Here is a 57,671-nt window from a genome sequence, read left to right on the forward strand (position 1 = left end):
CACAAGGCACCTTCGTTGCAGCAGCCCGCGAACGTGGTATTAGCATTCTTGTTAGCTCTGGTGTGATTGAAGCTCATGGCAGCAAACGTGTTACTGGTGTTTCTATTGCGCCATTAAACGAGGCTGGCGATGGGATTGTTGGCTCCGTTGTGAAAATGATGGCAGATACGGTTGCCACGTCTGGCGGCTGGAGTCCGGTTATTCACTTGTCTTGTCATACTGGCGCTCGTCCTGTTTGGAACGACGACATCCTTGGTTTCACGCCGGGCGCAACGGTTCAGAAACAACTCACAGCTGGTGCGATTAATGGTGCGTTCAGCACAGTACAAGTGTTAGAAGAAGGCTTGAGCGCAGCTTGTGATGCCTTGGCTCATTTAGGTTTAGATAAGCCTGATGTTGCCTTGCCAGAAGCCGACGTGATCGAAGAGGGCAAAGCCATGGCTTTGTTCCATATTCCACACACTAAACCGACATCAAAAGCGCCTAAACAGTTTGTCGATTATCAGAACGACGTAACCGCAGCAGGCATAGAGCTGGCGTGTCGTGAAGGCTTTGAATCTATTGAACATGTTAAGCGTTATACCGCGATGGGCTTTGGTACAGACCAAGGCAAGCTAGGTAACATTAACGGTATGGCGATTGCGGCGAAAATGCTTAAGCAAACCATTCCAGAAACTGGCACGACGATTTTCCGTCCGAACTACACGCCGGTGACGTTTGGCGCGATTGCCGGACGTGATTGTGGTGAATTGTTTGATCCGAAACGCTATACAGCGATGCATGCTTGGCATGTGGAACGTGGCGCGAAATTTGAAGATGTCGGTCAATGGAAGCGAGCTTGGTATTACCCGCAAGGCAATGAAACCATGCAAGACTCGTTAAATCGTGAGTGTTTAGCGACTCGTGAATCGGTCGGTATTTTGGATGCATCTACCTTGGGTAAAATCGATATTCAAGGCAAAGACGCACGCGAATTTTTAGGTCGAGTTTATACCAACGCATGGGCGAAATTGGCCGTAGGCAAATGTCGATACGGCTTAATGTGCGGTGAAGACGGCATGGTATTTGATGACGGTGTGACGTCTTGCTTGGCGGAAAATCATTTCTTGATGACTACAACGACAGGCGGCGCAGCTCGCGTATTGTCTTGGTTAGAGATTTATCACCAAACCGAATGGCCAGAGATGGAGGTCTACTTCACCTCGGTGACCGATCATTGGTCAACTATGACGATTTCGGGCCCAAACAGCCGCAAATTGTTGGAAAAAATTACTGATTTTGATGTATCGAAAGAAAACTTCGCTTACATGGATTGGAAAGCGATGACGGTTGCGGGTGGTATTCCTGCTCGTGTGTTCCGAATTTCCTTTACAGGTGAATTGTCGTTCGAGATCAACGTACAGGCAAACTACGGATTACACGTTTGGAAGACCTTGTTCGAACATGGCAAAGAGTTCAACTTGACGCCTTACGGTACGGAAACCATGCACATATTGCGTGCGGAAAAAGGCTTTATCATTGCGGGACAAGATACCGATGGTTCTGTGCATCCGTTTGATTTAGGCATGCCTTGGGCGGTATCTATGCAGAAGCCGTTTAGCTTTATCGGTAAGCGCGGGATGCAGCGCGAAGACTGTGTTCGAGCGGATCGTAAACAGCTGGTGGGTTTGAAAACCATTGATCCAAATGTCGTCTTGCCAGAAGGCGCACAAGGCGTATTAGATCCGAAAGCTCCGATTCCAATGCCGATGGTTGGGCATGTAACGTCTAGCTATTGGAGTGCGAACTTGAAGCGTTCTGTGGCAATGGGCTTTGTTAAAGGCGGACTGGAAAAAATGGGTGAAAAAGTCTTTTACCCATTGGCTGATGGTCGTGTTATCGAAGCGGAAATTTGTAGCCCAGTATTCTTAGATCCAAAAGGGGAACGTCAAAATGTCTGATGTCAAAGTAGAAGCTGTTGAGTTAGAAGCAACTGACAAATTGGTGATGAACCAAGTGCCTTTATCAGCAGAATTAAGCGGAATTGGTGAAAGCCCTTTGCATCATGCGGATCTTGCTAGTATTGCAGAACACGGCCCGCAAGAAGGCGGCGTGCATTTTCATGAACGCAAGCTGATGGGATTATTAACCTTGCGTTGCCGGCCATCTACAGAGCAGCAAGAAATGATTAAGTCCTTATTGGGCGTGGCATTGCCAATGCAGCCGCTTACTTCTGTCACCAAAGACGATTCATTGATAGGAAAGGTCTCTGTACGTTGGGTATCACCTGATGAATGGCTGATTATTGTTGAAGGTGATAAAGCGTTTGAAATAGAAAGTAGCTTTCATGACAAACTGATGGGGCATTTCTCATTAGTGAACATCAGCGGCGGCACCACTATCTTTGAAGTGTCTGGCAGTCATGTGGTCGGGATGCTGAAAAAGTCGACACCAGTGGATTTGCATGCGAGTGAATTTCCAGTTGGCAAAGTAGTGTCTACGGTATTTGCTAAAAGCGGCGCGATGATTTGTCGATTAGCAGATGATCAATTCGAATTAGTCGTGCGACGTAGCTTTGCCGATTATCTCTGGCTATGGATTCAAGACGCCAGTCGAGAATACGGTTTGGTCGTAAAAGCCTAATTTCTTCTCACTCACTTATGTATTTCACGGTTTTGGTTGGCCACTTTTTTGGTGGTCGGCCCTTTTCGTGACTTAAAAAGCTTAAGACAATAAGAGACTATTTTATGAAATCAAAAACCGCGCCTTGGATTTTTACCGCTAGCTGCCCAAGCATCATCGGAACGGTCGACGTAGTTACTCGATACATGGCGCAAGCCGGTAACTATGTTGATGAAATACACTCCTTTGATGACCGAGAATCTGGTCGTTTTTTTATCCGCATAGAATTCTTACCACAAGATGCCGATTTCAATTCCGACGTGTTCAAAGCGGAATTTGCAGAACGCGCCGCAGAGTTTGATATGGATTGGTCGTTAACCGCACCCAACCACAAACCAAAAGTCGCGATCATGGTGTCGAAATACGATCATTGTTTGAATGACTTGTTGTATCGCTTTCGTACTGGGCAATTGAATATCGACGTTACGGTCATTATCTCCAACCACCCTGATTTAGAAGACCTTGCCAAATGGCATGGCATTCCGTATTACCACTTGCCAATTACCGCTGACACCAAGCTAGAACAAGAAGCGCAAGTCCGAGAATTGATCGAGCAATACGATACCGAATTAGTTGTCTTAGCGCGCTACATGCAAGTGCTTTCTCCAAGCATGTGTGAATATCTTGATGGTCGCGCGATTAATATTCATCACTCTTTATTACCTGGGTTTAAAGGTGCTCGACCTTATCATCAAGCATGGGAAAAAGGCGTAAAAATGGTCGGAGCAACCGCTCATTACGTTAACAACGACCTTGACGAAGGCCCAATTATCTCTCAAGGCATTCAAGTAGTTAACCATGCTCATTACGCGGAAGATCTTATCGCTAAAGGCCAAGACATCGAACGTGTCACCTTATTTAACGCGGTGAAATGCCACGTAGAAAAACGTGTGTTCTTGAATGGTAAACGCACCGTTGTGTTTGGTGGGTAGATATTTCTTAAAGTATCAATTTATCTTTTTAGCGTTCAGGTTGGGTTCAGAAATGAGTGCTAATGTGTGTTGGACTATTAATTTTAGTAGTCTTCCATACTGGAGGAAAAGCAATGAATGTTAGTTCAAGCATGAACTCATCACTTGTGAGCGGATTGAGCCTTCCTAGAGCAAATTATTCCGCACAAGAAGCGAGTGAGCCTGTATCTGCTCCCGAAAATGATGGAGACAGCGATGATTTCAATGTCAACCAAACACAAGTAAGTTCGCCTACTACGAATTTGAGTGGGCAGACTATCGGACAACGCATCAATGTAATGGCTTAATTATCTTTAGTAATGTTAAAAGTCGCCATACTTTGTCTTTTGAGTATGGCGACTTTTTTAAACTCTGAGAATTGTTCGATCCTTGTAGGTAGTGTTTTTAAATCACTCGACCTGCGTTTAAAATTCCGTTTGGATCCATGGTGTTTTTTAAAGCTCGCATCAGTTCGATTTCTTCTGGTGTTCTTGAATAATGTAAGTACTTTTTCTTCAATACACCTATGCCATGTTCTGCGGAAACTGAGCCTTTAAATTGACCTGTCATATTCATGATATTTGCCGAGATGGCATCTAGGTCTTCTGCTAAACCAGTTCCAGCACAAAGGTGTAGGTTACTGTCACCAATGTGGCCAAAGATACGTAATTTGATGGTTGGGAAAGCCTCGTAGAGTGACGATTCAAGTTGTTCTATGAAGTTTTTCATCTGGCTGATTGGCACACTGATATCGGTATTAACTACTGGACCCATAGTGGCAAGTAGCTCGCCGATTCCGTCACGAATTTGCCAGAAGGAAGCTGTCTGTTTAGCGGATTGAGCGATGACAGCATCTGCCACTAAACCTGATTCCATTGTTTCGAATAATACAGACGAGAACTTTTCATTATCCTGCTGGTGATCTTGGCCTTGGTATTCAATCAGGGCGTAAAAAGGATAGCTTTGTTGAAATGGGCTGGCTGCCTGTTCAACTGTATCAATGACTTCGTCAAAATAATTTGCCCACATCACCTCGAATGAAGTAACACCATCACCTAATGAGGAATAGCTTTTCTTCAGCAAGGCTAAGACATCGGAGAAATTAGAGAGGGCGCAAAGGGCGGTTTGTACAGAGTTTGCTTTTGGATAGAGTCGCATCACGACTTTTGTGACAATTCCTAATGTGCCTTCTGAGCCAATAAATAAGTGCTTTAGATCAAATCCGGCGTTATTTTTTAGCATTTTATTGAGAGAGCTAATAATAGTGCCATTTGGAAGAACGGCTTCTAGACCAAGCACTAAGGCACGGGTTGAACCGTAACGAATGACTTGATTGCCACCCGCATTAGTGGAAACCACACCACCTGCTGTACAAGTACCACGAGAGCCCATATCTAAAGGCAAGCATAAGCCGACTTCTTCTGCGGCTTCTTGTAGAACTTGTAAGGGAGTTCCTGCGTGAGCGGTTATGGTCATGGAATCTGTGTCTACTTCGATGACGCCAGACATTCTTTCTAATGAAATGGCAATTTCATTGTTTTGCGGTACAGCGCCAGCACTAATGCCAGTCATACCACCTTGGATTACGACAGGCTGTTTGTTGTCATTACAGATTTTTAACGTGCTGGCCACGTCTTCAGTTGAAGATGCTCTAATAACCGCAATAGGCAATAACCCCTTCACGCCGCTCCAATCCGTTTTGTATTTTTCACTAATTGAGGAGCCAGTGATAACCGTTTTTTCCCCAAGTGCATCCGTTAGTTGCGTGATGATATCGTTCATTAATAGTACCTAAAGTTAGTCAGTAATTATTGTTGTTTGAGTAGAGCCTTAATCGCCACTTTATGTGTTTGGCTTATATTTTTGTGTTTAGAGTCTACATTATGAAAGTATGGTAAGACTATTTTCAAAATAAAAATGCGCTGTTTTTGAGTTCATGACATTAATCTAATTATAAATTTTGGTCTATTTATCTCTATGTTACGTATCAAACTCTGACGTATTCATTTTTAGACATTCAAGAGGCCAATTTTGAAGATGAAAAAAGTATGTGTGGCGCTGAGTTCTTTGTTACTCGTTGCCTGTACAAAAGTTGGGTTAGGCGTTGCCAATTTACCTAATGCATTCAGTGATACCGAAACGACAAAAGATATTGCTTATGGCACTGAGCCTTGGCAGAAGTTAGATGTTTATGTCCCGCCTCATTCTTCGGGTCAATCTCTTCCTGTTGTTGTCTTCTTCTATGGTGGCAGCTGGAAAGATGGATCAAAAGACATGTATCCCTTTGTCGGTGAAGCTTTTGCGAAAAAAGGCTATATCACAGTGATTGCCGATTACAGCAAATACCCACAGGTAAAATTTCCGACCTTTGTTGAAGATGGCGCCAAGGCGATTGCTTGGACGTATCGCCATATTGCCCAATACCAAGGCGACCCTAAGCGTTTATTTGTTGCAGGGCATTCTGCTGGTGCGCACATTGGCGCAATGGTCACAGCGGATATACATTACTTGCAAGCGGAAGGCTTAACGCCATCTATTATAAACGCCTTTGCTGGATTATCTGGCCCGTATGATTTTGTGCCTTACGAAGAAGATTATATGGACATGTTTGGTCCACCAGAAAACTATCCAAATATGCAGGTAACGACGTTTATTGATGGCAAAGAGCCGCCAATGCTATTGCTTTGGGGCGCTGACGATACCATCGTTGGCAAAAGCAATATGGATAAACTGATTACGAAAATTAACCTTGAGCAGGGCGCAGTTGAGAGCAAAATTTACCAAGGTGTTGGTCATGCCGACATGGTGGCTAGCCTGGTTTGGTTTTTGAAAAGCAAAGCGCCGATCCTAGATGACGTTAACGATTTCTTTCAGCGTCATGGAGCAAATGCCGTAGCAGTGGAAGATTAAAGAGTACTGACATTTTGCTTAGTGAAGATGGTGCTTAAATCTTTTAATGGTCATTAATCAGTTAAGCAAACACATATAAAAATTACGAAACTCCACATTATTTTTTTACACGAAAAATATAATCTGAATGTAAGTGACCTATGAAATGCATCCAGTATAGAAGGGTTTAATGTGGATTTAGTTCGACTAATTTATACCAGTACCATTACCGAAAAATTTGAGGTTGATGACATTGCCCGCATTCTTAAGGTCGCGCGAGTCAAAAATAAAGCTCTTAATGTGACTGGTTTACTGTCTTTTAATCGGCAGTTCTTTCTTCAATGCTTAGAGGGAACACGCCAAGATGTGAATCAGATTTATCATAAAATCGCGACTGATCCGCGCCATAAAAAGCCTGAAATAATTGATTATCAAGAAATTCCCCACAGGGAATTTGATGGCTGGAATATGGGCTATTTACAAAATACAGAAAGTCTTCGTGAACTATTTTAACAGCATACAAAAAGTATCAGTTTTGATCCATATAACATGAATGGCGAGAGTGCGAGGTCGCTGTTATTAGATATAAGGGACGAGATAAAACGGGCGGAATCACAATGAGATTTTAAAGAAATCTAAGCTTCAATATTGATGTAACTCTTCTCTTGCATAAGCATTGCTTATGAACACGATTCCTAATTGTTTTGCTGGAGTTTTTTTTACTGGTTGATCGGTTTAGTATGTTCGCCCCTTTCCCCGATACGTTGTGAAGTAGCTTAATATGACGGATACCAGTTTCAACTTAGATTTGGCCGCTGAATTAAAGGCCATTGTAGGAAATCAATATACCTTAACAGATGAAGATAAGACCAAACCTTATAGTCAGGGTTTTCGTCTTGGTGGTGGCAAGGCCTATGCGGTTGTTCGTCCTGGTAGTCTGGTTGAAATCTGGAAATGTCTGCAAGCCTGTGTAAAAGCCGATGTAATTGTCATTATGCAAGCGGCTAATACTGGCTTAACTGGTGGTTCAACACCAAACGGCGCGGACTATGATCGTCCTATCGTTATCATTAGCACCATGCGCATCGACGATATTCAGCTGCTTGATCAAGGCAAACAAATCGTCGGTTTTGCGGGTAGTACTCTGTTTGGCTTAGAAGACACGCTGAAACCTTATGGTCGTGAACCGCATTCTGTTATTGGCTCTTCTTGTATCGGTGCCTCTATCGTCGGTGGTGTGTGTAACAACTCTGGCGGCGCGTTAGTGCAACGTGGCCCAGCGTATACAGAAATGTCTTTGTTTGCCCAAGTTACACAAGATGGCGAACTGCAATTGGTGAACAACTTAGGCATTGAGCTAGGAAGTGATCCAGAAGAAATTCTGACCAACCTGCAAAACAAAAAGTACCAAGAAAAAGACATTCAATTCCCAGATAAACGTGGCTCTGATAACGAATACCATGAGCGTATTCGAGACGTCGATGCCGACACCCCATCACGTTTCAATAACGACCCTCGTCGCTTGTACGAAGCATCTGGTTGCGCGGGCAAACTTGCTGTATTTGCTGTGCGTATCGATACCTTTCCTATTCCTGAAAAGTATCAAGTTTTCTACATCGGCACCAATGATCCTGCAGTTATGGAGCAGATGCGCCGCGATATGCTATCGACCTTTACCAACTTGCCTGTGTCTGGCGAATATATGCATAACAGCAGCTATGACATCAGTAAAAAATATGGCAAAGACAGCTACTTGGTGATCGATAAACTCGGCACCAAATACATTCCTAAAATGTTTGCTCTGAAGAGAACCGTAGACAGATGGGCAGGCAAATTGAAGTTCATGCCAAGCAAGTTCTCCGACATCATGATGCAGTACATGAGCCAGCTTTTCCCGAATCATCTGCCAAAACGCATGGAAGATTTTCGTGAAAAATACGAACACCATTGGATAGTGGAAACCAGCAATGACGGTGTCGCAGAAGCACAAGCTTACTTAGACAACTTCTTTAAAGACAATGAAGGCGATTACTTTGCTTGTACCAAACGTGAAGCAGATCAAGCCATCTTGCATCGCTTTGTAACTGGTGGCGCCTTGACGCGTTATCACGTTATGAATGGCAAAGATTTAGGTTCCATCATGACCATCGACGTGGCATTCCCGCGTAATGAGCGCGATTGGTTCGAAGAACTACCACAAGACATCGAAGATAAAGTCGCCGTTAAAATGTACTACGGACACTTCTTCTGCCACGTCATGCACCAAAACTACATCATGAAAAAAGGCGTTGATGCCAAAGCTGTGAAGAAGCAAATTCTATCCAGCTACGACGCCCGCGGCGCGGAATACCCAGCCGAGCATAACGTAGGGCATGAATACATGGCGAAACCAGCGTTGCGTGAGTTTTACCAAAAAACCGACCCAACCAACAGTTTCAACTCAGGCATCGGCGGCACCAGTAAATTGAAAAACTGGCAAGAACTGAGCGACGAACACAAAGGCTGTGGTTGTCATAAATAAGCGTTTGTTAGAGTAAACAAAAAAAGCCGAGACGTTTCTTTTAAAGATGTCTCGGCTTTTAGCTTCTTTACTTAATCATTGAGAATTGAGAGATTTCTATATCTTGCCCGTCAGGGAACTTGGCGTGTATTTCTAGCTTACCTCCCAATGCTTCAATATATTGATTCAATGTACTGATAAGGGCATCGGGGCGATTTTCAATTTGAGAGATGTTTGGCTGAGCGATATTCATAAGACCTGCTAAATCTGCCTGATTTATGCCTCTTTTTTTTCTAACTTCTGCAAGAGACATCTCTGTAATAATGGCAACAGCTTTAGCTCTAGCTGCGGCTTGAACCTCTGGTTTAATTTTCTTCCGTAATTCGTTGATCGACTTAGCCATAACTAAACCTCCTATCTTGTTTTTTCTGAATCACTATTTTTCAAGTAATTTAAGAATTCTTTTTCAGCTAACGGAATATATCTATCATAAAAGGTTTTATCTTTTTTCCCATCTTTGCGGCCACCACATAACAATATGGCTTTCCTTGTTGGGTCAAAGGCATAAAAGACACGATAAGGCTTTCCTGCATGCTGAACTCTCAATTCTTTAAGGTTCTTTACCTTATTTGTTCCTTTTAGAGAATCTGCATAGGGTCGTGCTAATTGAGGACCTTTAATCTCTAATACATCAACCATTGATAGCACGTCTTCTTGCTCTTTGTCCGTCAAGCCAAGAAACCATTGTTCGTATTCGCCGGTTATTAATATCTCCCAAATCATAAGCAATCCTTGCTGTCTTTATGATCAAAAAAATACGCTTTAACGTATATACTGTCAAGAGTATATTTTAAAACCCTGAACCTGTTAGATTCGTTTGTGAATAGAGTTATGAGATAGTTTTTTGTCTATTCCCATTTATACCAATGTAATAAGATGACTGAAATGGATACCGTTCTGGTTAACCAACACCACATAGGATGAAAACGACCATGTCCAACTACGACAAGTTAACGTCACACTACCAAACACTCAGCCATTTTAACCACGCTCAAGCCATGCTGGGCTGGGACGCTGCCGCGAACATGCCATCGGGCGGCAGCGAAGCACGTTCTAACTCCATGGCGGAATTATCGGTTCACATTCACCGTTTATCGACGCAACCCCAGCTAGAAGAATGGTTTGGCAACGCTGAACAAGAATCCTTAAGCACAGAACAACAAGCCAGCCTACGCGAGATGAAACGCCAATGGCAGCAAGCGACCATAGTTCCAGAAGACTTAGTACAAGCGCAATCCATCGCGGGTTCTAAATGCGAACATGCGTGGCGTTCACAACGTCAAGAAAACGATTGGACAGGCTTCGAGAAGAACTGGAAAGAAGTCGTTGCCTTATCTCGTGAAGAAGCCCAAATCCGTGGCGAAGCACTTGGTCTTACACCTTATGATGCCATGCTCGACAAGTTTGAACCGGGCACCACAACTGCGTCGCTTAATACTTTGTTTACCGATGTGAAAACCTGGTTACCAGAACTGATTGAAAACGTACTGGAAAAACAGAAATCGGAATCCATCATATTGCCATCAGGCACTTTCTCCACCGCGACTCAAAAAGCCCTCGGCTTAGAAGTGATGAAGTTGCTGAAATTCGACTTTGACCGTGGCCGACTAGACCAAAGTGTTCACCCATTTTGTGGCGGCGTACCAACCGATGTGCGCATTACCACCCGCTATAATGAGCAAGACTTTGTACAAGCCTTAATGGGCATCGTTCATGAAACAGGCCACGCTCGCTACGAACAAGGCTTGCCAAAAGCCTTTGCCGGATTGCCAGTTGGCGAAGCGCGCTCCATGGGTATTCATGAATCCCAGTCGTTGTTTTTTGAAATGCAAATAGGGCGCAGTAAATCCTTTATCTCTCACTTATCACGCTTATCCGCCGACGCTTTTAACGCACACAATGATCCCGTGTTTGCCGAAGAAAACCTCTACAAAATCTACACCCAAGTGGAAAAAGGCTTTATTCGTGTAGATGCGGATGAACTTACTTATCCAGCTCACGTCATCATGCGTTACGAGATCGAACGTGACTTGATCAACGGCGTAATAGAACATACAGACGTACCAGCATTGTGGGACGAGAAAATGAAAGCCGCCCTTGGCATCTCCACCAAAGACAACTACAAAAACGGCTGCATGCAAGACATCCACTGGACAGATGGCGCATTTGGCTACTTCCCAAGCTATACACTTGGCGCCATGTACGCCGCCCAATACAAAGCCACCATGATACAAAACGTCGACTTCGACGCCGCCATCCAAAGTGGCGACCTAAACCCAATCTTCCAATGGCTAAGCGACAACATCTGGTCACAAGCTTCGCTTCACACCACAGATGAACTCGTCAAACGCGCCACAGGCGAAACCCTAAATGCCGCGCATTTCAGAAAACACCTAGAAGGGCGGTATTTGTAGTCGAACTGTTCCCTCCCTGTTCTTGAAGGGGGAGGGCTAGGGAGGGGTTATGGCGCTTGGATCAAAGCAAATGCCACCGCTCGACACTATCGTTTGACCTCGCTCTTGGCGTTCGCTTTGCTCCTCGCTGTTATTCGTAAACGCATAACTCATTGAATACTGCTGCCAAGTCTCTTCCCCTTTCTTCAAGGGGAAGACGGAAGATGGGGTTTTAAAGTGGTTCGGCTTGGAGCAAACCAAACGCCACCGCTCGACACTGTCGTTTGACCTCGCTCTTGGCGTCCGCCTTGCTCCTCGCTGCTAAACATAAATACCCCAAAATGTAGGGCACGATGAGCGAAGCGTGATCTGCCACGAAAGTGAAGCTTTCTTTTTACGGACGAAAACTAAAGGGTCGAACCCCTTTTTGTCCTACAAACCTGTTGCAGGCATAAACATTTCTTCAAAAAGGGCTTTGAACCTGACTATTCAATTTTGGGATCAATTTTCTGGAAAATAACCAACAAGTTGCGTGTATTGTTCTGGTAGAAATTAAGAAAGTCTCTTAATATCAATGAATAAGGATTCACAGAGCAGAAATAACTGGCTGTGGATCAATGAAATAACGCGTACGCTCGTTTTTACAGTTTTAACTTTTGTTGGTATCTCTATTAATGGCTTTAGAGTCAATGGCTTATAGTTATTATACTAAGAAAGTTTCTGAAATTTTTAAACGTACATGCGCACTATTAAAATGTAGATTTCGGATGAGGGTCATATGACTAGCACGGAAACATTAGCAATTATCGTTGCAGGGTTATCGTCAATCTTGGTAGTTCTATCTATGTTAAAGAACTACTTTAAAAATGAAGATTTTAGGTCTGCATTTAAAAACTACGTTGATCCGTCCACTAAGCTTACGGTGAAAGCAAATGCATGTAGCAAAATTATCGAAATTGTTTTAATGGATACCATGCTGTTTGGAAAATACAACAGAAAAGCAATTCTTTTGATGAATTCTGCATTGATAATTTCTGTATCAGCCCTTTACAGCGAGAGCGATGATGGCTCAGCAGAAAAGAAACGTTCCAATACAATCGTAGGTGTGATGCTGCTCGAAAGACTCAAAAAATCAGCCAAGCTACAGTTAGTCTTGGCCTTATGCCTAGTCATAAACTTGTTGGTTTCGTTTCTGCCGACAATTGATTTTAGTTATTTTTTGCTTGCTGTTGCCTCTTTACTACTTCTTTGTATACATGCTGATCAGCAACTTATCGAATATAGGATAAAAAAAGGCTGGTATGGCAAAAATGAGTTTGAAACCAAAGAGATAATTAATTTTATCATTAGTCATTCAAATAAAGATGACTTCAATGATTCAGGAGGGTTGAAGCGAGTAATTCCTTTGCCTGAGATTGAAGCCGAGCCTGAAAAAGCAAGCGGCTTTGGCGGAGCGACGGTATGAATCAAGAATTTGTAACTGAGTTTATTAGAAAGTCAATTAACATTCTATTTGTGTCAAATCCGCGAGGTACAAGTCTTGGTGTTTTAATTGGTGTGATTTTAGATGCTCTTCTAGGATTAGCATCGCCAATTTTAAAAACCGTGGAGGCTTTGAGTTTTGGTGCAATTAAAATGTGGCATTTAATTGCTCTTGGCGTAGTTTCTATGAATCTATCCAGTTATCTGCGCAGAAAAGAGGTAGATCAATCCATTGTAAAAGCAATTGAATATATTGAAGAACAAAAGAAAAATGGATCAATCTCTGATTGGCAGGCAAAGCAGATGTACGTAAACCTTCATAATAAAGTCCTAGAAAGCGTCACTTTAGATCAAGGTACTCAGAACACAACGAGCAGTCTCAGCGAGCTTGTTACACAGCCTCAAGCTCAGGAAAAATCTAACAAGTAAAGGCACGGGACACAGCAAAGCTACGCTCGTGATTTAAGCGTTATGAGTCATGGAGAATGAAGTGACAGAGAGAGTAAAAATTTACTGTAATACCTGTAAAGGTGAAACAAATCATGACATCAAATCTACTCATGATCAGTCATATCACGATGAGTTTGAAGACCATGGTCAACGATTTCTGGCCTATTATGAGGAAACAGAATTTCGCTTCCTAGTTTGTCTTGGATGCGACTCTGCAACGCTACAGGAAAAATGGACTTGCTCTGGAATGCATGATCTCAATGGTGATGACATTTATTCATACAACTACCATCCTAAACGAAAAAATCTAGGTGAGCGCGAAGCCAAGAAATTTCATCATGTAGATAAAAAGCTGAATGACTCATACAAAGAAATCATTACTGCTTTTCAGCAGGGCCTTGAAATTGTCACTGCTATGGGGGTTCGGGCTCTACTTGAAGGTATATGCGTCATTGAAGGAATAGATGACAAAGCTGCTTGGGGATTAGCTAAAAAAATTGAAAAATTAAAAGGCTCTCCAAATATACCGGATAGCATCATTGATGGCCTAAACGGCTTGAAATTTATCGGTGATGATGCTGTGCATCGCTTGAACGCTTCCGACAAGCACACGTTGAGTCTTTCAATTGATCTACTGGAATCACTGTTAACTCATTTATATGAAGCTCGCATAGATTTGGAGCGAAAAGCTGAGATGGTGCGAAAAACTTATAACAAGCAAAGTCAGTCGGACTCGTAAGCGAACTTCAAAGGGGGCAGAGTCGTTGATTCTTGTAGTTACGGTGTTATGCGGTGGGTTGGTAGTAGCGTTGTTTATCCTTAGTAGCTACAGCTTCCCTCAGATCTTGTGGTTTGATATTAGGGTCAGATGAAAAATAGCGTTATTTTCATCTGATCCTAAATTCACCAGTTCGCTTCAAAGTATCAATAAGATGAGAAATCAATTTGCTCACAAGTTAGGTTATGAACCAAATAAAGGGGAGTTGCTGAACTTGATTGGCAAGTGTAGAGATAATTTCAATGATATGACCGATGGACTTGTTCAGTTACAAGAGGCTCTAAAAGCATCTGATACGATTGAACATGCAAATGAAAAATATGGTGTTGGTTTAGCTGACTTATTTATTCAAGTTGTCTATGATTTAGAGCAATATTCTAACAAAGAATTGTAGCCTAAAATCCATGAAAGTTCGTATAACAAGTGCGTCCATAAGGACGCTCATTACATCGCGCCTATTACGCAGGCGTTATGCTCTTATCTAAATTTTGAGCAAGACCTTGAGAGGCGCAATGAGCAAGCCAGGTGATGACCTCGAAAAAATTGTAGAAATAATTGAGCGCTCAATATCTCCCGCCGCGAAGATAGAGCAAAATGTATTTCTTCCAATACTAACCTCAGTCGAGGGTCATACCGCTCAATGTGACATAGTTATAAGAAACGGCAACCCTCCAAGGGAAACCTTAACACTTGTGGAAGTGCAAGATCGAAATTCAAAAGTTGACATTAATACTTTTCGTGGCTGGCTCGGTAAAATTGATGACGTTGGAGCACAGCATCTTATCTGTGTTTCTAGAAAAGAATTCCCTTCCAGCATTAAAGAAAAGGTATCACAACATGGCTCAAAAATATTTCTTGTCACATTAAAAGAACTATCGCCAGAACGAATCCCGCTGGAGTTTATAAGATTTATATTTCAATATCGGCACGTAGACATAAAAGTCATAAAAAACATTCGTCCATTCGTCGCGCCAGGGCAAATTGAAAAGCTGAGGCTAAAGCCAATGGCTCATAACCTCGATGACAAAGCATGGTCTTTAGATGGAAAAAATATGATTTCCTTGCTCGATATATGCAAGGAAAAAATTAACCCTGAAGAAAAGACCTCTGGCTTAAGCGGCTATATTGAAGGCTCAGATAACTTGTCCTTCAACCTCACTGACAGCGAAGAGCTTTTATACGGTCATAATGGAAAGCTTGTGCGTATAGGGTTGGAATGTGAGTTTGAATGGGGATTCGAACATGCTGAAATACCAATGACTGTAGCTTCTTACGAACAAGATAAGCATGGAGCTTTAGCATGGCTCTTTGAGGTTACACATAACAGCAAAAGCGGCTTGGTCTCTGTGAAATTGCCAGTAGTAAAGTTGGATAATGGAAACTACGAGCTTCTCGACAGCATAGTCAACTCTCAATTTGAATATGCTTTAGATGTTATCCCAGCAAATTAGCAACCGCATAAAAGTGCATAACAAGTGGTTCAAACCGTTCGCTACGCTCACTCGGACGGGCTAAAGCTCGCCCCTTAACCAAGCGTTATAACAGCTTGTAATCAACATGCTGAAATTAGAACCATATGAAAAATAGCCCTTTTCATCTGGTTCTAAATCCCGCAGCTGATGCCTTTCGTTTGGGTACTTAAACCCCAAGTCTGTAAATCCTCTTTAAAGCTTTTTTAATTCATTGCTTTTGTGTAGCTGATATTCGTCAAGGTCGTTGGCGAGAAACAGATTGCCCGAATAATGAGCCTTGGCTTCTTGATAAATGTCGGCGATGGAAGGGGATAGGTTCGGGTTGGCTTGGTAGCGAGGGCTAAAGTGGGTTAACACTAAGTTGGGGATGTTAGCTTGCTCGGCAAAGGTCGCCACAAGCTCGGCGTAACTGTGGCCGTAGCTGTTTCCCGTTTTTGCAACGATGTCTTTGGTGTAGGTGGCTTCATGAACCAGTACACTGGCGCCATGGCTTATTTGAGACAAGAGTTCTGGCTGGTCATTATCGCCTGCAACTATGATTTTTTGCGGGTTTTTATCGTATAGCAAATAGTCTTCACAATGGATTAGTTTGCCGTTTAGTTCAATATCTTGCCCTTTTTGTAACTGCCCCCAATGTGGCCCTCTGGGGATGTTGTGGCGTTCCAGTTTTTCCACATCCAAGCGCGGGTTGATGTCTTTTTCGGTAAAACAGTAGGCATAAGAAGGGACTCGGTGAGATAGGGCGACCGTTTCCACACGAACCTTTCTAAATTCGACAGATGGCAGATCATCAGTACAGACAAACTCAATGTCATAGGGCAGATACAATTGCGTATGTTGCTGAGTCGCTTCCACCCATTCTTTTACACCACTTGGAGCCATAATTTTCAATGGCGCCTTGCGGCCATTCATGGCAGCACTTGCCAATATGCCTGGCAAGCCATAACAGTGATCGCCATGAATGTGCGTGATGAAGATGGCTTGTAAGGCATTGATCGATAAATTGGTATGAAGTATCTGATGTTGCGTGCCCTCACCACAATCAACAAGGTACCAGCCATTGCCTCTTTCTTCGCGTACCGCGAGGCCGGTTACATTACGAGTTTTGGTGGGAACGCCCGCCGACGTTCCAAGAAAGACAATATTCATTTTTTACCTTGATACATAAAGACGGTTTATCTTGCCTAAGCCTAATGTTTTCATGACCAAGCGGCAATCTCGGGTTGTATACACGGCTTATTGTTTGCTTAGATTCAAAAAACACACATCAGTCGCTGCTAAGAATTGTTATCTTCTAAACACTTCCTGAGCTAAAATACCGACCTGATTCATACTTCAATACATGAGATTTATAAATGACCGCATTTGATACAAAAGTGGAAGAGTTGATTGCTAAGCACCCTAATTTAACCAAAGATGAAGCGATCAAGATCGTCACTGAGAAAAATAACCGTAAGAAACAGAAGAGAAACGAAAGATCAAATAAAGGCGGTGCAAACAAGGGCTAGCAACAAGGCATATAACACTTTGTAAACACGCGGTTTCGAAGTTGTGTCTTAGTACATTTTTGGCGAAATGACACAGTAGAAAAAGGCCCCTTTGTCATGTTTCAAAGGGGCCTTTTGCTTAATGTCGTTTAACTTGCCATACGGCTTGCATTGAATATTTCAATCCAATAGCCGTCAGGATCTTTAATAAAGGCAATGTTGCTCATCTTGCCATCGCTTAGTTTTTTCTGGAATGGGACACCTAACGTTTCAAAACGCTGACACGCGCCTTCTAGATCGGGCACATGAAAGCCAATGTGACCAAAACCACGAGGATCACTGTTACCATTGTGATATTGCGTATTGTCTGGGGTATCGTCCCAGTTATGGGTAAGCTCTAACATGGCAGGGCGACCAAAGGTTTGCGCCGTTCGTTCTGAATCATCGTGACTGATATCAGAGAAATCTTCACCGTGAGTCAGAAAATACAAACTGAATTTCATGTCGGGAAAATCGAGTTTCTTTAATAGCGTCATACCCATCACTCGGGTATAAAAATCGAGTGTGCGCACAGGATCGGCAATGCGCAACATGGTTTGGTTGAATACAAACCCGTTCGTTGCAGGGTCTTTTTCTTCACACAAGCCTTCGGCTTGTTCAAAATGACGACTCATATTTGTACTCCCGTGTGGTAATGAATGTATAACTTAGGAGCTGGGGGCTGGCTGCGAAATTCCAACCCCTTATGACCTTAATTCGTTAGTACGCCAGCGCCATCTCTGCCATTTTCATCGTATTTTCAAACGATTCACAGCCTGCGATAAACAAGCCGTTATGACAGAACATGGCATCTTCTAAACCTGTTACGTCTTGTAGCTCTTTATCTGACAATCCAGCCCACGGCGCGGGAAGTTTTTTACGGTCTTCAAACGAGCCTAGTTCGACAGGCACGGTTTGTATGCGCCATTGTCCTGTTTGAGATGGGTAAACCATAAACAAGGCATCTTGCGATAATCTAAGAACCGTAGTTTTCCATGGCGTGTATTGTTCTAACACGATGACTCTTGGATCCTCGGCTTTTTCGATAGCGTCGGCTACGATGGTTTTTGCGTTTACGCCACCACTTGCAGCGGCAATGAATCGAGTTAATATGCGAGATGCAAAGGCAACCGCTTCATCGAAACAGGCATCAAAATCGCCTTCTTCTTGCCATGTAGGATTAAACATAGAGATGGTTTGGCTCAGGCTAATGCCTGTTTGTACGCCTTCTACGTGTCCGCAATCTATGGCGTCGATGGTAGATACTAAATTTTTATCCAATGAGTTAGCGACTTCTTGATTACCCGCGCATATTTCTAGGCCGTATTTTTGCCAAACCAAGCCAAATGAGGAAAATGGGATGCCGTTTTCGCGTGCTCCTGCGCCACCTTTTTGGTGATGATCAAAACGGCCTTTTTCAGCATCGTAAATGCCGCCTACGTCGACCACAATGTCGGCTTTGGCTATGATTTCTAAGTCACGTGTACGTACTAATTCTACAGACGGAAAAATGCTTTTAAGTGCGGCTACAGCAAATACGTCGTCTGCATGAAAGTTTGCATTGTGCGTTGCGATTACTTGAGTTTGTTCGGTCATTCTGTAGTCTCTTTTATTGATATCATTTCACTTAACAGCACACACGTCACTTCACAGTACATACGTACCAAGGGTCGGCATTTTACGGGGTTTTAATGGTGGGTGACACTCTTCATTTCAACCGTATCTCAGACAAGCTTGTGTAAAAGCCAATAAGAAAAATAAACTGTCGTTTTTATTCAATATTTGAATCTGTAGACCTCTTAAAATTGACATCATCTAAAGGCGGCTCTTCCTATGGAAGAACGGCGCCTTCTCTTTGCATAAGATCATGTCAATTTAAAGGTAAGTGCGATGTTTGAAATTAAAGCTACAGAATCATTAGATGCTATTAAAGAGTTAAAACAACAATACTTTGCACTATCAGCAGCACCTTTAGATGGGATGTGGCATTTTGGTTTTGTGCCGATGGCTAACCATTTTAGCTTTTACGAAAATGATGAGTTGATCGGTTACTGTTGCATCAATGCAGAGGGTTATATATTACAGTTTTTTTTATCACCCAGCGCTACTGTAAAAGCAGCAGAACTATTTACCTCCATCACGAATCAGAGCAATGCTGCGCTGATGGGTGAAGTTAAAGGTGCATTTGTCAGTACTGCAGAGGCGGATTTTCTTTCATTATGTTTAGATAATTCGTCATCTTTTGAAGTGAATGCATTAATGTACGTGCAAGAGCCACTTCAAACTTTAGAGGAACAGGCGTCATTGCCAATGAAGCTGGTAGAACCATCACAACTGGACGCGTGCATTAAATTTGTCAGCGAGGCTATTGGTGCTCCAGAAGAGTGGCTATCAGGTTACTTGGGTAACTTAATTCAACGTAAAGAGTTGTTGGCTTATTGGAGAGGGAGTGAAATCTTAGCGACAGGTGAGTGCCGTCTGTTCGATGAATATCAAACGGATTATGCTGAATTAGGTATGATAGTCGCCGAGTCTGAGCGTGGTAGAGGTATCGCAACCCAAGTTTTAAAAACGCTGTGTCATAAAGCAAAAGAGCAGGGTTTAAAAGCAATCTGCTCAACTGAAAGAGATAACATCGGTGCACAAAAGGCGATCACTCGTGCAGGCTTTTTCGCTCCGAACCGGCTGATCCAATTTGAATTTAAGCGCACATAGTGATCGCCATTTTTTTGTAAGCATAATCATTTATTGATGTGGGCTTATGAAGGGGCACAGGTCACTACAATGCTTAACCAACTTGGTATATATTGAAAATTATACCGTCAGAATTGAGAACGTATGCTGAATTGGATCGAAAGCCCCAAGTCACCAAAAGTTTGCCAATACATTGAATGTTATTGGCTTATTGAAAAAGATGCGCAGTCTGATAGCTATCAACATCCAAAATTGAATCCAGATCCTTGCGCACATTTGATCATATCCCCAGAAAACCAATCCTACCTTTATCAAATAGACGCGATAGATCATAAAGGGATTGGTTGTCATTGGCTGTTTCCGCATCAATACACGTTTCAATTAGATCACTCTGAACCCTTTATTCACTTAGGTGTGAAGTTTAGAGTTGGTGCCATTTACTCTTTAGAACTAGAAAATTGCCCTCATACAATGATTGATGCTGTAAAAGATGTTTGCCTTTCTACATTATTAAATGACATTGGGGTATCTGGCGATGAACTTACGCAATTAGGAAGAAGTGATCCAAGTCTCTGTCGGGATAAGTTAGATCGTTTGTTTTCAATTTGGTTGAGTAATTGCAAAGAAGATCAGCATAGTAAATTGACCCGAAAGTCTCTTTTGTTGCTAGATATCATGCCAATATCAGACATTGGTAACAAGCTTGGTTGCTCGCAGAGAACATTAGAGCGGAGCTTTACTCGAGTTGTCGGATTAACATTGAAACAATGTCAGTCAATGAACAAACTTGAAGCTATATTGGAATATCTATATCAACGTGAAACGATTGATATAGATTGGGCCGAAGTGGCTATTCAATTTGGTTTTAGCGATCAACCTCATCTTATTCGCCAACTAAAAAAACAGATTGGTGTCACACCGCAGAATTATGCAAAAAACCGAGGGCTAACAATTGATGTATATGGCGGCGTTAATTAAGTCTTTAGTATTACCTTAAATGAGCAAGAAATATTTGTGATCAGAGTGAAACTAAAGCCCTTCCATAGTACGAGATCGACAGTGCATTCGGCTACTTTCCTTAAGACACTTCAGGTGGCATGTCCACCACGTAATACAAAGCTACCACGTAATACAAAGCCACCATGATATAAAACGTGACACAGGCGAAAACTTAAATACTGTGTATTGTTAAGCAATATAAATAGGAATATGATTCGCAAAACCTTAGGGGAGTAGTCTCTCAGCTTTGGCTGAGATAACCGTCAACAGTCTCCGAACAATCGTTCGTGGCGGTTATGTCCAGTTTTTTGGATTGACCAGACTTAAGGCAAGCGTTGTTCTCGGGGTGGAGGGCAATTCTTGCCTTTTGTCATTTCCACCCCGAGGGTAAGACTGTGTTTCCTATCATTGCTTTTCTAACTTTTGTGTTTTGTTTGTCGAGATCATTACGATTTCTGTCCACTGTTTTTTATACATCGTCTTTTTCCTTTATCCGTGAGGTGGCCCTATGACGCTCGCTATTTTCGCGTTATTAGGTGGTTTTATTTTGCTGGTGTGGAGTGCGGATCGGTTTGTGGAAGGGGCGGCTGTGGCGGCAAAATACGCAGGTATGCCTCCATTGCTGATTGGTATGGTGATTGTTGGTTTTGGTACCTCGGCACCAGAAATGGTGGTGTCTGCGATGGCAGCAATGGATGGTAATCCTGATCTTGCTTTGGGTAATGCGCTGGGTTCGAATATTGTAAATACGGGGTTGATTTTGGGTGTGACGGCCCTGATTGCGCCGATTATGGTGCAATCTAATATTGTTCGAAAAGAACTTCCGTTGTTGCTGTTAATTGGTTTGGTATTTGGTTATTTGATTTGGGATGGGTCGTTGACACGTTTTGAGTCTGCACTTTTGTTGGTTGGTTTTTTTGCTTTGGTTGGCTGGAGTATTTATTCTGCAATGAAAGGCAAAGGTGATGCACTCGAAGGCGAAATGGAACAAGAGCTGGTGACTCATATTATGTCTAAATCCAGAGCCATTTTTTGGTTGGTGTTTGGTCTTGTTGTGTTGATCATTAGTTCTCGTGTATTGGTATGGGGAGCGGTGAATATTGCCCAGGCATTTGGGGTGAGCGATTTGATTATCGGCCTTACGATTGTTGCATTGGGAACGTCGCTGCCAGAACTGGCGGCTTCTATTATTGCCGTTAGAAAAGGTGAACATGATATTGCCATTGGTAATGTGGTTGGTTCGAACATGTTTAACCTACTGGCAGTAATAGGGATTGCGGGTACTATATCGCCAATGACAAACTTGTCTGCCGATGTACTGTCACGCGATTGGCTGGTGATGATGGGGATGACGGTTGTGTTATTAATTATGGCATATGGTTTCCGTCGAGCTGGTCGTATTAATCGCTATGAAGGAGCCGTTCTGTTGCTCGCTTTTGCCGCTTATAATGTCTGGTTAGTCTCATCAGTCATTGGGTAATTTAAAATTTTATCGGTCAGACAGGAATTAAGAAGAGAAGTCTATGGAAGAGTTATTCGCTCAATTTTGGCAAAATCATTCCAACACAATCATTGCTCTTGGTTATAAAATTGTATTGGCAATCGTAATATTCATAGCCAGTTCATACATAGCAAAAGCTGTGCGAAGGGCAATACTGAATACGAATTCTAAGCTTAATAAGCTAGATGCAACTTTGATACCTATATTTTCAACCGTCGTCAGTTATGCGGTTTATGTTATAGGTGGCGTGTTTATTTTAGATATATTTGGTGTCAATACGGCCAGTCTTATTGCCTTAGTTGGTGCGGCCGGTTTGGCAATTGGATTAGCGTTAAAAGACACATTAAGTAATATTGCCGCGGGGATTATGTTGCTGATATTGCGGCCATTTCGAGCGGGTGACTTTATTGAATTTGGCTCTACGCAAGGAACGGTAAAAGAAATAAATCTATTTACCTGCGTTTTTGAGACCGTCGATGGCTTATATATCGCTTGCCCTAATAGTGTTTTGTGGGGTGGCCACATTAAAAATTTCACTCGAAATGGTAAGAGACGAATGGATATTGTTGTCGGAATATCTTATTCGGATTCTATTGATGTAGGTTTATCTGTGCTTAGGCAAGTGGCGGTAGGTGAGCCTCGACTCTTGGTTGATCCTGTTCCTCAGGCAATGGTTGTGTCTATGATGGACAGCTCGGTGAATATTCAACTTAGAGCGTGGGCAAAAACGGATGACTATTGGCCGACTTACTGGGACTTAAACAAACAAGTTAAAGAGTCGATTGAAGCGGCAGGCTTGACGATTCCGTTTCCTCAACGAACGCTGCATGTTGTTAGTGAGCCTAGCGCGCAGGCTTTGAAAGAGAAGAGTACAACGCGGAATTTATAATGTGATGGGAAACCGCTAGGTGATTCTTCTAGCGGCTTCTTCTACTTTGCAAAGCAGTTCTAACAGCTTTTTCTGGTCAGATTTACTTAGTGTCTTTAGCAGTAATTCTTCTGTAGAAGTGGCGAGTACAACGACTTTTCCATAATGTTCTCGGCCGACGTCGGTCAGGGAAAACTCGACCAAGCGACGGTCTTGTTCATTGACGATTTTTTGCACCCAGCCTTTGCTACACAGGCTTGTTCCCGCCCGAGACGCTGCGACTCTATCTAAGCCGATGGCTTTTTCCAAATCTCTTACTGAGAGCTTGTCATACTTACCTAAGTGAGCCAGCACGCGCCATTCAGGAACGGTTAATCCATATTGATTTCTATATTTACGAGCCAAGGCTTCGGATGTTTGCTGAGCGGCCTGATTAAGGCGATATGGAATGAAGTTATTTAGATCAAACATTTACTTACCTTTTCTAAGACTCTTTAAACATCAAAAATATACAAGAGCGTGTGCTTATGGACCGCGATAGAGCCTAGTGTAAAGCTTAACTTGCAAGCAACCTATAAAAAAATTTGCCTACAAAAGCAGCTTATTCATTTCAAATGAAATGAGTTGACTCGTTTCATTTGAAATGATTATATATATTTTCACTTACTATTTCGGCTTAAGTCATGTCTTATCTCAGCGGCTTTAGAAATTATCATTCGACCGAGGCGTTAGCGGGCGTTTTGCCTATTGGACAGAACAGTCCTCAGCGCTGCGCATTTGGTTTATATGCAGAACAGATCAGTGGCTCTGCATTTACGGCACCCCAAGGACACAATCTACGTAGCTGGATGTACCGCATTAGACCTAGTATTGCGCATCGAGCTGACGGAGACTTGGTTGAGTTCGTTAACTGGGTATCTCAATCAGACGATAGCAATACGCAAATCGCCTTTGATCCGCTTAGATGGAATCCATTAGCGGCTGCAGAAGGGCATTGGGTTGAGTCTGTTCGCACCTTAACTATCGCAGGCTCTGCAAGCTCGCAAATTGGTATGTCAGCGAGTATTGCTACATTGCATGAGAAGCAACAGCCTGTATTACAAAACCATGATGCAGAAATGTTGGTCATGCCGATCAGTTCGTCTATTAGCTTGCGGACTGAGTTTGGTGTGCTGGATATTGGTGTTGGCTCGCTTGGTGTTATTCCGCGTTCTGCATTTGTTGAATTAAGCACTGAAAATACAACCCAAATTTACTTGTTAGAAAATTATGGTTCACCTTTTGAATTGCCTAATCGTGGTGCCATAGGCGCGAATGGTTTGGCGAATGAACGAGACTTTGAATATCCAACGGCGAGCTTTGTAGAGCAACAAACAGCAACTTGGGTGATTGAAAAGAGAGAAGGGCGCTTTCGTGAATTCACCCTTGAACATTCGCCATTTGATGTGCTTGGTTGGCATGGAAATCATGCTCCTTATCGATATGACTTGAGACGCTTTAATACTCTTGGCTCGATAAGCTATGATCATCCTGATCCTTCGATTTTTACGGTTCTGACGTCACCAAGTCAAACTGCCGGTGTGGCAAATATAGATGTGGTGGTATTTGGTGATCGTTGGTTGGTTGCTGAAAATACCTTTCGTCCACCTTGGTATCATCGTAATGTCATGGCTGAGTTTATGGGATTAATTTACGGTACGTACGACGCTAAACCGAATGGTTTTTTGCCTGGAGGTGCTAGTCTTCATAATGCTGGTTCGCCACATGGCCCTGATTATGATGCGTTTTCAAAAGCATCAGCGTCAGAATTGACTCCCCATAAATTATCAGGAACACTCGCGTTTATGTTTGAAACCAGTGCGCCTCAGCGAATTACCCACTTTGCAGCGAATGCGACTGAACGTCAAAAAGACTATGTCGGCTGTTGGAAAGACATTCAACCAGCTAGCCAAATTATTAAAGAGTTCAACGTACCGGATAACAAAAGTAGGAACAACAAAAGTACGGACAGCCACAATGGGTAATCTTTGCTCTGGGCGTCTACAATTATCTATTGCACTCCACTGGTCTCGAAGTGTGCGGGGGATTGCTATTCCGCCGCCTTCACAGGCTTAAAATCATTGCCTTTTAAATACATTATTTTCCAAATATAACGATAAATAGGAATACAGAAATGGCAGATTTATTTGAAAACCCAGTTGGATTAGACGGTTTTGAATTTGTAGAGTTTGCAGGCCCCAACCCAGAGAAAATAGCGGAAGTGTTTCAGCTTATGGGGTTTGAATTAGTCGCGAAACACCGTTCGAAAGATGTCGAGCTTTATCGACAAGGCGGCATTAATTTTATCTTAAATAAAGAAAAAGGCAGTGAGGCCTATTACTTTGGTCAGGAACACGGCAATGCCGCAGCAGGCATGGGGTTTCGTGTTAAAAATGCACACAAAGCCTACGAGTATGTTCTATCTAAAGGTGCTAAACCAATGGATATTCCGACTGGTCCTATGGAACTTAGGTTGCCTGCAATCAAGGGGATTGGTGGCGCGCCTATTTATCTAATCGACCGTTATGACGATGGTTTATCCATCTATGATATTGATTTCGAGTTCCTGCCAGATGTAGATAAAAAGCCTGTAGGTCATGGCTTTTACGAGATTGACCATCTGACTCACAATGTCTACCGAGGTCGTATGGCCTATTGGGGACGCTTCTATGAAACCTTATTTAACTTTCGTGAGATTCGTTACTTCGATATCAAGGGTGAATATACTGGTTTAACGTCACGAGCGATGACGGCTCCCGATGGGAAAATTCGTATTCCCTTGAATGAAGAAGCAGCTGGTGGCTCAGGTCAAATTGAAGAGTTTCTTATGTCTTTCAATGGCGAAGGCATTCAGCATATTGCTTTGCGCACAGACAATTTAATGGCCAGTGTCGATTCCTTGCGTGCCAGTGGTATTCAGCTGATGACGGCACCACCGGAGACCTATTACGACATGCTGGAAGAGCGCCTTTCTGGTCATGGTGAAAAGGTCGATGAGCTGAAAGCGCGCGGTATTTTGCTGGATGGCACTATCGACGGCGCGCCACGATTATTGCTGCAAATATTCTCTACCAATCAGTTAGGCCCAGTGTTTTTTGAGTTTATCCAACGCAAAGGCGATGACGGTTTTGGGGAAGGCAACTTTAAAGCCTTGTTTGAATCCATAGAGCGCGATCAAGTAGCTCGTGGCGTCATCGAAACTAATGCGTAAAGGATGAAGTAATGGAAAACGTTGGTACGCTTTATTCTTATTGGCGCTCTTCTGCAGCCTATCGAGTCAGAATTGCGCTTGCTCTAAAGGGTTTATCTTATGACACCGCTTTCGTTCACTTGGTTAACGGCGGCGGTGAGCAGCATTCCCCTGAATATAAGTCGTTAAATGCGCAAGGCTTGGTGCCGAGTTGGCAAGATGAAGAGGGCGTACTAACGCAATCTTTGGCTATTATCGAATACATCAATGATTGCCATCCTGATACGCCTTTGCTTCCCGCAGCGCCTTTTGCGCGCGCCAAAGTCCGTGCGATGGCGCAAGCGATTGCCTGTGAAATCCACCCGATTAACAACTTACGCGTTCTTAAATACCTTCGTACTAGTGTGGGTTTAGACGACGATGCGGTTAATAGTTGGTATCAGCATTGGGTGAGCGAAGGCTTGGGCGCCTTGGAATTAATGGTCGAAGATGACGGTTTTTGTTATGGCAACACGCCATCGCTTGCGGATATCTGTCTGATTCCTCAACTGTATAACGCTCGTCGTTTTAACGTCGACTTAACAATCTATCCCAAATTGTGTCGTATCGAAGCCAACTGTCTTCAGCTAGAAGCATTTAAGCAAGCGGGGCCAGAAGCCCAAGCTGATGCACAACTGTAAGTGAGTTAAATATGATAAATACTAAACAAAGTCACCTTAAGGAGATGTTCTGTGAATACCAATCGCATTAACAGCTGGTTGCCGAGCGCTAACATGGCAGGTTGCGAATTTCCCTTAGCGAACTTGCCTTATGCAGTCTTTTCCAGTGCCGATCAAATACATCATATTGGTGTCGGCATTGGCGATAAAATTGCTAATCTGAACGCACTTGAAGAAGCTGGGCTATTGGATAGTTTGGATCATAGCTTGCGTGACGCCGTCAAACAAAATGCTCTGAATCAACTGATGGGGCTAGGTCATAAACAATGGCATGCGCTGCGTCTTCGTTTGACCGAATTGTTCAGCAATAGCGCTTACCAAGACAAAGTAGAGCCTTGCTTGATTCCTCAGTCAGAGGTTGCTTTTCATTTGCCTTGTCAAATTGGTGACTACACAGATTTTTATACGTCTGTGCATCATGCCACACGAGTTGGGTCATTGTTTCGTCCAGATAATCCTCTGTTGCCAAACTACAAATGGATACCGATTGGCTATCATGGTCGAGCGTCTTCCATACGTGTCTCGGGCGAAGCATTCAAGCGTCCGGCAGGGCAGTTAAAAGCACCTGACGCCGAGCGTCCAGTATTAGAACTCTGTAAACGTCTTGATTATGAGTTGGAGCTAGGGATTTTTATTGGCAAAGGTAGCCAGTTAGGAACGCCTATTTCAATGGCCGACGCTGAACAGCATGTTTTCGGTGTGTCCATGTTTAACGACTGGTCTGCTCGCGATATTCAGGCATGGGAATATCAACCTTTAGGGCCATTCTTGTCGAAAAACTTCTTTTCCAGTCTAAGTCCTTGGGTCGTACCGATGGCGGCGCTGGAACCTTATCGCTGTGATTGGACGCGAGATGCTGAAGACCCTCAACCGCTTGATTATCTAGACTCTAAAGCGAACCGCACCAAAGGCGCGATAGACATCAAGCTAGAGGTTTGGATAGAAACGGCCAAAATGCGAGCGAACAATCAGCCCGCTGAACGCCTTGCAAAAAGTAACTTCAAAGACTCTTACTGGACTATTGCGCAAATGGTGGCCCACCACACAGTGAATGGATGTGATCTAAAACCGGGAGACCTATTTGGCAGTGGTACTCAGTCTGGTCCAGATCTTGAAGAGTCCGGTTCTCTTCTTGAGCTCACCGTAGGCGGAAAGAATCCGATTACATTGAGTAATGGCGAGCAACGTACCTTTGTTGAAGATGGCGACCGAATTATTCTCAAAGGTTACTGTGGAGACGATCAACTAAGAATTGGCCTAGGGCAGGTGGATAACCTTGTTCAGGCTGGCAACAAGCCTTAATGACTAGGCTTGTCTTTATATAGCATCAAGCTAAATCTCTAGAAAAATAGCTCTGGTTCCAATGAACTAGAGCTATTTTTTATCTTATTCTACATACGGCAAGCTTAAGAAACTGCTAGAAATAGGTCATTACTTAAAGGCTGTTACTGCCAAATTTCAACTCGGTTACGGCCTTGCTCTTTGGCTCGATATAAGGCTTGGTCGGCGAGGCGGAGTAAATCTTGGTAGCTCTCTACTTGATGAGCAAACGCCACGCCCATACTGACCGTCATGGTCAAATCGGCTGCGATGTCGCTATAGTCATAAGTTTCAATACAATGACGTATATTTTCGCAATAAGCCGCCACATCTGCATCATTCATATCTTTAATCATCAAGGTGAATTCTTCACCGCCCCAACGAGCTGCATGTATCTGATTATCGGCAAGCAGTTGTAGCTGTTTAGCGAGCGCCTTTATCGCCTTATCTCCAATCAAATGAGAATAATGGTCATTGATTTTTTTGAAGTGGTCGATATCCATAATAACCAAGGCGAGCGGTGTTTGTTGCTGCTTGGCTTGAATAAACTTGTCGCTGAGCCATTTATCAAAAGCACGTCGATTTGGTAAACCAGTCAACTTATCTTCATTGGCTTGACGCTGGAAATCTTCCGATTGTTGACGCAATGCATAGGTTTGTTTTTCGACTAGGGCTTTTAGTTTTAACTCACTTTTTTGCAATCGTTGTACGCGCCATTTTATGCTACCAGCAAGAATGATCAGCACCAAAAGCGCTAAGCCGATCTGTACCTCTAAGCGCTGCCAGAAGTGGGGTAAAATAGTGAACTCATAAACTTGATCAGCATTATTCCAGTCACTATATGGGTATCGGGCACTGACCAGAAACTTATATTTACCCGGTGCTAAATTGGTGTATTCGGCAATGGTATTTTTGCCCCTAGAAGCCCAGTTATCTTCAAAACCTACTAGCCTTGTCCGATATTCAATACGGGAAGACATGATGTATCCGAGTCCTGCATAGTTAAATACGACTCTATTAGTACCTGCAGGTAATATGTTTTGCTGATTGGCAGACAGTTCAAATCCGTCTGCCAATATAGATTCTATGGTGAGAGGCAAGCGTGTTGTGTTTTTTTGCGAGATAGTGGAGCTGTCTATCATGGCAACACCTTTAGAAGTGGCAAACCAGAGCTTGCCATTGTCCATAGCAACCGCTGCAGGGTTCGAGCCGCCATTTGCTTGAGCGCTTGCTAATCCATCACTTTCTGAATAATGCTCAAACGCAATCTCATTTTGGCGACCATCAGCCACAGCATGAGCCTCATGATAGTCGACTCGCCAAATGCCACGATTACTGGTTAGCCAAAGCCCATTAGTACCGTCATAAACTACTTGGAATAGTTTATCTATGGGCAAGCCTGAGCGCCGTCCAACCAAGCCTAGCTGTCCATCTTGTTGGTTATATCGAATTAAGCCGCGGTCCGTAGCAATCCAGACATAACCTTCCTCCATCCAGAAGCCAAAAGCATATTCAGCCTCTTCGAGGTTATTAATAGGAACAATTTCAAAACCATTGGATGTTAATTTGGCAACACCCACTCCAGTTCCTACCCAAATTTGGCCTCGGTCGTCTTCCGCCAATGCCATGATGTAATTGTCAGGTAGGCCATTATTGCGAGTGAAAATTTGTTGCTGGCCAGCGGCATTTCGTTGCACAAGGCCATTGGTTGTACCAATCCATAAATTGCCGTGACTGTCTTCTAAAATGGATCTGACTTCATCGCTGGGTAATCCATTTCCATGATCAAACTGAGGGATTAATTGCTGATCTTTCCAGAGCATTAGACCATTAAGATAAGTGCCTACCCAAATGCCACCATCATGCTGCTTAGCAAAGCTAAGGACAGAAACAGGAGCGCTATTATTAGCGCGCGCATTACGGGCGATATTGTTATGAATAAGGCTAAGGCCTTCACTTGAGCCAACCAGTACAGTATCGGAATCAATGTCGATAACGCTGCGAACATAATCGCCTACTAGATTGCGGCTCTTAGCCCAAGTAGTAAAAGGCGCTTTGCGCAGACGCACCAAACCGCCATTAGTGCCAATCCAAATGCTGCCTTCGAAGTCCTGTAATATGGATAACACACGATTATTCGGCAAACCAGAATGAGTATTTAGTCTTTCTATGTGACTATTGCTGACCTTTATAAGGCCATTCTTGATAGTACCTAACCACAGGTTGTTTTCGTCATCTTCCATTAGAGCGCTAATGGCTTCACCTGCCAAACTAGGATGTACAATGCTGGCTCTATTATCTTCTAAAATAAAAGCGCCTCTTTCAGTGGCCACCAATAGACGTTTGTCGTTAGTTTCCAGAATGGAATAAACATGTAACTTTGGTAGATTGAACTTAGTTAATATTTCTTGTTTGTCTTGCCCATTTAGATGATATAAACCTTCTTCAGTTGTCGCCAAAATTCGACCTTTACTGTCTTCAAGTAATCGGTAAGCACTAATGTTCTGTAATACCCAAACTTCTTCAGTGGCAACATTTTCAATACTTGGCTTTGGCCGATGAAAAACGCCCAACCCTTCAACGGCTATCCAAAGGTCGCCGGAACTGTCTTTGAGCACGTTATTTACCATACTTGCAGCAGCAGATTGTGGCTGCCAGAGATTACCTTGGCGATACGTAATGCCACCTCTCACTCCAGCAATCCACAAGCCATTATCAGAGTCTGATACGAGAGTTCGAATACCTGAATCTAAAATGCCCGTTTTATCCGAGCGCTCATAAAAACGAAAATCACGACCATTGTAACGGGCAACACCTTCCCAAGTTGCAAACCATATATAACCATCAGAAGTTTGCGCGATGGCATTAATACTGTTGTGTGGAAGGCCTTCATGAGTAGACCAAGTGTCTTTGAAATAATCTGAAAGAGGAGTAGAGGTGTTCGCATGAGCCACATTCAAAGCGCATAACAACACAATTCCTAACCATAATGGCATTGTTCTATGCGAATAGATAAGCGTCATTTTTCCCTCATACTTATACAGATTAATAACATCGAGCCTGATTGTTATTCACTATCAAAACATCTCTAGGTAGCGATATATACAATATATTGGTTTGCGAGTTTTAATATAAATTGAACACTAAGACTAGATGAGAATCAGTCTTAGAAAATTGGCCGAATATTACCATAAAGATTTTGAATGCAATGTTTCTAAATGTTAATGAAATGCCGAGTACAGCTTGAAACTTCGTGGAAATTACACCTTATTCGCGAAATATTACAGAACTTGTATTAGGTTATGATTAATAAATTCTGCTTATGACTAATGTCTAGAATATATCGCAAAAAAAAAGCAGAGGGAAGTTGATGGATTTTTACTGGAAAGGAGGAAATAAAGGGAAAGGGCCAGTACATCTGTTTATTAGCACTTAAACGTCTCAGAGACAGGTTAAATCGCGATTAACTTTTACGTTCTAACTTGTCTCTGATGGTTTTTAGCTTAAGGTCTTGATTTAAGACTTAGTAACATTTTGCCTCTTTATTCTGCGCAACCAAGGCTTCATAAATCGGCAGATTTTTTGGCAAATTGGCTTGTAAATTTTTAATACGATTAGAGTTTGATGGGTGAGTCGACAACAACTCAGGTGTTTTACTCTCGCCGCCAGCACTCATATTACGCCACAACTGAACGCTTTCTCGCGGATCAAAGCCCGCTTCCGCCATGTATTCTAAGCCTAGTAAATCGGCTTCTGATTCATGCGAACGGCTGAAAGGTAAAATAATACCGACCTGCGCACCAAGCCCCAATGCTTGGAAAATTGCAATTTTCTCTGGTGATTCCTCACCACTCAACTGATACCCTAGCGCCAAAGCTTGGCTAGTCGCCAACTGAGTCGAAACGCGCTCATTACCGTGTCGCGCAATCACGTGCGCCAACTCATGCCCAACTACTGCCGCCAACTGAGATTGATTGTCCGCTACTTTTAATAAGCCAGTATAAACACCCACCTTATAGCCTGGCAGAGCAAACGCGTTTACCTGCTCATCGTTAAACAACACAACTTCCCAATCTTGATTACGATATTTATCCGGTAACACCGCAATTAGTGTATCCGCCACACATTGTACCTGTTCACGTAACTTCGCATCCGATGATGCAGGCGTTTCCTTCTTCATCTCAGTAAAAGACTGAATACCCATCTCATTCATTTGACTGTCTGGCAGCACCGCAAACTGCTTACGACCTGTAGGCGAAGAACTACAACCCACCATCACAACTAACACCGCCGCCAGCGCGGCCTTAAAAGAAACCTTTATAAACACCATCGTAAAACCGCCTTGAAAACTGCTGGACTGTTGGATATGGATGTCATTATAGAGAAGGGTTTTTGTTAGAAGCAAATAGATATGGGATTTAGTTTGTTAAAGGTTTTGTCAGGACTAGGGCAAGTAGTGGGTAGCGTCATGTAGGATCTAACATGACGTTCTTAAAATGCGTTTTAAATTGTTCTGCTGCTTTATTGAAGACTCACTTAGAATTGTAAACGATTCTTTACAATACCAATATCTACTTTGAGTTAGGATGTAAATATGCCAAGGGGAAGAGCATATTGTTAATGAAAGGAAAGTGACTGAAGTATTGAGATGCATAGGATGCATTTCGTTCCCTTAATATAAGCTTTGGTTGAGTAATATCTTGAAGCAATTACAGACTGCATTTTTTTATTTTATTTCGTTGTTTTTTGCTACAGCATTATTGTGCTTGCCGGCAAACGTATCTGCGCAGGATATGAATTTAGGTGACGGTTGGGAATATGCGTGGGGAGACTCTGCGTTTAATTCTGATGGTGTTCCCTTATGGACGCAACAAAATAGCCTAGCTGATTGGCAACCCATTGCTTTTCCTGCCGATCCACCTGCTCGTAGTGCTCACGATAATGTTTGGTTTCGTATAAAACTTCCGCAACATGTTTATAGAGATCCTGTATTTTACGCGTCCAGTATAGATTTATTGGCTGAAGTGTATTTGGATGGTGAGCTTATTTATAAACATGGTCAGTTAGATCAGAATGGTGTAGGTGTATTTGCTGGTTGGCCTTGGCACATGATTACTCTGCCTGAGAATTTTGCGGGCAAAACACTCTATTTTCGGGTGTATTCAAATTATATAAATATTGGCTTTTGGGGAGAGCGAAAGCTCACCGAGCGAGTTGATGCCCTGAAACAAATTATCGAAGAGTCATTGCAAGGTTTTATAGTCGCTGGCGTGACCATTTTTATTGCGTTAATGGCGGCTATTTTTGCCATGTTAAAAGGTCAGCGTCGCCAATTTCTGAATGTATGTCTCTTTTCTCTTGCGGCAGCGGGACTAGTGTTGGGAGACATTCCAGCTATGAAGCTCATTTGGGATCAACCCTTACTTTGGAACTATATCGGTGCGTACGCGTATTTTTTACTCCCAATTCCAATGTTTATGTTGTTGGCTGAGTGGTTATCAGATGCCGGTTTAGAGGTTCGTCATTTTCAGTGGCTCTGGCGTGCTCATTTTGTGTTTTTGTTGTTAGCAGCAATTGGAAGCGTGTCTGGCCTCCTTCATCTTACTCAGCTTTATCCAGCATTTGATGGCATGTTTATCGTGACGTTACTCCTGCTGGTAGTTTTTGTTCTATTGGTGTTTAACCGTGTTCGTCTGGAGCAAAAATTACTTATTCTGGCTTACTTTGGTTTTTGCTCTGTAATGATGCTTGATATGGCGGTTGCACATAATTGGATATCATGGAGTTCTGTTCCTGTTTCTAGTGGTGCGCTGCTATTTTCTGTAGCGATCATTGGTTTGTCTTTTAACCATTATTTGTCTACTCAAAGAAGATTAGCGAAGCTGAATATATCATTAGAGTCTAAAGTCATTGAGCGTACCGAGCAGCTGAGCATTATGGTAAAGCAAGAAGCATTACGCGCTAATGGTTTGTTATTTCAGCAAGAAAAGCTTGAAATTGTCAGTGATATTATCTTTGAACTAGAAAGCTGCCATACACTAGAAGTAGGAATTGAAAAGATAACCAATAACATCGAAGCACTTTGTGCGCCTTTTTCTGGTGTATTTAGCATTGCGGTTACAGATGAATGGCGAAATGTTCACTGCTGGGGTCATGCCATTGACGCTCCTCTCCCTGAAAATACAGCACTGATCAAGCTTAAGTTTAATAACGAGCAGGGCGTTTTTCCATTTAGAGTCGTTAACCAGCAAGGTTCTGTTCGTTATGTTGCGCTACTGCAAGTTCAGGCAACAGACGTTCTTAATGGGTATCCTGTAGCGCACTTTATGAAACTGCTAAAGCGAGCGGTAGAAAAAATAAACATTACCTTAGCGAATATTGCCTTACGCGAGGAACTGCAACGCTTTTCCTATGAAGATGAGCTCACAGGGTTAAAAAATCGCCGCTTTTTCTCTGAGGTTATGGAACATGAAATTGCATCTGCTGAACAAAATCAAGAAGCGTTATCGCTACTGATTTGCGATATCGATTACTTTAAAAAATTCAACGACACCTATGGTCACCCTGCCGGTGACGAAGCACTGAAAACCCTCGCTAGCTTACTGAGTCACTTTTTCCATGAAGGTGATATTGTTTGTCGTTTGGGAGGAGAAGAGTTTGTCGTTGTTATGCCTAGAGTCACAAGTGAAGACTGCTTACGAAAAGCCGAGCAATTAAGGGCTGCTGTTGAAAAAACACAAATAGAGTATGAAGGGTACTTGCTCGAAAATATCACCATTTCGATTGGCATATCAAGCTGGCCAGAACTAATTTCAGATCCGCGACAACTATTCCAACAAACAGACTCAGCCTTGTATCAAGCCAAAGAAAGTGGCCGCAACTGTATTCGGATAACGGAAAAGTAGAGCGTGCTATTTGCATACAATTGAATTAAAGACAGGTTTTACTATTTACCCGTTGTCTAAAAAGGTATTAAGTGATAAAGATATTCCCATGAACCCTTTATTAAGTTTTTTCCAATACAGCACCTCTACCACCACGACCACAAGGTTGTTTGGAGGGTAGCTGCTATTTGATTAAAAAAGCCCTCTGAGCGAATCGCCAGAGGGCTTTTTTATGTCTATTTCTTGTTGTTCGCTCAGAGTATTTCACTAAAAATCTTTCATTAGGAGAAAGATATGAAAACTCATCGCGAACTCGCGGAACAGCTCGATTTATTTCATTCAGAACAACAAGCACCAGGAATGCTATTTTGGCATCCAAATGGCTGGCATTTGTTTCAAAATATACAAGAACACATGCGACGCTGTTACCGTCAATATGGCTTCAAAGAAGTGCGTACACCTCAGTTAATGAAAAAAGAGCTATGGCACATATCTGGTCATATGGATATGTATGCTCAAGACATGTTCTTTGGTGGCGAGCAAAATGGCGACCAAGAATATGCCTTAAAACCCATGTCTTGTCCTGCTCATATATTGATGTATAAGCGCGGCGTACACAGCTACCGAGACTTACCACTGAAGCTATTTGAATTTGGTTTAGTGCATCGTAATGAATCATCCGGCTCATTAAATGGTTGCCTAAGATTGCGGCAGTTTACTCAAGATGATGCTCATGTTTTTTGTGCCTGGTCTCAGGTGAAACATGAAGTTGGCCAGTTTCTTCAACGGGCAAAACAAATTTATAACGACTACGGCTATCAAGCTCTAGAAGTCAAAATCTCTACTCAACCAGAGCAAGCATTAGGTGACGATGCATCGTGGCGACGTGCGGAAGACATACTTAAAGAAGCCTGTCAGGCGGAAAGTGTTCCTTTTGAAATTCAAATTGGTGAAGGCGCGTTTTATGGGCCAAAAATTGAACTGGCATTACAAGATGCCATGGGGCGAATTTGGCAGTGCGGAACAATACAACTGGACTTCAACTTACCAGATCGTTTCGAATTAGAATTCGACAATGAACAGGGCAAAGCGGAACAACCGATTATCCTACATCAAGCCGTTTATGGCTCGATTGAACGCTGGATCGGCATACTGCTCGAAGTGTCGCAAGGTGTATTGCCCGAATGGATACATCCGCAACCCGTCGCATTAGTTTCTGTTAATGACTCTGTTTTAGACTACGCCAATCTGATACGAGCAGATCTAGAGCAACAAGATATAAACGTCCTGTGTGAATTTGGCGATCACTCCGTTGGCCGCAAAATAAAACGCAGCTTTGAACTCAAAATCCCCAACATTATCATAATAGGAGAGCAAGAAGCCCAAGCGGGAAAACTCACAATCCGCAGAGGCAAACACATTGAAATGATCAACAAGGAAGAACTGATTTCCTTTTTAAAATCCAAGCAAAATCTAAGATAAAAAGGAGAGCACCATGACCTGCGAAACCAGATAGGCCGCCAAGCAATTGGCGGCCTTTTTCGTTATTGGGGTTGATTAGAGCTGGAGTAGTATCGAAATGTTTGTTGTGGTCACTTACTATACTTGGACTTGGTTAAAATAATGATGAACATTCGTAAACTCAGGAGAGATAAATGGACAAAGATACAAAAACTAGCAATGGCAGTAATGATCAGCAAAACATTGACGAGACAAAACTGCAAACACTTCGCAGCCTTATTCAAGAAGGAATCGACAGCGGTGAGGTCGAGTACAGCTATGATGGATTGATGAAAGAAATGGATGGCGAATTTTAGGTGTTACTTAATTTCTAGTTTTTAAAATCATTTGCTTTCATTTAGCCTTTAATGATTTTTGTATTTGAGTTTTTTCGTCGTTTCCAAGGTTTATACTGTTAGAATATGAAAAAATCAGACCTCATCAATAGCTTTACTTTTTACATGTAAAAGGAATTATTTATGCCAGTTGAATTATCAGATACTTTAGTTATAGGTATATCGGCCACAGCTCTTTTTGATTTGTCAGAAGCGGATAGAAAATTTAAAGAAAAATTAAAATCTGATCCTGACTCAGCGATTGATGAATATAGAAAATATATGTTAGAAAAGGAAAATGATACGCTGGAGGCTGGTACAGGTATGCCTCTTGTTAAAGCATTGTTAAATTTAAATACTTTTTTAACAGATCCGAGTGAAGCTCCAATCGTTGAAGTTGTTGTTATATCTCGAAATAGCCCAGAAACAGGCTTTCGTGTTTTAAAGGAAATTCGAAGACGTAAATTACCAATTACTCGATCTGCTTTCTTAGCTGGTGAAAAAAGCTCCAGTTATTTGGAGGCTTTTTATGTAGATCTATTTTTAACCACAAATGAAGAAGACGCTCAGGATGTTATAGATAGTAAGGTTTGTGCTTCGGCATTAGTCAAAGCCCCTCCGAAGGATGTTCATTCTCTTGATGAAAAACAAGTAAGGTTTGCATTTGATGCAGATGCTGTTTTATTTAATGAGGCAAGTGAAATTGTTAATCAAACTGAAGGATTAGGTAAATTTTGGTCCACAGAAGATGAAGATCAAGATATACCTCTATTAGAGGGACCTTACGCTAATTTATTAAAAAAATTATCAAAAGTTCAGGAGCGTTTACCTGGCCGAATTGAGTACTCGCCTGTTAAATTGGTGATAATGACTGCTAGAAATAGCCCAGCTGAAATGAGAGTAATAAAAACACTAAGAGCATGGAATGTTTATATAGATCAAGCATTTTTCTTAGGAGGTCTTGAAAAGAGTCGTTTTTTAAAAGCTTTTAAACCGCATATTTTCTTTGACGATCAAGATTCTCATCTTGATCCTGCAGCCCTTGATATTCCTTGTGCTAAGGTTTTATATCCGAGTAACTCCCCTTTAAAAAAATTGATTGAAGATAGAGCTATGAAACAAAACCACAAAGAAGATTGATAAGAAAAAGCTAGCAAGAATGTGTCCATTTTATGATGGATAACATGTTAGTTATCTTTTGTTAAGTAGCCCGAGTCAGTATTGCTTATAGTTTTAGTTACGAGTAGGTGTAATGGATTTTTTTGTTAATGACATAGTTTGGTGGAAGATATCGCTTAATGGGCTTATGAATGGCTGGATTCCTGGAATTCTGACATTTCTTTTAGGTTTGTTGTTTTCTAAAATATTGGACCATAGAAAGCTTAAGCAAAAACTAAAAAACGATATATTGGAGATTTTCATTCCTGTATTCAATTCAGGTGAGTCCATTTCCATGCCTATGGCAGACGAAGCTTACCGCAAGCTGATAGCTACGTTCAATGCCTACAAAAGAATTTACCCTGGGATGTTCGATAGAGAAGCGGAGAGAAAATTGGGTGAGTTGTTGAGCGAAGGATTTATAGTGGATGGTGAGATCAACAAGAAATTTTTTGAGCCTGATACTATTCAAGATTTAATTAAAGGGTTGTAGAAAAGAGTGTGAGTTATCTTGTCTACAGCTGGCTTGCAATCAAGAAAGTTAACACAGCGTAGTATTCGTTCGAAAAACATGCGGGCTGGGATGGGCTTAACGCCTCTTCGCTCTGTTTCGGCCGCTGATGTGCGCGACTTTATGGAGTTTCAGAGTCAGTTAAAAATACCCTTCTTAAGAGCATCAACAGCATTCTATGCCTTACGAAAAACATCGTCTTGCTAAGCTTAACGCTAAACAGAGTGAATGAAACGTTTGGGCTGAAAGCCCGATAAAAGATTTTTTGCTTTTCTTTTAAGGGAACGTTTGCATCGTTTGGCAAAAGTCACACGCCCAGCGGGGCGGAATAAAGGTCGGGAATACAAAGCATTCGAATGGAACCAAAGAAGGATGAAATCCACAAAACCTCTGGCACTTCTGCCAAAAATCACTGTCTATTCACTTCCATGCGTATTTTTCCTTTATGATAGTCGCCATTAGAATTTGAACTTAAGTTGGAACCTGAAAATTATGAATAGCTATCCTACACACAAGCCACGTCCGATGGTTGACCTTATTGTTAGTGTTATCTTGCCATCGTTAATTTTAATGAAGTTGAGTGGTGAAGATAAGTTAGGTACGACAGGTGGTTTAATTGCCGCGCTGGCGTTTCCTCTTGGTTGGGGGCTTTTTGAGTTAGTGAAGTATCGAAAGTTCAACTTCATTGCCTTGTTAGGTTTGGTGAGTGTGTTGCTGACGGGCAGTATTGGCTTGTTTGAGTTGGACAATAAATGGTTAGCGATTAAAGAAGCCTCTATTCCAGCTATCATTGGTATTGCGGTTTTGATATCGACTTTTACGCCTTATCCTTTGGTGCGAGCCATGTTCTTCAATGCGGCGATCATGGACGTTGACACTATCAAGCAAAAGTTAGAAGAGAACAATAGCACCGCAATGTTTGAAAACCGCTTAATGAAAGCCACGTACTTTATTGCTGGCTCTTTTGCCTTCTCAGCGACAATGAATTACGTCTTGGCTAAATGGATCGTCACCAGCCCAGCGGGAACCGAAGCCTTTAATGAAGAACTAGGACAGATGACGTTATACAGCTATCCAATGATCGCTATTCCATCGATGATCATGTTAATGGCAATCTTCTATTACCTATGGCGCAGCATCCAAAAAGCCACCGGATTGAAACTCGAAGACTTAATCGTTAAGAAATAGCACTAGCTATCAAGCTATTAGAAGAGATTAACCCCATCCTCCGCCTTCCCCTTGAAAACAAAAGGGGAAGGGACTTAGTGATTAGTAAACGTTACCTTCTGCGCTTGAAATCCCGATGAAGTTAGTTCGACGCAACAGCGTTGCGCGACTTTATGGAGTTTCAGAGTCAGTTAAAAATACCCTTCCTAAAAACACCAAAAATAATCTATGCCTTACGATATAACGAGCGTAGGTAACAATCATGAACCTATGAAAAAATCAGGCACTAAAGATCTTAAAGCGAATTTTTGGTTACTTTTTGGGCGCTAGCAAAAAGTTACACGCCCAGCAGGGCGGAATAAAGGTTATGAATATAAAGCGTTTGAATGGAACCCGCATAGATAACCCAAAGACGGTTAGTCGCTTTTAGTCTACCTCTAGTCGTTTCCAGCCACCTCCCACTTGTAGCGAAAAATTACACTGAGTTCATTATGTTTTACCCAACAGGTAAGGAAAAACAATGAACGCAGCAGAGCTACACGACAAGTCCATTATTATTGACGGTTTGATTTGTGCGAAGTGGAATCGCGAGTTATTCGAAGACATGGCGAAGGGCAAGCTGACAGCGGCGAATTGCACTGTGTCGTTTTGGGAAAACTTCGAAGGAACGGTTCGCAATGTGGTTGAGATGAATCAGCTGATCGAAGCTAACAGTGATTTGCTGACTAAGGTTTACACGACAAAAGACATTCACCGCGCGAAAGCCGAAGGCAAAACCGGCGTCATGATGGGCTTTCAAAATGCCCATGCGTTTGAAGATCAAATTGGATACGTTCAGATTTTTAAAGACCTTGGCGTGGGCATTGTGCAGATGTGCTACAACACGCAAAACTTGGTTGGCACGGGCTGTTATGAACGCGACGGTGGTTTGTCTGGCTATGGTCGTGAGATTGTGGCAGAGATGAACCGTGTTGGTATGTTGTGTGATTTATCTCACGTTGGGCCAAATACCGCGAAAGAAGTCATCATCGAATCGAAAAAGCCTGTGGCGTATTCCCATTGTTTGCCTGCGGGTTTGAAAGAACACCCACGTAACCGCACCGACGAAGAGCTTAAGTTTATTGCCGACAACGGCGGTTTTGTTGGTGTCACCATGTTCGCTCCTTTCTTAAAAGCTGGAATTAACGCCACCATAGACGATTACGTGGAGGCCATTAAATACATCTACAACATTGTTGGTGAAGATGCGATTGGTATCGGCACTGACTTTACTCAAGGTCACGGTTACGACTTCTTCGAATACCTAACCCACGACAAAGGTTATGCCCGCCGTCTAACGCGCTTTGGCGAGATTATTAATCCACTTGGTATGCGCACCGTTGGCGACTTCCCTAATTTGACCGAAGCCTTGTTGAAGCATGGTTTTAGTGAACGTCAGGTGGTGAAGATTATGGGTGAGAATTGGGTGAACCTTTTGCAGGAAGTCTGGGGGGAATAGTCAATCGACTATGCTCGTAACGCTTTGCAGTATTTGATCTTAACGAAAAGAATTAAAGGAATTAGATATGAGTTCTCATGCGCCAGAAATGCCAATTGTTGTTGATGATGAAACGGGTGTTTGGACGACGGATGCGCTGCCAATGCTGTATGTGCCGCGTCACTTCTTTGTTAATAACCACATGGGGATTGAAGACGAGATTGGTGCCGAGTGTTATGCCGAGATCCTTTATAAAGCGGGTTATAAGTCAGCGTATTTTTGGTGTGAACAAGAGTCCGAATGCCATGGTATTTATGGCGAGGAGATTTGGCACCATTATTTGAAACGCCTATCGCAGCGCGGTTGGGGCTTTTTTATTACCGAAGAATTAGACATCGAAAAAGGCACGGCAAAAGTGCGCTTGGAAAACTCGGCCTTTGTTTATCACTACGAAAAAATCCACGGTAAGAAAGTTAACCGCAAGGTGGATTATATGTTTACGGGTTGGTTTGCTGGCGCGTTGGATCAGATCTTAGAAAGCAAAGGTTTGGCGACTCGAACTAAAGCGATTCAAACCCAAAGTGCGGCGGAAGAGGGTGTTGACGTCGGTTATTTTCAAGTCACTCCTTTATAGGGTTACGACTATTGCATTCGTAACGTCGTTATTTGTTTTTCAGTCTGTAGTTTTTTAGGCAGGGTTACTATGTCCCAGTATGATGCGTTGTTCGAGCCACTTAACATTAATAAATTAACCATCCGCAATCGTATTGTCAGTACGGCTCATGCTGAGGTGTATGCTACTGATGGCGGTATGACGACAGACCGCTATGTGAAGTATTACGAAGAAAAAGCCAAAGGCGGTTGTGGCTTGTGTATTTGCGGTGGTTCCAGTGTGGTGTCTATCGACAGTCCACAAAGTTGGTGGAGCTCGGTCAATTTATCGACTGATCGCATTATTCCTCATTTCCAAAATCTTGCCGATGCAGTGCATAAGCACGGCGGTAAGATCATGATTCAAATTACTCACATGGGACGTCGTTCTCGTTGGGATGGTGAAAATTGGCCAAACCTGATGTCGCCTTCTGGTATTCGTGAGCCTGTTCACCGTGCGACTTGCAAAACTATCGAAGTTGAAGAAATGTGGCGCATCATTGGTGATTTCGCCCAAGCAGCGCGTCGTGCCAAAGAAGGTGGTTTGGATGGCGTCGAGTTGTCTGCAGTTCACCAGCATTTGATCGATCAGTTTTGGTCGCCACGAGTTAACAAACGCACCGACGAATGGGGCGGCACCTTTGAGGGTCGCATGAAGTTCGGCATGGAAGTATTAAAAGCCGTGCGCGCTGAAGTTGGGCCTGATTTTGCTGTTGGTATGCGTATCACAGGTGATGAATTTCATCCTGATGGCTTAGGCCACGAAGAAATGAAAAAGATTGCTCAGTATTACGATGCGACAAATATGTTGGATTATTTTGGTGTTGTGGGTTCTGGTTGCGACACGCACAATACTTTGGCAAACGTGATTCCAAACATGAGCTATCCACCAGAGCCTTTCTTATATTTAGCGGCGGGCATCAAAGAAGTGGTGAAAGTGCCTGTTATTCATGCACAAAACATCAAGGATCCGAACCAAGCCAAACGTATTATAGAAGCCGGTTATGTGGACTTTGTTGGTATGACTCGTGCTCACATGGCTGATCCGCATTTTATCGCCAAGATCAAAATGGATCAGGTCGATCAAATCCGTCAGTGTGTTGGCGCGAACTATTGTATCGACCGTCAGTATCAAGGCTTGGATGTCTTGTGCATTCAAAACGTCGCGACATCTCGTGAATACATGGGGTTGCCACATATCATTGAAAAAACCACAGGTGTAATTCGCAATGTTGTTGTGGTTGGCGGTGGCCCAGGAGGATTAGAAGCCGCTCGTGTTGCCGCAGAACGAGGTCATAAAGTGACCTTGATCGACAAAGCAGACGAGCTTGGTGGGCAATTGGTGTTAGCAGCCAAAGCGCCACAGCGTGATCAAATCGCCGGTATCACTCGTTGGTTGGTCATGGAAATTGAGCGTTTGGGTGTGGAGGTGCGTTTAGGCACCGCCGCCAGCGAAGAGATGATTAAAGAACTCAATCCAGATATTTGTATTTTGGCCATGGGTGGTCGTCCTTTCTTGGAGCAAAATCCAGAATGGGGCGCAGCAGAAGGTTTGGTGGTGTCCACTTGGGATATTCTCAGCGGTAAGGTCGAACCGGGTAAAAACGTCTTGGTTTACGACACGATTTGTGAGTTTTCAGGCATGTCGGCGGCGGATTACTTGGCTTCCAAAGGCTCGCTAGTAGAATTGGTAACTGACGATATCAAACCCGGTGTTGGTATTGGTGGTACGACGTTCCCGACCTATTACCGTTCCTTGTACGAGAAAGAAGTCATTATGACCTCGGACATGTTGCTCGACAAAGTCTACCGAGAAGACGGCAAGCTGGTCGCTGTGCTTGAGAATGAATACACAGCACAAAAAGAAGAGCGTGTGGTGGATCAGGTAGTCGTCGAAAACGGCACTCGTCCAAATGAAGACTTGTATTACGCTTTGAAAGCCAGTTCGCGCAATAAAGGGCAGATTGATAACGAAGCGTTGTTCGATGTGAAACCTCAACCAGTTCTGAATGATCAGAATGGTGAAGGCATGATCTTGTGGCGTTTGGGTGATGGTGTGTCGCAGCGTAATGTTCACGCCGCAATGTATGACGCTTTGCGCCTCTGCAAGGATTTGTAGGAGTAATAGATCATGATGCTTGATTGGTTACCTCCAACTTTGATAGGTGTTCTGCTTGTGCTCGCCGGAATTGGTGCAGTTCGCCGTATGAACTTATGGCGTGCAGGGCAGGCTGAAAAAGTCGATATTCTAGCGGGCTTGCTGGCAATGCCGAAACGCTATCTGCATGACCTTCATCACGTGGTTGATCGGGATAAGTATATATCTCGCACCCACGTGGCGACGGGCGGCGGTTTTGTATTGGCGATGGTGCTGGTGGTGTTTGTTCACCTGTTTGGCATCGATAGCAAGATTCTGGCGTGGGCGTTATTAGCGGCTTTGGTTATGATGTTTTGCGGTGCACTTTTCGTTTATAAGCGTCGTTTGAATCCGCCTTCGCGCCTTTCTAAAGGGCCGTGGATGCGCTTGCCTAAAAGCTTGCTGACCTTTTCGATCACCTTTTTTGTGCTGACCTTGCCTGCTGCTGGTGTGCTACCGGAGGGCTTTGGTGGTTGGCTGCTTACTTTAGTCTTGTCAGCTTTGATCTTAATGAGTCTCAGTGAAATGCTGTTTGGCATGACGTGGGGCGGGCCGATGAAGCACGCTTTTGCGGGTGCGTTACACCTTGCCCTTCATCGTCGTCCAGAGCGCTTTGGTGGTGGACGTTCTACTGGTTTAAAACCTGCTGTTTTAGGTGAAACGTCACATGGTGTGGCGAAACCAACGGATTTTAAATGGAATCAGTTATTAGGTTTTGATGCTTGTGTGCAATGTGGTCGTTGCGAAGCGGTTTGTCCTGCGTTTGCTGCGGGTCAGCCATTGAACCCTAAAAAGCTTATTCAAGATATGGTGGTGGGTTTTGCTGGTGGCACAGACGAAAACTATGCTGGCAGCCCTTACCCTAATGTTGAAGTAGGCAATGCGAAAGGCGCGCCGAATCAAATCATTACTGACGGTTTGATCCATCCAGATACGCTTTGGTCGTGTACTACTTGCCGAGCTTGTGTGGAAGAGTGCCCAATGATGATCGAGCACGTGGATGCCATCGTCGATATGCGCCGTTTCTTGACACTGGAAAAAGGCGACACGCCGAACAAAGGCGCGCAAGTACTCGAAAACATAATCGCTACGGATAATCCGAATGGTTACTCGCCAGCGAGCCGAACCCATTGGGCTGCGGATCAAAACTTGAATCTGATGAAAGATGTGAAACAAGCGGATGTATTGTTTTGGGTGTCTGACGGTGCTTTTGATATGCGCAGCCAGCGGATTCTTCGAGCATTTGTGAAGTTGATGAAAGCCGCCAATGTTGATGTCGCTATTTTGGGAGATGAAGAATTAGACAGTGGCGACGTTGCCCGTCGTTTGGGCGATGACGCTACTTTCCAAAGCTTAGCAAAACGTAACTTAGCGACCTTGTCGAAATATCAGTTCAACAAGATTGTGACGACTGATCCTCATGCCTTCCATTGTTTGAAAAATGAATACGGTGATTTTGGCTCTGATGCTCTACAGAACGTAGAAGTTTTACACCATACGACTTTCCTAAATCAGTTAGTGAAAGATGGCCGTTTGCAGCTGGATACCTTCAAAGGCGGCAAGGTGACTTATCACGATCCTTGTTATTTGGGACGTTATAACGGCGAGTACGAAGCGCCTCGTGAGCTGTTGGCGAGTTTGGGAATTGAAGTGGCTGAAATGGAACGCTCTGGTTATCGCTCACGGTGTTGTGGCGGCGGCGGTGGCGCGCCAATAACTGACATTCCTGGCGAACGTCGTATTGCTGATATGCGCATGGAAGACGTTATCAGTACAGGTGCAGATATGGTGGCTGTAGGTTGCCAACAATGTACTGCTATGTTGGAAGGCGTGGTAGAACCAAGACCCGTTGTAAAAGATATTGCAGAAATTTTGGCAGGTCAGTTAATTGATAGGCAGTCAATTGAGGAGACACACTGATGAGTCATTTTTCTTCAAAAGACAGCTCTTTAGATAACCTGCTACGCAGAGATCCAAGAACTGAGTGGATTGCTCGAAATCGTTTGCATCCTTTGCATAGTAGTGTGGTTTCTGCCGGACAAGGTGAAATTCGTGGACCATCGGGTTTGTTGCGTAAGAATCCTCATGTTATTGGCTTTATTGGCCCGAATGGCATTAAGCGTATTGATAGGGCGAACCTGTATTCTGCAGGACTTAATAGTAAAAAACGGTCTGGCGAAGCGAAAGAAACACAGCTGCCGTTGCATATCGTCGACAAGCCAGATGCTTACATCATGGTGGTGGCGGATATGATCGGTGGACGTTTGACCAGTCATGACAAAGATATTCTGGGCTTGGCTCATCAGCTAGTGACTGAAGGAAATCAGAACACAGCGGTCGTTTTGGTGTGCTTTGGCGAGAGCAAAGAAACTCAGTTTGATTTGGCGGGTGTGGATCGCTTGATTCATTTATCGGCTGACGAGTTTGAAGGTTTCGCGCCAGAAGTGAGAGTGGCTGCCTTGATACAGATCGAAACTCAGTATCGACCAGAACATTGGCTATTTCCAGATAGTGTTCATGGCGGAAGTGATTTAGCGAGTCGTTTAGCTGCTAAATTGGGTGAACGACCCGCTGCGCAAGCATGGCTAGTGACTGCATCAACTACCGTGAGTCGTGGTGCATCAGGTAGTCAGGACATTCGACGAGAAACTCCACGTATTTTAATGCTCATGGAAGAGTGCGCGAATGCTATCGAAGATACTCGGCATCAGGTTTTACCGCTAGATTTGTCGGAAGAGTTTGTTGTTCCATCGGGTTCTTGCTTGCTTGATAAAGGGCAAATCGAGGTGGACTCTAACGCTGTACCTTTGGCAGAGGCGGAGTTTATTTTGTCAGCAGGTAATGGTATTCATAATTGGGATCAATTCCATTCGGCAGCAGCCGCACTTGGCGCGACCGAGGGGGCCAGCCGTGTTGCGGTTGATGATGGCTTTATGCCTAGGTCTCGTCAAGTGGGCGCGTCGGGGACTTGGGTTACCGCTCGGGTATATTTGGCGGTGGGTATTTCTGGTGCAATTCAACACATGCAGGGTATCGGGCAGTGCGATAAGGTGGTTGCTATTAATACAGATGCTGGTTGTGACATGGTGAAGCGTGCCGATTTGGCGGTGATTGCCGATAGCGAAGCCATATTAGAAGAACTTACTAAGCTTGCTCAGCAATATTCCTTATCTAAAAGCCAAGAGGAGAAAAGCGATGCTGCCTAATATCAATGTGGTTTCTTTGGTTTCGGTAGGGCGTCATCCTCAATCAGGTCGTGCTCGTCGTGCTGAACAAGATGGACGGGCGGTAGAGTTAGGCTTAAATCTTGCTGGTAACACATTAACTGTAGTTCACGCTGGTAATGCACAAGAGCCTGTTCTCCGACAATACGCAGGAATGGGATTACCTTCGTTAACCGTATTGGCACAAGAGAGTGATTGTGATGCTCTGCCTGCGCTTGTCTCATTTTTAAAGGACAAGCATATTGATGTGGTGCTCACTGGCGTTCGCGCAGAAAGCGGCGAGTCGTCTGGAATGTTGCCGTATTTATTGGCCGAGCAATTAGGTTGGCCTTTAGTGCCTCGTGTGGCAGAAATATTGAATATAAAAGAGGGGGAAGCTGAAGTGCTTTTAGCCTTGCCCCGTGGTCAACGCCGTGCGGTGATAGTCAAATTACCTTTTATTGCCAGTGTTGACAATGCAGCGCAAGAGGCACGGCAAACGGCATTTGGTCCAGGACTGAGAGCTGATTTTAAAGTGCTGACCTTAGAAAGAGTTGTTGATGAAGCTGCGAGCCAATGGCAAATCAACATAGCCAAACCTCGTCCTAAACGTTTAAAAGTAGTGAAAGCAAAGACTGCTGCAGATCGAATGAAAGCAGCGACAGCGAAACCAGTTGGCGGAGGTGGTAAAATAATGAAGGACGAAACAGCGGCAGAGAAAGCACAAGCTATCTTTGATCTTTTATTAGAAGAGAAAGTGGTTCGCTAAGTGCTCATTTAGGTATAAGCTATATGTCCCATTGGTTATTGATTGAACAAATTGTTTGTTTATAGGTATGCAATATGATGATTGTAGATTTGGTCGACGAAGTCGATTTTAAAGAAAGACTCATCGCGTTAGGAGCGCCCGTTACTCAAGAGCAAAGTTTGGCACAAGTACAGTCCGCTGTGCTGTCTTGGTTGCAGTCATATCCAGAGCAAACTCCGTTCGTAAAAGATCTTTGTACCGAAATGCAAAAAGACAACACGACTGTTTTGCCAGAAGTCTCTACTGTCATGGCTGCATTTGGTTAACATTAGCTTTTTTGAAATATAAGCTTCATGTCTATCAATAAATTTTAGTTATGAAGTAATAAGCTTGTATGAGTTTTATTACTTCATAATAAGATTTTCATCCTCCTCTTTTTCATAAGCTTTATCTCTCTAAAATAGATTTTTTCTATACTCTTTTCATAATCGTTACATTTTGAAATTTTCTATGGTTTATACGCCTCTAATGCAGTATTTTATCGATGTATATGGATAATAAAGTAGTGGTAAGGAATAAATGTATCTGGTTGTGGTCTTTTATAAAATATCATCAATAATGATGTTTTTGGGTTATTAATAATCATTTTCAGTCTATGAGTTAATGTTGATTACCAGCTAGTGAATTTATAAAGAAATTCCTTCTTGGATCCATATGGCTATTATAATATTTGGGTAAATTCTATGAAAATCAAAACGAAGTTGTTGATTGCTTTTTCAATTGCCACCGTGTTGCCCGTCTTAGTTGTCAGTTCAATAACTGCCTATCTAGCGTCAGACCAAGCATTGAAGAATTTTTCAAAAAATAGCGGGCAAACGCTTGGTGCCGTTGAAAAATCCTTTGATCAATTTGTAAATGATATCAAATATGTTGTTGGTTTTATTGCTGACAGTGACCCTGTGACGGTCTCTGATGCAAAACCATTAACGACTTATTTTGAATCTAAAGGAAAAGCACCGAGCAAAATTGCTGAACAAAACGGTGGTCGTGAAGCCGATGTATTCAATATGTTTGAGGCGATTGGTAAAAACAATCCCAACTATGTTTATGTTTATATGGGTGATGATAGTGACGGTTATTTAGAATGGCCGGGGACCTATGAATACGCTGAATGGCATCCGAAGCAACGTGGTTGGTATACAAGAGCTATGGAAACACCTGGTAAGGTTGCTTTACGTGATGCCTATTACTGGGAGCCTGATGATGCGGTTTATGTGTCTGCGGTACGGACTTACAAAAAAGGTAATAGTATTGGCGGTGTCGTTGCGGTTGATGTATCGATCAAAACCTTAACTGAAATGGCGAATAAAACTAAGCTGGGTAACTCTGGTAGTATCATGGTTATTGAAAATACCGGTACTATTTTGGTTGATGCACTTCATGCAGATAATAACTTCAAGAAAATCAGTGAGGTAACGGGTGATGCGTATCAAAAAATCGCTCAAACCTCTTCTGGTTTGATTAACTTTAAGCTAGATGGCGAAGATTATTATGCTGATGTATATACTTCTCCTAATTTAAAATGGAAGTTTGTTGGTCTAATGCCAGCAACTGAAATTTACTCTAGTACTGTTGAGTTAATTCAAACAACGGTCGTTGTTTGCATCTTGTTATTACTCGTTTTTGGTTTTATTGCTTATTTGATGGCGAAAAGCTTAATTACTCCGATTGAGTCTGTTTCGGATCATTTGCGTATTCTAGCGGAAGGCGAAGGGGATTTAACTTCGAAAATTGACATTAAAACCAATGATGAAACAGGTACATTGTCTAACTGGTTTAATCAGTTTATTGAATCAACTCGTAAACTCATTCTTGGTATTAAGCACTCAGGTATACAGATCGATAAGATTGCTGCAGAAACATCAGCTAAAGCCAACGAAGTCGCGCAGTCTGCTACAGATCAATTGCAGTCTATTGAGTTAATCGCAGAAGCAGGGCAGCAAATGCTGATTGCGTCTAATGAAGCTGCTGAAAGTTGTGCTAATTCTGCTCAGTTTTCTGAGAAAGGTTTAGAAACTACTATCGCGGGTAAAAATCTTCTTAAGAGCAGTGCTGAAGGCGTGAATCGTTTAGGTGCTCGTTTAAAAGATTCGAATCAAATCATTACTGAGTTGCAAAAAGAAACCACTAATATTAATCAGATTCTATCAACCATACAGGCAATTGCTGAGCAAACTAACTTGTTGGCCTTGAACGCGGCTATTGAAGCGGCTCGTGCCGGTGAACAAGGCCGAGGTTTTGCGGTAGTGGCTGACGAAGTACGAACACTTGCAGGACGTACACAAGAATCTACAGAACAAATTAGCAATATTTTGGGGCTGCTTGCTAGTAGAACCAAGCAAGCGTCAGAGTCTATGGTGACGAGTTTAGCGGAATCTGAAAATGCCATTAGTCTGTCAGATAAGGCGCTTAATTCTTTTGAACAAATTGAAGAAGTTGTGAAGCAAATGCGTGATATGACGATGCAAACGGCGGCTTCTGCTGAAGAACAGCGTGCGGTAACAGAGGGTGTTAACGAAAACATTGGCGCTATTAGTGATGCGGCGCATCGTGTTTCAAGTATATCTGGGGATGTTGCGGATCTTTGTAAGAAACAGGATCAGTTGAGCAAAGAACTGCATTCAATGGTTGTTCGATTCCGTACAGAATAAACCGAGAGTTATGGATATAGTTAGCGATTAAAGGCCACTTTTTAGTGGTCTTTTTTTCGTCTATCTTCTTAGGCTTTTAGTATGGTTTTTTAAGCACTAATTCATAGTCTAATTAATTTACTTAGCACATAAGTAAAAATACTAGAGAATTGATTTTAAAATATAGTGATAACGATTATCATACCGAACAAATTTACTAATGAAGGTGTAAGCATGGTTAAGTCGTTTGTAATGCTTCTGTTCACTCTTTTTATGAGTGCAAGCTGGGCTGGTGAAGTAACGGTGAAGGATGTCCTTGGTCGTGATGTCACATTTAATGCGCCAGCTCAACGTGTTATTGTCGGGTTTTATCCTGAAGACTATATGGCAATTGGCACGGAAGCCGCTTACGACAAGGTTGTTGGTATGTCTAGGTATATTTGGGAAGCTCGTTCGGCTAACTGGGAAATGTATGTTAAGCATCGTCCATCTTTACAAGACATTCCGGCCATTGGTCGTGTAGACACGCAAACTTTTTCGGTAGAAAAAGTGATTGGCTTGAACCCTGATGTGTTGATGTTAGCAGATTGGCAATATAAAGCCTTAGGAACGGATATCGAGCGCCTCGAAAGTGCTGGTATCAAAGTGATTGTTGTGGATTACAATGCGCAAACAGTAGAACGTCATGTTAAAAGCACTGAGATAATTGGTGTGATTACAGGACAAGAAAAACGTGCCGCAACTATCGCAGCCGAGTATAAAAAAACCGTCGAGACCATTAGTAAACGTCTAGCTGATGCGAATTTGCCAGAACCAAAAGTGTATACTGAGTTTGGTGCTTCCGGCGTGCAAGAGCTTGGTTTTACCTTTGGTAAAAACATGTGGGGAGCCATTTCTACTATGGCAGGTGGCGATAATATCTCTGCGCCATTTGTTGAATGGTGGGGTAAGTTAAACCCTGAGCAAGTGATTGCTTCGAATCCTGATGTTATTGTTATCACAGGGTATGAAACAGGCGCAGTCCTTGATTCTATGATCATGGGGCAGGGCATTGATAAAGCAGAGGCTCGTAAACGTTTAGAAGGTTACAAAAAACGCTTGGGTTGGTCTTCAATTTCGGCAGTAAAAAACAATCGTTTGTACGGAGCTTATCATGGCGCATGCCGCACCATTTTAGATGCCGCGATGTTCGAGTTTTACGCAAAAGCTATGTATCCAGATTTATTCTCCGATTTGAATCCTGAGCAAGCCTATTTAGATTTTTATAAGAAATATTTGCCAGTGACGCCTGAAGGCACTTTTATGGTGTCGTTAGAAAATTAATTTTTTGTATTGAAAAATTTTGTATTGAAAAAAGGGCTTTCTACATTTTTTGTAGAAAGCCCTTTTTCGTTTTATGTCGGCTCAACTCAGTAGTTACTTGAATGCATAACGTGTAACTTGTCGGTAAGTATCTTCTGGTGCAAGTAATATTGGTGGAAAGTGAGACTGGTTAATCGCATCCGGCCAATGTTGTGCTTCAAGAGCAAGACCTGCATAGGCAGTTAATGCGCCTTGGTTAATATTCGATTCTGCGTCTAGTCGAATATGACGACCGTCGTAAACTTGTAGGCCCGGTTCTGTGGTCTGATAATTTAATGTGAGGCCAGTGATTGGGCCTTTCAGAGTCGCTACCGTTTGTAATGGGCGATTACTGGCAAGAGATAGGCAGAAGTTGGTATCCAGTTCAGGATAGTCTTCACGACCGATGGTGCGAAGCTGATGAAAATCAAACGCGCTGCCAGCCGTTGGCGTGACTTCTCCTGTTGGAATGAGCCCTGCATCAACAGGTAAATAATGATCCGCTTTGATACTTAGTTGATGGTCTAAAATAGAGCCTTTGCCGTCAAGATTAACGTAGCTGTGACCGGCAAAATTACAAATTGTCAGCTTGTCTGTAGTGGCGGTAATTTCCATTTCCAATGTGCTATCGAGCAAACGATAAAATACATCCACAACCATGTTACCTGGATAGCCCATTTCGCCGTCAGCAAGTGTAGTTTGTAGCTGAACCATGTTGTCAGTTTGTTCGATGATTGACCAGTTTTTGCTGCCTGTTCCATCAGGACCACCGTGTAAGTGGTGAGCTTCTGGCAGAGTAGGTGGTAATTGGTAGGTTTTACCGCCAATCACGGCATGACCTTTGTTAGTTCGGTTTGCAACTCGTCCGACTACCGCACCAAAGTATTTTGCACCCTGAAGGTAATCGGTCAGCTTTGGCGAGCCTAATACTAAAGAATGCTCATAGCCATTTAGATAAACGGATTGAATGCTAGCGCCCAGTGTCAAAATAGACACTTTGAGTTGAGCGTTTTGTAGCGTGACACATTGAACTTGGTTTAAATCTGGAGCGAGATTCACGGAAGTATCCTTTTCAAATAAACGGGAGCCGAAGCTCCCGAAAGTATAGAAATATAGATAGATTAGATATTTTCTAATAAGTCGTTAACTCGATATTGCGCTGTTTTTAGTGCATCGTCTATCGATTTGTTGCCGCTAATGGCAGAACTCAACTCTTCACCAATGATGTCTTGAATGGCAAATTGACGTAACACTGCCGAAGGTAAGGCTTGTCCTGTTTTGGCGATTTTAGCAATATCACTACGGTGAGGTAAGGATTTGAATTCGTTGCTGGCAATCACTTTTTTCACAGTTGGCAAATGTCCGGTTCGAGACCATTCATAGTTGTTGTCATAGAAAAATTTAAATAACTTGCCAATGGCGGCCATTTTTTCATCGCTACGGTCACCACGCGGAACAACCCAGCCATGCCCATCTGTATAGGTTACGTCTTTTTGTTTAAAAAATTGTGGGACAGGAAAGACGCTATAACCGTTTGATAAAGCGTTATTGGACTCTTTAGACTGAGCGTCATAGGAGCCAATTAACCATGTTCCGTTAACCGCAATACCGCCATCACCATTGGAAAAAGCTGATACAGCTGCTGGGTAGTCCAAGTTTTTGGTGCTAAGCCCTTGATCTACGATATCTTTCATAAAGGTAAGTGCGGCTTTAGCGTCTTGACCGCTTAAATCAATATGGCTTGGATCATCAAAGAATTTACTGTTCTGCTGCATCATTAGGGTATAAAAAATACGCGCATAAGTGGCTGTTTCATTTGCTAGTACTTGCACCAAATAAGGCTTACCTGTGGCGTCTTTAAACTGCTTGCCCTGCGAAAAAAGCTCATCACGGTTGGTTGGTAAAATAGGGTTGCCATCTGCTTTCATTAGGCCGGCTTTTTTCATTAAGTTGTTATTAACGTGGAATAGCATTGTCCAGTTATCGAAGGGTAAAGCGTATATTTTACCTTCTTTAGTAACACTGGTAATGGCTGCATCGGTAAAATCGGTGGCTTTAATGCTTTGGTCTTTTAGTAGCTTATCAAGTGGAACTAAAAGGCCACGGGATTGATAATCTGACATGGCCGAGTAGTGCATAGATACCACATCTGGAGCAGATCGAGATGCCAATTGGGCATTAAGCTGGTCGTATCCAGGCCATTCTACCGTGCTGACTTTTACGTTTATGTCTGGATTTTCAGCTGCGAACTTATTGACGAGTGTAGTAATGATGCCGCATTCGCCAACGGCAGCAGATACATCAGTTGTCTTGCCGTATTCCGCTTCGCAGGCACCAAAAAAACGCTGTAATTCAATGGTTGTGTTGGCATTAGCCAATGGTGATAACGCCAATAATCCAATTGCTGTTGTTCCGAGAAGTAGCTTTTTCATTATTGATTCTCCTAGGTCGTTGTTATTGTTGTAGTCCTATTTCACTTTCAATTTTTCTTAAATCACTTTTCATTTCAATTTCTTAGTCAATATGACGATTGCTATTTCACGGCTCCTCCTGATACCGCGGTAACTATATGGCGTTGAAAAAAGATGTAGACGATCACCACGGGTAACGAGGCAAACACAGCTTGTGCGCCCAAAAAGCCTAGCCCTTCTGATTGCGCAAAGTTCGTTTGTGACGAAGCTATGCCTATGGTGAGTGTGTACATGTCGGATTTGGTCGCGGATATAAGCGGCCACCAATAATCATTCCAAGCTTGCAAGAAAGTGAAGATGCCCAAGGTCGCTTGCGCGGGTAACGTCAGCGGTAGCAATACTTTCCAAAAAATACGAAAAGTCGAGGCGTTATCCAACATGGCAGCTTCATCAATTTCTTTTGGGATGGCCCGAAAGAATTGTGTCATTAAGAAAACGCCAAACGCTGATGACAAGTTGGGTAATATTAAGCCGATATGGGTGTTATGCAGATCAAACCAATTAAACATCTGGTGACGAGCAATAATTACCGCCTGTTCTGGTACCGCTAAACCAAACAACACAATGATGAATAGCGTCTTACGGAACGGGAACTCCAGCCTTGCAAATGCGTAACCTGCTAACGAAGAAAGCAGTAACACACCGACGGTTTGACCGACTGCCACTATCATAGAATTCATAAACCAGCCGAAAACGCTGGAAGATTCAAGGATGTTGGCGTAATTCAATAAGGTATACGGGAATGAAAAGACAGCTTCCGTACCTCTGAGCAATTCAGCATTGTCTTTCAGAGATAACCCTATTATCCATGCCACTGGCGCCATCATGATGACACCAAGCACTGCAGCTATCCAAAATAGCTGACGGTTAGAGGTCAAATGCTCAGGCGAATAGTTGAATGCTTTCATGCGTCTACCTCCTCTTTACGAGTGCTGACCCAATACTGAAGCATGGCGGCACACAGAATAATTAAGAACAGGATTTGCGACGCAGCCGCGCCCAGACCAATATCCCAACGTAAGAAACCCACTTCATAGATGTACATCACAATAGGGCGAGATGACCCAGCTGGACCACCATTGGTCATCAACTGTGCCTGACCAAACAACTGAAATTGCATCACCACTTGAATAATGGCAACCAACATAATAGTGGACTTAATGGATGGCAGAGTGATACGAGTGAGCACTCGCCAGCGGGAAGCGTTATCTAACGCTGCTGCTTCATAAAGGTCTTTCGGTATCTGTTGTAAGGCAGCTAAGAAAAGCATCATGGGTAAACCAATACACCACCAAACGGTTGCTACCCCCACTGAAAACAACGACCATCCTGTAGTTGAAAGAAAGCCAATTGGTTGCCAGCCGAAAAACTCAAAAATTAACGACATTAAACCGTCATTGGGAATGAAGACGATTCGCCAAATGAGCGTCACTATGGTGACGGACAAAATAGAAGAGGCAAAAAACAAACCTCTCAAGAAAGACGACCCTTTGCTGGTTTTATTCAAAGCTAACGCTAGAAACAACCCAAGAATGACCAAGGTAGGAACAGACACTCCGACGAAAATTAGAGTGTTTTTTACCGCTTGACCAAAAATTGGGTCGCTTAATACTCGTGCATAGTTTTTTAAGCCGACGAAGCGCTCGCCACCAAAAAGATCGACTTTATTGAGCGACAGCCAAATTCCCCAGCCAAGAGGAAATACCAACAAGGTTAAAAAAACACTGAGATACGGGACAACAAATAGACCATTCGTCCAACGGGAACGACGATAACTTTCTGCCATCTTACACCTCCATTTGACTGTGATAAGCAAGGCCATCACCGTCAAAAATATGCGCCGCCTGTGGCGAAATTGACACGCGTACCGTATCGCCAGCTTTTACTTTTGAGCGTCCTGAATCTTCGACGATAAGATCTGTGCCATCGATTAAAATACCGTAAAGAAGCGTACGATCACCGAGACGCTCAATCACTTTTATGGTCAGATCAAGGCCATCTTCTTCAGCGGCAACCACCGCGGTGTCTTCCGCTCGAATACCGATAACCGCATTTGTGGCGTTGAACTCTGGTGGAAGGACAATCGCAGTAACGACTTTGCCAGCACCGCTGACTTCGACCGTCACACCATCAGGCGTATTTTCAATACTATTAATCGGCAACATAGACATTGGCGGAGAGCCAACAAACTCCGCGACAAAACGACTCGCCGGATATTGGTAAATCTCCATGGGTGTGCCGATTTGTTCGATTTTTTGGTTGTGCATGATGACAATGCGATCCGCCAGTGTCATGGCCTCCACTTGGTCGTGAGTCACGAAGATCATGGTTGAGCCAAGGCGCTGGTGGAGTTGCGCCAGTTCCAATCGTGTTCTGCCGCGTAACGCTGCGTCTAAATTGGATAGTGGCTCATCAAATAGGAAGGCTTTAGGTTCTTTGACAATGGCGCGACCTATCGCGACGCGCTGACGCTGGCCACCAGAAAGTCGTCCTGGTTTACGATCCAGCAAGTGATCTATTTCGAGAATTTTCGCCGCATCATTAACACGACGATCAATTTCGTCTTGGGCGACTTTGACGTTCTCTAGGCCAAACGCCATGTTTTGGCGAGTCGTCATGTGAGGGTAGAGCGCATAGGATTGAAATACCATGGCGACGCCACGTTGACCTGGAGGCAAGGTATCAATGCGTTTTTCGCCAATATCGATAGAACCTTCTGTAATGGATTCCAGCCCCGCAATCATGCGCAATAAGGTGGATTTTCCGCAGCCAGAAGGGCCAAGGAATACAACAAATTCACCGTCTTCGATGTGTAAGTTGATGTCGTCTAATACGGTAACGCTGTCATATCGCTTTGTTATATTTTTTATAGAGATAGATGCGGACATGGTTTCCTCTCTCAGCAAG

53 protein-coding genes (1 of these 53 running past the window's edge) are annotated in these 57,671 nt (G+C 43.1%); 38 read left to right on the forward strand and 15 right to left on the reverse strand.

Annotated elements, in window-relative coordinates; translation table 11 throughout:
- The 4 genes from CCS02_RS05775 to CCS02_RS05790 all read left to right on the forward strand — a co-directional run.
- On the forward strand, positions 1–1,940 hold the 3' portion of the coding sequence (locus tag CCS02_RS05775; RefSeq protein WP_100636062.1) for a sarcosine oxidase subunit alpha. The gene continues 1,096 nt to the left of window position 1, outside the view; the window shows 1,940 of its 3,036 coding nt (coding positions 1,097–3,036); its start codon lies beyond the left edge, outside the window; the stop codon is at positions 1,938–1,940.
- The gene (locus CCS02_RS05780) at positions 1,933–2,622 is read left to right on the forward strand and encodes a sarcosine oxidase subunit gamma (protein WP_100636063.1); all 690 of its coding nucleotides are present in this window, start codon (positions 1,933–1,935) and stop codon (positions 2,620–2,622) included. Before CCS02_RS05775 ends, CCS02_RS05780 begins: the two co-directional genes overlap by 8 nt.
- A gap of 104 nt (positions 2,623–2,726) precedes the next feature.
- Positions 2,727–3,593, forward strand: a complete 867-nt coding sequence (gene purU, locus CCS02_RS05785; protein WP_100636064.1) for a formyltetrahydrofolate deformylase — start codon at positions 2,727–2,729, stop codon at positions 3,591–3,593.
- Positions 3,594–3,706: 113 nt separating this feature from the next.
- On the forward strand, positions 3,707–3,919 hold the full coding sequence (locus CCS02_RS05790) for a hypothetical protein (protein ID WP_157789858.1): 213 nt from the start codon (positions 3,707–3,709) through the stop codon (positions 3,917–3,919).
- Between the two features lie 97 nt (positions 3,920–4,016).
- Here the strand turns inward: CCS02_RS05790 and CCS02_RS05795 are convergent, their stop codons facing one another.
- The gene (locus CCS02_RS05795; RefSeq protein ID WP_100636065.1) at positions 4,017–5,393 is read right to left on the reverse strand and encodes an FAD-binding oxidoreductase; all 1,377 of its coding nucleotides are present in this window, start codon (positions 5,391–5,393) and stop codon (positions 4,017–4,019) included.
- 255 nt (positions 5,394–5,648) lie between these two features.
- Between CCS02_RS05795 and CCS02_RS05800 the strand changes: the two genes are divergently transcribed.
- From CCS02_RS05800 to dld, 3 genes are all read left to right on the forward strand, one after another.
- Entirely contained in the window at positions 5,649–6,521 is an 873-nt protein-coding gene (locus CCS02_RS05800) for an alpha/beta hydrolase (RefSeq protein ID WP_100636066.1), read from the forward strand.
- A gap of 171 nt (positions 6,522–6,692) precedes the next feature.
- Entirely contained in the window at positions 6,693–7,013 is a 321-nt protein-coding gene (locus CCS02_RS05805) for a BLUF domain-containing protein (RefSeq protein ID WP_232728830.1), read from the forward strand.
- Positions 7,014–7,281: 268 nt separating this feature from the next.
- The gene (dld, locus tag CCS02_RS05810) at positions 7,282–9,021 is read left to right on the forward strand and encodes a D-lactate dehydrogenase (RefSeq protein WP_100636067.1); all 1,740 of its coding nucleotides are present in this window, start codon (positions 7,282–7,284) and stop codon (positions 9,019–9,021) included.
- A 67-nt stretch (positions 9,022–9,088) separates the two neighbouring features.
- Here dld and CCS02_RS05815 read toward each other — a convergent pair whose 3' ends face one another.
- Positions 9,089–9,403, reverse strand: coding sequence for an XRE family transcriptional regulator (locus CCS02_RS05815; protein WP_100185661.1), 315 nt, complete (start codon positions 9,401–9,403; stop codon positions 9,089–9,091).
- Positions 9,404–9,414: 11 nt separating this feature from the next.
- Positions 9,415–9,783: a type II toxin-antitoxin system RelE/ParE family toxin gene (locus CCS02_RS05820; protein ID WP_100636068.1), complete on the reverse strand. Its 369-nt coding sequence runs from the start codon at positions 9,781–9,783 to the stop codon at positions 9,415–9,417.
- Between the two features lie 209 nt (positions 9,784–9,992).
- Between CCS02_RS05820 and CCS02_RS05825 the strand changes: the two genes are divergently transcribed.
- On the forward strand, positions 9,993–11,474 hold the full coding sequence (locus CCS02_RS05825) for a carboxypeptidase M32 (protein ID WP_100636069.1): 1,482 nt from the start codon (positions 9,993–9,995) through the stop codon (positions 11,472–11,474).
- 185 nt (positions 11,475–11,659) lie between these two features.
- Here CCS02_RS05825 and CCS02_RS22460 read toward each other — a convergent pair whose 3' ends face one another.
- The gene (locus tag CCS02_RS22460; protein ID WP_269800422.1) at positions 11,660–11,782 is read right to left on the reverse strand and encodes a hypothetical protein; all 123 of its coding nucleotides are present in this window, start codon (positions 11,780–11,782) and stop codon (positions 11,660–11,662) included.
- A gap of 449 nt (positions 11,783–12,231) precedes the next feature.
- Here CCS02_RS22460 and CCS02_RS05830 point away from each other — a divergent pair, with 449 nt between their 5' ends.
- From CCS02_RS05830 to CCS02_RS05850, 5 genes are all read left to right on the forward strand, one after another.
- The gene (locus tag CCS02_RS05830; protein ID WP_100636070.1) at positions 12,232–12,918 is read left to right on the forward strand and encodes a hypothetical protein; all 687 of its coding nucleotides are present in this window, start codon (positions 12,232–12,234) and stop codon (positions 12,916–12,918) included.
- Positions 12,915–13,364 (forward strand): hypothetical protein, encoded by a 450-nt coding sequence (locus CCS02_RS05835; protein ID WP_100636071.1) that lies wholly within the window; start codon positions 12,915–12,917, stop codon positions 13,362–13,364. The genes CCS02_RS05830 and CCS02_RS05835 overlap by 4 nt, the downstream gene beginning before the upstream one ends.
- Positions 13,365–13,425: 61 nt before the next feature.
- Positions 13,426–14,124: a DUF4145 domain-containing protein gene (locus CCS02_RS05840; protein ID WP_157807974.1), complete on the forward strand. Its 699-nt coding sequence runs from the start codon at positions 13,426–13,428 to the stop codon at positions 14,122–14,124.
- 193 nt (positions 14,125–14,317) lie between these two features.
- Positions 14,318–14,557 (forward strand): hypothetical protein, encoded by a 240-nt coding sequence (locus tag CCS02_RS05845; RefSeq protein WP_100636073.1) that lies wholly within the window; start codon positions 14,318–14,320, stop codon positions 14,555–14,557.
- A gap of 118 nt (positions 14,558–14,675) precedes the next feature.
- Positions 14,676–15,614, forward strand: coding sequence for a hypothetical protein (locus tag CCS02_RS05850; RefSeq protein WP_100636074.1), 939 nt, complete (start codon positions 14,676–14,678; stop codon positions 15,612–15,614).
- Between the two features lie 213 nt (positions 15,615–15,827).
- Here CCS02_RS05850 and CCS02_RS05855 read toward each other — a convergent pair whose 3' ends face one another.
- Positions 15,828–16,784, reverse strand: coding sequence for a ribonuclease Z (locus CCS02_RS05855; protein ID WP_100636075.1), 957 nt, complete (start codon positions 16,782–16,784; stop codon positions 15,828–15,830).
- A gap of 206 nt (positions 16,785–16,990) precedes the next feature.
- Between CCS02_RS05855 and CCS02_RS22235 the strand changes: the two genes are divergently transcribed.
- Positions 16,991–17,143 (forward strand): hypothetical protein, encoded by a 153-nt coding sequence (locus CCS02_RS22235; protein ID WP_198515336.1) that lies wholly within the window; start codon positions 16,991–16,993, stop codon positions 17,141–17,143.
- A gap of 128 nt (positions 17,144–17,271) precedes the next feature.
- Here the strand turns inward: CCS02_RS22235 and gloA are convergent, their stop codons facing one another.
- Together gloA and CCS02_RS05865 are read right to left on the reverse strand one after the other, a co-directional pair.
- Positions 17,272–17,796 (reverse strand): lactoylglutathione lyase, encoded by a 525-nt coding sequence (gene gloA / locus CCS02_RS05860; protein ID WP_100636076.1) that lies wholly within the window; start codon positions 17,794–17,796, stop codon positions 17,272–17,274.
- A gap of 85 nt (positions 17,797–17,881) precedes the next feature.
- Positions 17,882–18,757, reverse strand: a complete 876-nt coding sequence (locus CCS02_RS05865; RefSeq protein WP_100636077.1) for an MYG1 family protein — start codon at positions 18,755–18,757, stop codon at positions 17,882–17,884.
- A gap of 294 nt (positions 18,758–19,051) precedes the next feature.
- Here CCS02_RS05865 and CCS02_RS05870 point away from each other — a divergent pair, with 294 nt between their 5' ends.
- From CCS02_RS05870 to CCS02_RS05885, 4 genes are all read left to right on the forward strand, one after another.
- Positions 19,052–19,876 carry a GNAT family N-acetyltransferase gene (locus CCS02_RS05870; protein WP_100636078.1) on the forward strand — a complete coding sequence of 275 codons (825 nt, stop codon included), beginning with the start codon at positions 19,052–19,054 and terminating at the stop codon, positions 19,874–19,876.
- A gap of 123 nt (positions 19,877–19,999) precedes the next feature.
- The gene (locus tag CCS02_RS05875; RefSeq protein ID WP_100636079.1) at positions 20,000–20,833 is read left to right on the forward strand and encodes a helix-turn-helix domain-containing protein; all 834 of its coding nucleotides are present in this window, start codon (positions 20,000–20,002) and stop codon (positions 20,831–20,833) included.
- 529 nt (positions 20,834–21,362) lie between these two features.
- Positions 21,363–22,334: a calcium/sodium antiporter gene (locus CCS02_RS05880; RefSeq protein ID WP_072840033.1), complete on the forward strand. Its 972-nt coding sequence runs from the start codon at positions 21,363–21,365 to the stop codon at positions 22,332–22,334.
- Positions 22,335–22,377: 43 nt separating this feature from the next.
- Complete coding sequence (locus CCS02_RS05885; protein ID WP_100636080.1) at positions 22,378–23,244, forward strand: mechanosensitive ion channel family protein; 867 nt, start codon at positions 22,378–22,380, stop codon at positions 23,242–23,244.
- A 15-nt stretch (positions 23,245–23,259) separates the two neighbouring features.
- On the opposite strand, the gene CCS02_RS05890 is transcribed toward CCS02_RS05885, so the two are convergent.
- Positions 23,260–23,694: a MarR family winged helix-turn-helix transcriptional regulator gene (locus tag CCS02_RS05890; protein WP_100636081.1), complete on the reverse strand. Its 435-nt coding sequence runs from the start codon at positions 23,692–23,694 to the stop codon at positions 23,260–23,262.
- A gap of 212 nt (positions 23,695–23,906) precedes the next feature.
- Between CCS02_RS05890 and hmgA the strand changes: the two genes are divergently transcribed.
- The 4 genes from hmgA to fahA all read left to right on the forward strand — a co-directional run bounded on the left by hmgA (position 23,907) and on the right by fahA (position 28,473).
- Positions 23,907–25,247, forward strand: coding sequence for a homogentisate 1,2-dioxygenase (gene hmgA, locus CCS02_RS05895; RefSeq protein ID WP_100636082.1), 1,341 nt, complete (start codon positions 23,907–23,909; stop codon positions 25,245–25,247).
- Between the two features lie 149 nt (positions 25,248–25,396).
- On the forward strand, positions 25,397–26,473 hold the full coding sequence (hppD, locus tag CCS02_RS05900) for a 4-hydroxyphenylpyruvate dioxygenase (RefSeq protein ID WP_100636083.1): 1,077 nt from the start codon (positions 25,397–25,399) through the stop codon (positions 26,471–26,473).
- Positions 26,474–26,484: 11 nt separating this feature from the next.
- Positions 26,485–27,132 carry a maleylacetoacetate isomerase gene (maiA, locus tag CCS02_RS05905; protein WP_100636084.1) on the forward strand — a complete coding sequence of 216 codons (648 nt, stop codon included), beginning with the start codon at positions 26,485–26,487 and terminating at the stop codon, positions 27,130–27,132.
- 51 nt (positions 27,133–27,183) lie between these two features.
- Complete coding sequence (fahA, locus tag CCS02_RS05910; RefSeq protein ID WP_100636085.1) at positions 27,184–28,473, forward strand: fumarylacetoacetase; 1,290 nt, start codon at positions 27,184–27,186, stop codon at positions 28,471–28,473.
- 143 nt (positions 28,474–28,616) lie between these two features.
- On the opposite strand, the gene CCS02_RS05915 is transcribed toward fahA, so the two are convergent.
- Both CCS02_RS05915 and CCS02_RS05920 read right to left on the reverse strand, forming a co-directional pair.
- Positions 28,617–31,514, reverse strand: a complete 2,898-nt coding sequence (locus CCS02_RS05915; RefSeq protein WP_100636086.1) for a ligand-binding sensor domain-containing diguanylate cyclase — start codon at positions 31,512–31,514, stop codon at positions 28,617–28,619.
- 500 nt (positions 31,515–32,014) lie between these two features.
- Entirely contained in the window at positions 32,015–32,821 is an 807-nt protein-coding gene (locus CCS02_RS05920; protein ID WP_100185641.1) for a M48 family metallopeptidase, read from the reverse strand.
- Positions 32,822–33,191: 370 nt separating this feature from the next.
- Here CCS02_RS05920 and CCS02_RS05925 point away from each other — a divergent pair, with 370 nt between their 5' ends.
- The 16 genes from CCS02_RS05925 (at position 33,192) to CCS02_RS05990 (ending at position 52,275) form a co-directional block, all read left to right on the forward strand.
- Positions 33,192–35,396 carry a GGDEF domain-containing protein gene (locus CCS02_RS05925; protein ID WP_157807975.1) on the forward strand — a complete coding sequence of 735 codons (2,205 nt, stop codon included), beginning with the start codon at positions 33,192–33,194 and terminating at the stop codon, positions 35,394–35,396.
- Positions 35,397–35,669: 273 nt separating this feature from the next.
- On the forward strand, positions 35,670–36,857 hold the full coding sequence (thrS, locus tag CCS02_RS05930) for a threonine--tRNA ligase (protein ID WP_100636088.1): 1,188 nt from the start codon (positions 35,670–35,672) through the stop codon (positions 36,855–36,857).
- Between the two features lie 173 nt (positions 36,858–37,030).
- Complete coding sequence (locus tag CCS02_RS22240) at positions 37,031–37,192, forward strand: type II toxin-antitoxin system ParD family antitoxin (protein ID WP_198432013.1); 162 nt, start codon at positions 37,031–37,033, stop codon at positions 37,190–37,192.
- A 162-nt stretch (positions 37,193–37,354) separates the two neighbouring features.
- A complete protein-coding gene (locus CCS02_RS05935; protein WP_100636089.1) occupies positions 37,355–38,350 on the forward strand; it encodes a 5'-nucleotidase in 996 nt (331 codons plus the stop codon).
- Between the two features lie 112 nt (positions 38,351–38,462).
- The gene (locus tag CCS02_RS05940) at positions 38,463–38,861 is read left to right on the forward strand and encodes a hypothetical protein (RefSeq protein ID WP_100636090.1); all 399 of its coding nucleotides are present in this window, start codon (positions 38,463–38,465) and stop codon (positions 38,859–38,861) included.
- Between the two features lie 18 nt (positions 38,862–38,879).
- Positions 38,880–39,086: a hypothetical protein gene (locus tag CCS02_RS22140; RefSeq protein WP_157789856.1), complete on the forward strand. Its 207-nt coding sequence runs from the start codon at positions 38,880–38,882 to the stop codon at positions 39,084–39,086.
- 285 nt (positions 39,087–39,371) lie between these two features.
- Positions 39,372–40,067, forward strand: a complete 696-nt coding sequence (locus tag CCS02_RS05945) for a VC0807 family protein (RefSeq protein WP_100636091.1) — start codon at positions 39,372–39,374, stop codon at positions 40,065–40,067.
- Positions 40,068–40,566: 499 nt separating this feature from the next.
- Positions 40,567–41,544 carry a dipeptidase gene (locus CCS02_RS05950; RefSeq protein WP_100636092.1) on the forward strand — a complete coding sequence of 326 codons (978 nt, stop codon included), beginning with the start codon at positions 40,567–40,569 and terminating at the stop codon, positions 41,542–41,544.
- A gap of 67 nt (positions 41,545–41,611) precedes the next feature.
- A complete protein-coding gene (locus CCS02_RS05955) occupies positions 41,612–42,157 on the forward strand; it encodes a DUF5943 domain-containing protein (protein ID WP_100636093.1) in 546 nt (181 codons plus the stop codon).
- Between the two features lie 69 nt (positions 42,158–42,226).
- On the forward strand, positions 42,227–44,293 hold the full coding sequence (gene dgcA, locus CCS02_RS05960; RefSeq protein WP_072840477.1) for a dimethylglycine demethylation protein DgcA: 2,067 nt from the start codon (positions 42,227–42,229) through the stop codon (positions 44,291–44,293).
- A gap of 12 nt (positions 44,294–44,305) precedes the next feature.
- Positions 44,306–46,231: a (Fe-S)-binding protein gene (locus CCS02_RS05965; protein ID WP_100185634.1), complete on the forward strand. Its 1,926-nt coding sequence runs from the start codon at positions 44,306–44,308 to the stop codon at positions 46,229–46,231.
- Positions 46,231–47,517 carry an electron transfer flavoprotein subunit alpha gene (gene etfA, locus CCS02_RS05970; protein WP_100185633.1) on the forward strand — a complete coding sequence of 429 codons (1,287 nt, stop codon included), beginning with the start codon at positions 46,231–46,233 and terminating at the stop codon, positions 47,515–47,517. Before CCS02_RS05965 ends, etfA begins: the two co-directional genes overlap by 1 nt.
- The gene (gene etfB, locus CCS02_RS05975) at positions 47,507–48,283 is read left to right on the forward strand and encodes an electron transfer flavoprotein subunit beta (RefSeq protein ID WP_072840480.1); all 777 of its coding nucleotides are present in this window, start codon (positions 47,507–47,509) and stop codon (positions 48,281–48,283) included. Before etfA ends, etfB begins: the two co-directional genes overlap by 11 nt.
- A 74-nt stretch (positions 48,284–48,357) precedes the next feature.
- Complete coding sequence (locus CCS02_RS05980) at positions 48,358–48,588, forward strand: hypothetical protein (RefSeq protein ID WP_072840481.1); 231 nt, start codon at positions 48,358–48,360, stop codon at positions 48,586–48,588.
- A 417-nt stretch (positions 48,589–49,005) separates the two neighbouring features.
- Positions 49,006–50,973, forward strand: a complete 1,968-nt coding sequence (locus CCS02_RS05985) for a methyl-accepting chemotaxis protein (protein ID WP_100185744.1) — start codon at positions 49,006–49,008, stop codon at positions 50,971–50,973.
- A 213-nt stretch (positions 50,974–51,186) separates the two neighbouring features.
- A complete protein-coding gene (locus tag CCS02_RS05990) occupies positions 51,187–52,275 on the forward strand; it encodes an ABC transporter substrate-binding protein (RefSeq protein ID WP_072840482.1) in 1,089 nt (362 codons plus the stop codon).
- A 93-nt stretch (positions 52,276–52,368) separates the two neighbouring features.
- On the opposite strand, the gene CCS02_RS05995 is transcribed toward CCS02_RS05990, so the two are convergent.
- The 5 genes from CCS02_RS05995 to CCS02_RS06015 form a co-directional block, all read right to left on the reverse strand.
- The gene (locus tag CCS02_RS05995; protein WP_100185630.1) at positions 52,369–53,352 is read right to left on the reverse strand and encodes an aldose epimerase family protein; all 984 of its coding nucleotides are present in this window, start codon (positions 53,350–53,352) and stop codon (positions 52,369–52,371) included.
- Positions 53,353–53,414: 62 nt separating this feature from the next.
- Positions 53,415–54,725, reverse strand: coding sequence for an extracellular solute-binding protein (locus CCS02_RS06000; RefSeq protein ID WP_100636094.1), 1,311 nt, complete (start codon positions 54,723–54,725; stop codon positions 53,415–53,417).
- 101 nt (positions 54,726–54,826) lie between these two features.
- Positions 54,827–55,672: a carbohydrate ABC transporter permease gene (locus tag CCS02_RS06005; protein WP_072840485.1), complete on the reverse strand. Its 846-nt coding sequence runs from the start codon at positions 55,670–55,672 to the stop codon at positions 54,827–54,829.
- Complete coding sequence (locus CCS02_RS06010; protein WP_100636095.1) at positions 55,669–56,550, reverse strand: carbohydrate ABC transporter permease; 882 nt, start codon at positions 56,548–56,550, stop codon at positions 55,669–55,671. The genes CCS02_RS06005 and CCS02_RS06010 overlap by 4 nt, the downstream gene beginning before the upstream one ends.
- 1 nt (position 56,551) lies before the next feature.
- Positions 56,552–57,652, reverse strand: a complete 1,101-nt coding sequence (locus CCS02_RS06015) for an ABC transporter ATP-binding protein (RefSeq protein ID WP_072840487.1) — start codon at positions 57,650–57,652, stop codon at positions 56,552–56,554.
- Between the last annotated feature and the right edge of the window lie 19 nt (positions 57,653–57,671).

The sequence above is a fragment of the Marinomonas sp. ef1 genome (assembly GCF_002806845.1).
Lineage (GTDB): Bacteria > Pseudomonadota > Gammaproteobacteria > Pseudomonadales > Marinomonadaceae > Marinomonas > Marinomonas polaris.

Coding starts and splice junctions, on each gene's coding strand:
- gloA (WP_100636076.1), bottom strand. CDS start 17,796: ATGAGTCGTCATTTTGAACAAGCCGAAGGCTTGTGTGAAGAAAAAGAC.
- CCS02_RS05815 (WP_100185661.1), bottom strand. CDS start 9,403: ATGGCTAAGTCGATCAACGAATTACGGAAGAAAATTAAACCAGAGGTT.
- CCS02_RS05920 (WP_100185641.1), bottom strand. CDS start 32,821: ATGGTGTTTATAAAGGTTTCTTTTAAGGCCGCGCTGGCGGCGGTGTTA.
- CCS02_RS06005 (WP_072840485.1), bottom strand. CDS start 55,672: ATGAAAGCATTCAACTATTCGCCTGAGCATTTGACCTCTAACCGTCAG.
- purU (WP_100636064.1), top strand. CDS start 2,727: ATGAAATCAAAAACCGCGCCTTGGATTTTTACCGCTAGCTGCCCAAGC.
- CCS02_RS05825 (WP_100636069.1), top strand. CDS start 9,993: ATGTCCAACTACGACAAGTTAACGTCACACTACCAAACACTCAGCCAT.
- dgcA (WP_072840477.1), top strand. CDS start 42,227: ATGTCCCAGTATGATGCGTTGTTCGAGCCACTTAACATTAATAAATTA.
- CCS02_RS06000 (WP_100636094.1), bottom strand. CDS start 54,725: ATGAAAAAGCTACTTCTCGGAACAACAGCAATTGGATTATTGGCGTTA.
- maiA (WP_100636084.1), top strand. CDS start 26,485: ATGGAAAACGTTGGTACGCTTTATTCTTATTGGCGCTCTTCTGCAGCC.
- dld (WP_100636067.1), top strand. CDS start 7,282: ATGACGGATACCAGTTTCAACTTAGATTTGGCCGCTGAATTAAAGGCC.
- CCS02_RS05940 (WP_100636090.1), top strand. CDS start 38,463: ATGGATTTTTTTGTTAATGACATAGTTTGGTGGAAGATATCGCTTAAT.
- CCS02_RS05880 (WP_072840033.1), top strand. CDS start 21,363: ATGACGCTCGCTATTTTCGCGTTATTAGGTGGTTTTATTTTGCTGGTG.
- CCS02_RS05950 (WP_100636092.1), top strand. CDS start 40,567: ATGAACGCAGCAGAGCTACACGACAAGTCCATTATTATTGACGGTTTG.
- hmgA (WP_100636082.1), top strand. CDS start 23,907: ATGTCTTATCTCAGCGGCTTTAGAAATTATCATTCGACCGAGGCGTTA.
- CCS02_RS05855 (WP_100636075.1), bottom strand. CDS start 16,784: ATGAATATTGTCTTTCTTGGAACGTCGGCGGGCGTTCCCACCAAAACT.
- CCS02_RS05800 (WP_100636066.1), top strand. CDS start 5,649: ATGAAAAAAGTATGTGTGGCGCTGAGTTCTTTGTTACTCGTTGCCTGT.
- CCS02_RS05945 (WP_100636091.1), top strand. CDS start 39,372: ATGAATAGCTATCCTACACACAAGCCACGTCCGATGGTTGACCTTATT.
- CCS02_RS05935 (WP_100636089.1), top strand. CDS start 37,355: ATGCCAGTTGAATTATCAGATACTTTAGTTATAGGTATATCGGCCACA.
- CCS02_RS05870 (WP_100636078.1), top strand. CDS start 19,052: ATGTTTGAAATTAAAGCTACAGAATCATTAGATGCTATTAAAGAGTTA.
- CCS02_RS05830 (WP_100636070.1), top strand. CDS start 12,232: ATGACTAGCACGGAAACATTAGCAATTATCGTTGCAGGGTTATCGTCA.
- CCS02_RS05985 (WP_100185744.1), top strand. CDS start 49,006: ATGAAAATCAAAACGAAGTTGTTGATTGCTTTTTCAATTGCCACCGTG.
- CCS02_RS05795 (WP_100636065.1), bottom strand. CDS start 5,393: ATGAACGATATCATCACGCAACTAACGGATGCACTTGGGGAAAAAACG.
- thrS (WP_100636088.1), top strand. CDS start 35,670: ATGAAAACTCATCGCGAACTCGCGGAACAGCTCGATTTATTTCATTCA.
- CCS02_RS05965 (WP_100185634.1), top strand. CDS start 44,306: ATGATGCTTGATTGGTTACCTCCAACTTTGATAGGTGTTCTGCTTGTG.
- CCS02_RS22460 (WP_269800422.1), bottom strand. CDS start 11,782: ATGTTTAGCAGCGAGGAGCAAGGCGGACGCCAAGAGCGAGGTCAAACG.
- CCS02_RS05850 (WP_100636074.1), top strand. CDS start 14,676: ATGAGCAAGCCAGGTGATGACCTCGAAAAAATTGTAGAAATAATTGAG.
- CCS02_RS05875 (WP_100636079.1), top strand. CDS start 20,000: ATGCTGAATTGGATCGAAAGCCCCAAGTCACCAAAAGTTTGCCAATAC.
- CCS02_RS22235 (WP_198515336.1), top strand. CDS start 16,991: ATGACCGCATTTGATACAAAAGTGGAAGAGTTGATTGCTAAGCACCCT.
- CCS02_RS05845 (WP_100636073.1), top strand. CDS start 14,318: ATGAGAAATCAATTTGCTCACAAGTTAGGTTATGAACCAAATAAAGGG.
- hppD (WP_100636083.1), top strand. CDS start 25,397: ATGGCAGATTTATTTGAAAACCCAGTTGGATTAGACGGTTTTGAATTT.
- etfB (WP_072840480.1), top strand. CDS start 47,507: ATGCTGCCTAATATCAATGTGGTTTCTTTGGTTTCGGTAGGGCGTCAT.
- CCS02_RS05790 (WP_157789858.1), top strand. CDS start 3,707: ATGAATGTTAGTTCAAGCATGAACTCATCACTTGTGAGCGGATTGAGC.
- CCS02_RS05890 (WP_100636081.1), bottom strand. CDS start 23,694: ATGTTTGATCTAAATAACTTCATTCCATATCGCCTTAATCAGGCCGCT.
- CCS02_RS06015 (WP_072840487.1), bottom strand. CDS start 57,652: ATGTCCGCATCTATCTCTATAAAAAATATAACAAAGCGATATGACAGC.
- CCS02_RS05780 (WP_100636063.1), top strand. CDS start 1,933: ATGTCTGATGTCAAAGTAGAAGCTGTTGAGTTAGAAGCAACTGACAAA.
- CCS02_RS05885 (WP_100636080.1), top strand. CDS start 22,378: ATGGAAGAGTTATTCGCTCAATTTTGGCAAAATCATTCCAACACAATC.
- CCS02_RS05980 (WP_072840481.1), top strand. CDS start 48,358: ATGATGATTGTAGATTTGGTCGACGAAGTCGATTTTAAAGAAAGACTC.
- CCS02_RS22240 (WP_198432013.1), top strand. CDS start 37,031: ATGGACAAAGATACAAAAACTAGCAATGGCAGTAATGATCAGCAAAAC.
- CCS02_RS05820 (WP_100636068.1), bottom strand. CDS start 9,783: ATGATTTGGGAGATATTAATAACCGGCGAATACGAACAATGGTTTCTT.
- CCS02_RS05915 (WP_100636086.1), bottom strand. CDS start 31,514: ATGACGCTTATCTATTCGCATAGAACAATGCCATTATGGTTAGGAATT.
- CCS02_RS06010 (WP_100636095.1), bottom strand. CDS start 56,550: ATGGCAGAAAGTTATCGTCGTTCCCGTTGGACGAATGGTCTATTTGTT.
- CCS02_RS05835 (WP_100636071.1), top strand. CDS start 12,915: ATGAATCAAGAATTTGTAACTGAGTTTATTAGAAAGTCAATTAACATT.
- CCS02_RS05955 (WP_100636093.1), top strand. CDS start 41,612: ATGAGTTCTCATGCGCCAGAAATGCCAATTGTTGTTGATGATGAAACG.
- CCS02_RS05990 (WP_072840482.1), top strand. CDS start 51,187: ATGGTTAAGTCGTTTGTAATGCTTCTGTTCACTCTTTTTATGAGTGCA.
- CCS02_RS05865 (WP_100636077.1), bottom strand. CDS start 18,757: ATGACCGAACAAACTCAAGTAATCGCAACGCACAATGCAAACTTTCAT.
- etfA (WP_100185633.1), top strand. CDS start 46,231: ATGAGTCATTTTTCTTCAAAAGACAGCTCTTTAGATAACCTGCTACGC.